Source organism: Frigoribacterium sp. PhB160 (assembly GCF_003751785.1).
Classification (GTDB): Bacteria; Actinomycetota; Actinomycetes; order Actinomycetales; family Microbacteriaceae; genus Frigoribacterium.
This window is the reverse complement of record NZ_RKIE01000002.1, coordinates 735,260-792,459: the sequence shown is the minus strand read 5'-3', so window position 1 is coordinate 792,459 and position 57,200 is coordinate 735,260. Positions and strand designations below refer to the sequence as shown.

49 protein-coding genes (2 of these 49 running past the window's edge) are annotated in these 57,200 nt (G+C 74.0%); 26 read left to right on the top strand and 23 right to left on the bottom strand.

Translation table 11 applies throughout. From position 1 onward, the window contains the following. On the top strand, positions 1-457 hold the 3' portion of the coding sequence (locus tag EDF38_RS12680; protein ID WP_123355758.1) for a DinB family protein. Its footprint begins 161 nt before the window's first position; the window shows 457 of its 618 coding nt (coding positions 162-618); its start codon lies off the left edge, out of view; the stop codon is at positions 455-457. 24 nt (positions 458-481) lie between these two features. On the opposite strand, the gene EDF38_RS12675 is transcribed toward EDF38_RS12680, so the two are convergent. The 3 genes from EDF38_RS12675 to EDF38_RS12665 all read right to left on the bottom strand — a co-directional run bounded on the left by EDF38_RS12675 (position 482) and on the right by EDF38_RS12665 (position 4,128). Continuing rightward, a complete protein-coding gene (locus EDF38_RS12675; protein ID WP_123356081.1) occupies positions 482-2,791 on the bottom strand; it encodes a UvrD-helicase domain-containing protein in 2,310 nt (769 codons plus the stop codon). 132 nt (positions 2,792-2,923) lie between these two features. Next, positions 2,924-3,757: an aldo/keto reductase gene (locus EDF38_RS12670; RefSeq protein ID WP_123356079.1), complete on the bottom strand. Its 834-nt coding sequence runs from the start codon at positions 3,755-3,757 to the stop codon at positions 2,924-2,926. Beyond that, positions 3,754-4,128: an FKBP-type peptidyl-prolyl cis-trans isomerase gene (locus EDF38_RS12665; protein ID WP_123355756.1), complete on the bottom strand. Its 375-nt coding sequence runs from the start codon at positions 4,126-4,128 to the stop codon at positions 3,754-3,756. The genes EDF38_RS12670 and EDF38_RS12665 overlap by 4 nt, the downstream gene beginning before the upstream one ends. Positions 4,129-4,375: 247 nt before the next feature. On the opposite strand from EDF38_RS12665, the gene EDF38_RS12660 reads away from it, so the two are divergent. After that, on the top strand, positions 4,376-5,725 hold the full coding sequence (locus tag EDF38_RS12660; RefSeq protein WP_233572425.1) for an MFS transporter: 1,350 nt from the start codon (positions 4,376-4,378) through the stop codon (positions 5,723-5,725). 36 nt (positions 5,726-5,761) lie between these two features. Here EDF38_RS12660 and EDF38_RS12655 read toward each other — a convergent pair whose 3' ends face one another. Continuing rightward, positions 5,762-7,132: a PrsW family intramembrane metalloprotease gene (locus EDF38_RS12655; protein WP_123355752.1), complete on the bottom strand. Its 1,371-nt coding sequence runs from the start codon at positions 7,130-7,132 to the stop codon at positions 5,762-5,764. Positions 7,133-7,211: 79 nt separating this feature from the next. On the opposite strand from EDF38_RS12655, the gene EDF38_RS12650 reads away from it, so the two are divergent. After that, positions 7,212-8,435 carry a YihY/virulence factor BrkB family protein gene (locus EDF38_RS12650; RefSeq protein ID WP_158613374.1) on the top strand — a complete coding sequence of 408 codons (1,224 nt, stop codon included), beginning with the start codon at positions 7,212-7,214 and terminating at the stop codon, positions 8,433-8,435. 4 nt (positions 8,436-8,439) lie between these two features. Here EDF38_RS12650 and EDF38_RS12645 read toward each other — a convergent pair whose 3' ends face one another. After that, positions 8,440-10,014 (bottom strand): aspartate ammonia-lyase, encoded by a 1,575-nt coding sequence (locus EDF38_RS12645; protein WP_255409864.1) that lies wholly within the window; start codon positions 10,012-10,014, stop codon positions 8,440-8,442. Between the two features lie 280 nt (positions 10,015-10,294). On the opposite strand from EDF38_RS12645, the gene EDF38_RS12640 reads away from it, so the two are divergent. Beyond that, on the top strand, positions 10,295-11,815 hold the full coding sequence (locus EDF38_RS12640) for an MFS transporter (protein WP_123355746.1): 1,521 nt from the start codon (positions 10,295-10,297) through the stop codon (positions 11,813-11,815). A 16-nt stretch (positions 11,816-11,831) separates the two neighbouring features. On the opposite strand, the gene EDF38_RS12635 is transcribed toward EDF38_RS12640, so the two are convergent. From EDF38_RS12635 to EDF38_RS12625, 3 genes are all read right to left on the bottom strand, one after another. Beyond that, entirely contained in the window at positions 11,832-12,041 is a 210-nt protein-coding gene (locus EDF38_RS12635) for a hypothetical protein (protein ID WP_123355744.1), read from the bottom strand. Next, positions 12,038-13,279 (bottom strand): inorganic phosphate transporter, encoded by a 1,242-nt coding sequence (locus tag EDF38_RS12630; protein ID WP_123355742.1) that lies wholly within the window; start codon positions 13,277-13,279, stop codon positions 12,038-12,040. Before EDF38_RS12630 ends, EDF38_RS12635 begins: the two co-directional genes overlap by 4 nt. A 77-nt stretch (positions 13,280-13,356) precedes the next feature. After that, positions 13,357-14,904, bottom strand: coding sequence for a carboxylesterase/lipase family protein (locus tag EDF38_RS12625; protein ID WP_123355740.1), 1,548 nt, complete (start codon positions 14,902-14,904; stop codon positions 13,357-13,359). 146 nt (positions 14,905-15,050) lie between these two features. Between EDF38_RS12625 and EDF38_RS12620 the strand changes: the two genes are divergently transcribed. Together EDF38_RS12620 and EDF38_RS12615 are read left to right on the top strand one after the other, a co-directional pair. Continuing rightward, on the top strand, positions 15,051-16,763 hold the full coding sequence (locus EDF38_RS12620; RefSeq protein WP_123355738.1) for a sodium:proton antiporter: 1,713 nt from the start codon (positions 15,051-15,053) through the stop codon (positions 16,761-16,763). 82 nt (positions 16,764-16,845) lie between these two features. Continuing rightward, entirely contained in the window at positions 16,846-18,258 is a 1,413-nt protein-coding gene (locus tag EDF38_RS12615; RefSeq protein ID WP_123355736.1) for an ABC transporter permease, read from the top strand. Between the two features lie 95 nt (positions 18,259-18,353). Here the strand turns inward: EDF38_RS12615 and EDF38_RS12610 are convergent, their stop codons facing one another. Both EDF38_RS12610 and EDF38_RS12605 read right to left on the bottom strand, forming a co-directional pair. Then, positions 18,354-18,674 (bottom strand): hypothetical protein, encoded by a 321-nt coding sequence (locus EDF38_RS12610; protein ID WP_123355734.1) that lies wholly within the window; start codon positions 18,672-18,674, stop codon positions 18,354-18,356. A 62-nt stretch (positions 18,675-18,736) separates the two neighbouring features. After that, on the bottom strand, positions 18,737-19,318 hold the full coding sequence (locus EDF38_RS12605) for an 8-oxo-dGTP diphosphatase (protein ID WP_123355732.1): 582 nt from the start codon (positions 19,316-19,318) through the stop codon (positions 18,737-18,739). Positions 19,319-19,411: 93 nt separating this feature from the next. On the opposite strand from EDF38_RS12605, the gene EDF38_RS12600 reads away from it, so the two are divergent. From EDF38_RS12600 to EDF38_RS12575, 6 genes are all read left to right on the top strand, one after another. Continuing rightward, positions 19,412-19,762: a hypothetical protein gene (locus EDF38_RS12600; RefSeq protein WP_123355730.1), complete on the top strand. Its 351-nt coding sequence runs from the start codon at positions 19,412-19,414 to the stop codon at positions 19,760-19,762. Positions 19,763-19,834: 72 nt separating this feature from the next. Continuing rightward, on the top strand, positions 19,835-20,359 hold the full coding sequence (locus EDF38_RS12595; RefSeq protein WP_123355728.1) for a hypothetical protein: 525 nt from the start codon (positions 19,835-19,837) through the stop codon (positions 20,357-20,359). A 16-nt stretch (positions 20,360-20,375) separates the two neighbouring features. Continuing rightward, complete coding sequence (locus tag EDF38_RS12590; protein ID WP_123355726.1) at positions 20,376-20,678, top strand: hypothetical protein; 303 nt, start codon at positions 20,376-20,378, stop codon at positions 20,676-20,678. Positions 20,679-20,745: 67 nt separating this feature from the next. Next, on the top strand, positions 20,746-22,854 hold the full coding sequence (locus EDF38_RS12585; protein ID WP_123355724.1) for a S9 family peptidase: 2,109 nt from the start codon (positions 20,746-20,748) through the stop codon (positions 22,852-22,854). Positions 22,855-22,905: 51 nt separating this feature from the next. Continuing rightward, positions 22,906-23,481, top strand: coding sequence for a DUF1697 domain-containing protein (locus tag EDF38_RS12580; protein WP_158613373.1), 576 nt, complete (start codon positions 22,906-22,908; stop codon positions 23,479-23,481). 42 nt (positions 23,482-23,523) lie between these two features. Beyond that, entirely contained in the window at positions 23,524-24,117 is a 594-nt protein-coding gene (locus tag EDF38_RS12575) for a hypothetical protein (protein ID WP_123355720.1), read from the top strand. A gap of 73 nt (positions 24,118-24,190) precedes the next feature. Here the strand turns inward: EDF38_RS12575 and EDF38_RS12570 are convergent, their stop codons facing one another. Continuing rightward, on the bottom strand, positions 24,191-24,868 hold the full coding sequence (locus EDF38_RS12570; RefSeq protein ID WP_123355718.1) for a CYTH domain-containing protein: 678 nt from the start codon (positions 24,866-24,868) through the stop codon (positions 24,191-24,193). Between the two features lie 122 nt (positions 24,869-24,990). Between EDF38_RS12570 and EDF38_RS12565 the strand changes: the two genes are divergently transcribed. Continuing rightward, on the top strand, positions 24,991-26,385 hold the full coding sequence (locus tag EDF38_RS12565; RefSeq protein ID WP_123355716.1) for a phosphotransferase: 1,395 nt from the start codon (positions 24,991-24,993) through the stop codon (positions 26,383-26,385). 81 nt (positions 26,386-26,466) lie between these two features. Here the strand turns inward: EDF38_RS12565 and EDF38_RS12560 are convergent, their stop codons facing one another. Further along, positions 26,467-28,224 carry a pyruvate dehydrogenase gene (locus EDF38_RS12560; RefSeq protein ID WP_123355714.1) on the bottom strand — a complete coding sequence of 586 codons (1,758 nt, stop codon included), beginning with the start codon at positions 28,222-28,224 and terminating at the stop codon, positions 26,467-26,469. Between the two features lie 140 nt (positions 28,225-28,364). Here EDF38_RS12560 and EDF38_RS12555 point away from each other — a divergent pair, with 140 nt between their 5' ends. Beyond that, entirely contained in the window at positions 28,365-28,637 is a 273-nt protein-coding gene (locus tag EDF38_RS12555; RefSeq protein ID WP_123355712.1) for a mycoredoxin, read from the top strand. A gap of 98 nt (positions 28,638-28,735) precedes the next feature. On the opposite strand, the gene EDF38_RS12550 is transcribed toward EDF38_RS12555, so the two are convergent. The 3 genes from EDF38_RS12550 to EDF38_RS12540 form a co-directional block, all read right to left on the bottom strand. After that, a complete protein-coding gene (locus tag EDF38_RS12550) occupies positions 28,736-29,131 on the bottom strand; it encodes a VOC family protein (RefSeq protein ID WP_158613372.1) in 396 nt (131 codons plus the stop codon). Positions 29,132-29,261: 130 nt separating this feature from the next. Next, positions 29,262-31,394 (bottom strand): DEAD/DEAH box helicase, encoded by a 2,133-nt coding sequence (locus EDF38_RS12545; RefSeq protein ID WP_123355708.1) that lies wholly within the window; start codon positions 31,392-31,394, stop codon positions 29,262-29,264. A 393-nt stretch (positions 31,395-31,787) separates the two neighbouring features. Beyond that, positions 31,788-33,050: an aminoglycoside phosphotransferase family protein gene (locus EDF38_RS12540; RefSeq protein ID WP_123355705.1), complete on the bottom strand. Its 1,263-nt coding sequence runs from the start codon at positions 33,048-33,050 to the stop codon at positions 31,788-31,790. A 119-nt stretch (positions 33,051-33,169) separates the two neighbouring features. On the opposite strand from EDF38_RS12540, the gene EDF38_RS12535 reads away from it, so the two are divergent. Continuing rightward, the gene (locus EDF38_RS12535; RefSeq protein ID WP_123355703.1) at positions 33,170-34,204 is read left to right on the top strand and encodes an FUSC family protein; all 1,035 of its coding nucleotides are present in this window, start codon (positions 33,170-33,172) and stop codon (positions 34,202-34,204) included. Beyond that, the gene (locus EDF38_RS12530; RefSeq protein WP_123355701.1) at positions 34,197-35,183 is read left to right on the top strand and encodes an alpha/beta fold hydrolase; all 987 of its coding nucleotides are present in this window, start codon (positions 34,197-34,199) and stop codon (positions 35,181-35,183) included. The genes EDF38_RS12535 and EDF38_RS12530 overlap by 8 nt, the downstream gene beginning before the upstream one ends. Here EDF38_RS12530 and EDF38_RS12525 read toward each other — a convergent pair. Both EDF38_RS12525 and EDF38_RS15950 read right to left on the bottom strand, forming a co-directional pair. Then, positions 35,180-35,917, bottom strand: a complete 738-nt coding sequence (locus EDF38_RS12525; RefSeq protein ID WP_123355700.1) for a triacylglycerol lipase — start codon at positions 35,915-35,917, stop codon at positions 35,180-35,182. The genes EDF38_RS12530 and EDF38_RS12525 overlap by 4 nt on opposite strands. 57 nt (positions 35,918-35,974) lie before the next feature. Beyond that, positions 35,975-36,328: a hypothetical protein gene (locus EDF38_RS15950; protein WP_123355698.1), complete on the bottom strand. Its 354-nt coding sequence runs from the start codon at positions 36,326-36,328 to the stop codon at positions 35,975-35,977. 301 nt (positions 36,329-36,629) lie between these two features. Here EDF38_RS15950 and EDF38_RS12515 point away from each other — a divergent pair, with 301 nt between their 5' ends. Continuing rightward, positions 36,630-37,169 carry a Dps family protein gene (locus EDF38_RS12515; RefSeq protein WP_123355696.1) on the top strand — a complete coding sequence of 180 codons (540 nt, stop codon included), beginning with the start codon at positions 36,630-36,632 and terminating at the stop codon, positions 37,167-37,169. Between the two features lie 102 nt (positions 37,170-37,271). After that, a complete protein-coding gene (locus EDF38_RS12510) occupies positions 37,272-38,492 on the top strand; it encodes an NAD(P)/FAD-dependent oxidoreductase (protein ID WP_123356077.1) in 1,221 nt (406 codons plus the stop codon). Between the two features lie 100 nt (positions 38,493-38,592). Here the strand turns inward: EDF38_RS12510 and EDF38_RS12505 are convergent, their stop codons facing one another. Then, positions 38,593-39,468, bottom strand: a complete 876-nt coding sequence (locus EDF38_RS12505) for an SMP-30/gluconolactonase/LRE family protein (protein WP_123355694.1) — start codon at positions 39,466-39,468, stop codon at positions 38,593-38,595. Between the two features lie 120 nt (positions 39,469-39,588). Between EDF38_RS12505 and EDF38_RS12500 the strand changes: the two genes are divergently transcribed. The 3 genes from EDF38_RS12500 to EDF38_RS12490 are packed head-to-tail and all read left to right on the top strand — an operon-like array spanning position 39,589 to position 44,299. Continuing rightward, positions 39,589-41,565 carry a glycoside hydrolase family 15 protein gene (locus tag EDF38_RS12500; RefSeq protein ID WP_123355692.1) on the top strand — a complete coding sequence of 659 codons (1,977 nt, stop codon included), beginning with the start codon at positions 39,589-39,591 and terminating at the stop codon, positions 41,563-41,565. Further along, on the top strand, positions 41,562-43,985 hold the full coding sequence (locus EDF38_RS12495) for a phosphoketolase (protein ID WP_123355690.1): 2,424 nt from the start codon (positions 41,562-41,564) through the stop codon (positions 43,983-43,985). The genes EDF38_RS12500 and EDF38_RS12495 overlap by 4 nt, the downstream gene beginning before the upstream one ends. 38 nt (positions 43,986-44,023) lie before the next feature. Beyond that, positions 44,024-44,299: a Rho termination factor gene (locus EDF38_RS12490; protein WP_123355688.1), complete on the top strand. Its 276-nt coding sequence runs from the start codon at positions 44,024-44,026 to the stop codon at positions 44,297-44,299. A 10-nt stretch (positions 44,300-44,309) separates the two neighbouring features. Here EDF38_RS12490 and EDF38_RS12485 read toward each other — a convergent pair whose 3' ends face one another. Then, positions 44,310-45,311 carry a Ku protein gene (locus tag EDF38_RS12485; protein WP_123356075.1) on the bottom strand — a complete coding sequence of 334 codons (1,002 nt, stop codon included), beginning with the start codon at positions 45,309-45,311 and terminating at the stop codon, positions 44,310-44,312. Between the two features lie 92 nt (positions 45,312-45,403). Here EDF38_RS12485 and EDF38_RS12480 point away from each other — a divergent pair, with 92 nt between their 5' ends. The 4 genes from EDF38_RS12480 (at position 45,404) to EDF38_RS12465 (ending at position 51,594) form a co-directional block, all read left to right on the top strand. Then, entirely contained in the window at positions 45,404-46,291 is an 888-nt protein-coding gene (locus EDF38_RS12480) for an SDR family oxidoreductase (protein WP_123356074.1), read from the top strand. A 194-nt stretch (positions 46,292-46,485) separates the two neighbouring features. Beyond that, the gene (locus tag EDF38_RS12475; RefSeq protein ID WP_123355686.1) at positions 46,486-48,972 is read left to right on the top strand and encodes an ATP-dependent DNA ligase; all 2,487 of its coding nucleotides are present in this window, start codon (positions 46,486-46,488) and stop codon (positions 48,970-48,972) included. Between the two features lie 144 nt (positions 48,973-49,116). Then, a complete protein-coding gene (locus tag EDF38_RS12470) occupies positions 49,117-50,529 on the top strand; it encodes an MFS transporter (RefSeq protein ID WP_123355684.1) in 1,413 nt (470 codons plus the stop codon). 48 nt (positions 50,530-50,577) lie between these two features. Continuing rightward, positions 50,578-51,594 (top strand): GNAT family N-acetyltransferase, encoded by a 1,017-nt coding sequence (locus EDF38_RS12465; protein ID WP_123355683.1) that lies wholly within the window; start codon positions 50,578-50,580, stop codon positions 51,592-51,594. 133 nt (positions 51,595-51,727) lie between these two features. On the opposite strand, the gene EDF38_RS12460 is transcribed toward EDF38_RS12465, so the two are convergent. The 3 genes from EDF38_RS12460 to EDF38_RS12450 all read right to left on the bottom strand — a co-directional run bounded on the left by EDF38_RS12460 (position 51,728) and on the right by EDF38_RS12450 (position 55,081). Beyond that, positions 51,728-52,924: an alcohol dehydrogenase catalytic domain-containing protein gene (locus EDF38_RS12460; protein ID WP_123355682.1), complete on the bottom strand. Its 1,197-nt coding sequence runs from the start codon at positions 52,922-52,924 to the stop codon at positions 51,728-51,730. A 148-nt stretch (positions 52,925-53,072) separates the two neighbouring features. Further along, a complete protein-coding gene (locus tag EDF38_RS12455) occupies positions 53,073-53,558 on the bottom strand; it encodes a gluconokinase (protein ID WP_123356072.1) in 486 nt (161 codons plus the stop codon). 134 nt (positions 53,559-53,692) lie between these two features. Beyond that, positions 53,693-55,081: a GntP family permease gene (locus EDF38_RS12450; protein WP_123355681.1), complete on the bottom strand. Its 1,389-nt coding sequence runs from the start codon at positions 55,079-55,081 to the stop codon at positions 53,693-53,695. Positions 55,082-55,347: 266 nt separating this feature from the next. Here EDF38_RS12450 and EDF38_RS12445 point away from each other — a divergent pair, with 266 nt between their 5' ends. Next, positions 55,348-56,076: a FadR/GntR family transcriptional regulator gene (locus EDF38_RS12445; RefSeq protein WP_158613371.1), complete on the top strand. Its 729-nt coding sequence runs from the start codon at positions 55,348-55,350 to the stop codon at positions 56,074-56,076. Positions 56,077-56,138: 62 nt separating this feature from the next. Here the strand turns inward: EDF38_RS12445 and EDF38_RS12440 are convergent, their stop codons facing one another. After that, a protein-coding gene (locus EDF38_RS12440) for a fibronectin type III domain-containing protein (RefSeq protein WP_123355679.1) crosses the window boundary here: on the bottom strand, positions 56,139-57,200 show its 3' portion. The gene runs 288 nt beyond the window's last position; 1,062 of the gene's 1,350 nt are visible here — the last part of the coding sequence; its start codon lies off the right edge, out of view — the gene reads right to left on this strand; its stop codon occupies positions 56,139-56,141.

The following is a 57,200-nucleotide window of genomic DNA, read 5'->3' as shown; positions in this document are numbered from 1 at the left end:
TAGCGTCGAGCTGGGCTACTTCGGCGAGGTGTTCGGCCGCCCCGCCGAGCTCGAGGCGCCGTGGCTGGCGGAGGGCGCGGAGCCCGACGACGACCTCTGGGCGACGGCGGACGAGAGCCGGGAGGCGATCGTCGACTTCGCGCGACGGGCCGGCGAGCACGTGGACGCGACGATCCGTGCGCTGCCGCTCGACGCCCCGGGCAGCGTGCCGTGGTGGCCGGCCGACCGTCGCGAGGTGACGCTGCACCAGGTGCTCGTGCACATGCTCTCGGAGGCCGCTCGGCACGCGGGGCACGCCGACATCGTCCGCGAGCTCGTCGACGGCCGGCTCGGGACGGGGCCCGGCGACCCGAACGTCGTGCCGCACGACGAGGCGGGGTGGCAGGCGCACCGCGACCGCGTCGAGGCCGCGGCCCGGGAGGCCGGCGACCGGGAGGTTGGCGGCAGCACGACGTGAGGCCGTCGGACAGCGCACCGCGGGTCAGCCGACGACGGTGAGGCGCTGCGTCGGGCGGGTCATCGCCACGTAGAGGCTGGCGGCGCCGCGGGCCGAGGAGGCCTTGACGCCCTCGGGGTCGACGAGCACCACCGCGTCGAACTCCAGGCCCTTGGCCGTGGCGGGGCTGAGCACGGAGATCGGCTTCGTCAGCGACGCCGTGCCGGGCGCCACGTCGCCGGGGAACAGGGCGAGGAGGCGCTCGACGAGCGGGTCGACGAGGCCGACGGGGGCGATGACGGCCATCGTGCCCTCGGCGTCGACGGCCCGGTCGGAGGCGACCGCCTCGACGGCGGCGGCGAGGAGGGCGTCGCGGGGCGCGCCTCCCCCAGCGGTCGACGACGGCACGGCCACCTCGCGGACGGGCCACTCGCTCGACCGGACCGACCGGCTGGGCGTGACGCGGAGCCCGCTGGCCCGCGCGGCGGTCTCGGCGTGCTCGACGATCTGGCTCGGGGTGCGGTAGTTGACGGTCAGCTCTTCGAGGCGGTGCGGCGCGGTGCCCGCGACCGACGAGCCGCGACGGCGTCCGAGGAGTCCTTGAAGGGCGCCCTGCCACGACGACGCCGAGGCCGGGCTCGACGCCTGGGCGATGTCGCCGACGACCGTGAACGACCGGAGGGGGCAGCGCCGGGCGAGCAGGCGCCACTGCATCGGCGACAGCTCTTGCGCCTCGTCGACGACGACGTGCCCGAAGGCCCAGGTGCGGTCGCCCGCGGCCCGCTCGGCGGTCGTCAGCGAGGCGGCGCGCTCGGCGAAGCCGCCGGCGATCTGCTCGGCCGAGACCATGCCCTCGACGCCCATGTTCTCGATCGCGCGCTCGGCGTTCTCGATGTCGCGCTTGCGCTGGGCCTTGCGGGCGAGCTTCTCGGGGTCGACGCCCGCCTGGAACTCGCCCAGCAGCTCGGCCGCCTCGTCGAGGAGCGGCACGTCCGAGATCGTGAAGCCCGAGCCGCGCGGGCGCTGCAGGAGGGCGCGCTGCTGCGGCGTCCACCGGGGCGTGATCGAGGCGAGCCAGCCCGGGCGCGCGTACAGGTCTTCGACGAGCTTCTCGGCGGAGAGCGGCAGCCACGCCGTGTTGAGCAGCACGCGGACGTCGTGCGACTGGCGGATGTCCTCGCGCAGCACCGCCTCGTCGGACTCGTCGACCGTCGTGCCGTGGTCGCGCATCTGCGCGATGAGCTGGCGGGTGAGCGCCGTGAGCGCGGACTTGTTGAAGCCGACGCGGGCGAGGTTGTGCGGCTTGCCCCTCTCCTGGGCGCGGCGCATGGCGTCGACCACGAGCTCGGGCTGCACGACGAGCCGCTCGCCGTTGACGTCGATCGTCGTCGGCTCGGTCGGGCGGATCTGCCGCGAGCGCACCGCCCGCTTGATGAGGTCGGCCATCTCGGCCGAGCCCTTCAGCGCGGCGACGTCGGGGGCGTCGTCGACCTGGGTCTCGAGGTCGGGGTAGAGGCCGCCGAGGCTCGAGAGCACGACGCCGCTCTCGCCGAGCGAGGGCAGCACCTGCTCGATGTAGCGGAGGAACGACCGCGACGGGCCGACGACGAGCACGCCCGAGCCGCGGAGGCGCTCGCGGTGCGAGTAGAGGAGGTACGCCGCGCGGTGCAGGGCGACGGCGGTCTTGCCGGTGCCGGGCCCGCCCTGCACGACGAGCACCCCGTCGAGCTCGGAGCGGATGATGCGGTCTTGCTCGGCCTGGATCGTCGCGACGATGTCGGTCATGCGCCCGGTGCGCTGGGCGGTGAGCGCCGCCATGAGGGCGCCCTCGCCCTGCAGCTGCACGTCGTCACGCTCGAGGAGGTCGGGGTCGAAGACCTCGTCCTCGAGGCGCGTGACGGTGCGCCCGGAGAGGGTCAGGTGGCGCCGGGCGCGGACGCCCATCGGCGTCGCGGCGGTCGCCTGGTAGAACGCGCTGGCGCCGGGGACGCGCCAGTCGAGGAGGATCGGGTGGTGCTGCTCGTCGCGGAGCCCGATGCGCCCGATGTAGCGGTGGTGGCCGCCGTCGGCCGAGGCGCCGGAGCCGGCGGCCCTCGACAGCTCGCCGGGCTCGTCGGGCCGCTCGAGCTCGAGGCGGCCGAAGGCGAGGCGCTCGTCGACGGCACCGAGCTGGGTGATGGTGTCTTCGTAGAGCCGGGCGAACGCGTCGCGCTCGCTGCGGCTCTGGTGGTTGCCCCCCACGGCCTCCCGCCGGGTGCTCTCGAGGCGGACGCGGGCGTCGGCCTTCACCTCGTCCAGGCGCGCGTAGAGCGTCGCCACGTAGGCGCGTTCGCGCTCGAGCTCAGATGACACCAGGCACTCCACCCCTCGGGAAAAGACGGCACGCCAGTCTACCTGCGGCCGGCGGGCCGCCCGCTCCACGCGTGACGACGCCCGCCCCCTCCGAGGAGGGGACGGGCGTGTCGTGCCGAGAGCGGGGGCCGAGGCCTAGAACTCCTCGTGCGTCTCGGGGTCGCCGTCCCAGAGCCGGCCGCGCTCGAGGCCGCTGATGCGCTGCACCTCGTCGTCGGAGAGCTCGAAGTCGAAGACGTCGAGGTTCTCCCGCTGGCGACCGGGGTCGGCCGACTTCGGGACGGGCACGGCCCCGAGCTGGACGTGCCAGCGGAGCACGACCTGGGTGGGCGTCTTGCCGTGGGCGCGCGCGATCTCGGTGACCACGGCCTCCTGCAGCAGCTCGCTCTGCTTGGCGAGCGGGCTCCAGCTCTCGGTGACGATGCCCATGCGCTCGTGCACCGCGCGCATCCCCGCCTGGGGGAAGTACGGGTGCAGCTCGATCTGGTTGACGACCGGCACGACGCCGGTCTCGTCGGCGACGCGCTGGAGGTGCTCCTCGGTGAAGTTCGAGACGCCGACGCTGCCGACGAGCCCGTCCTCCTGCAGCTTCACGAACGCCCGGAACGAGTCGACGTACTTGTCGACCCGCGGCAGCGGCCAGTGGATGAGGTACAGGTCGACGACGTCGAGGCCGAGGTTCTTGCGCGTCTCCTCGAAGCTCGCGAGGGTCTCTTCGTAGCCGTGGTGGCGACCGGGCAGCTTGGACGTGACGACGAGCTCGTCGCGCGGCACGTCGACGCGGCGGACCGCCTCGCCGACCGCGGCCTCGTTGCCGTAGTTGAGCGCCGTGTCGAGCAGGCGGTAGCCCGACTCGATCGCCGTGACGACCTGGGCCGTGCCCTCGTCGCCGTCCATGCCGTACGTGCCCAGCCCGAGGGCGGGGATGGTGCGGCCGTCGGCCAGCCCGATCGAGGGGGCCGTCATCAGCGGACGCCGAGCAGGTCGATCACGAAGATCAGGGTCTTGCCCGAGAGGCGGTGGCCGCCGCCGGCCGGGCCGTAGGCGAGGTGCGGCGGGACGACGAGCTCGCGGCGGCCGCCGACCTTCATGCCGGGGATGCCCTCCTGCCAGCCGCGGACGAGCGCCGCGAGGGGGAAGTCGATGGGCTCGCCGCGGCTCCACGAGGCGTCGAACTCCTCGCCGGAGTCGTGCTCGACGCCGACGTAGTGCACCTTGACGGTCGAGCCGGCGGCCGCCTCGTCGCCGTCGCCGACGGTGATGTCGGTGATCCGCAGCTCGTCGGGCGCGGGGCCGGTGGGGGCGTCGATCTCGGGCTTGGTCTGGGGGTCGTGAGTCATGGGGACCATCCAACCACCGGCTCCGGGCGGGGGCCGAGCCGCGCCTCCCCGGCTCGTCGGCGACCCCTCGGGCAGGAGGCGCGGAGCACCTCGCCGAGGGAGGGGCGACGGGCCGACCGCTCGCGTCCTCCCTGCGAGGCTCGAGTGGCCGACCCGTCGTCGACCCGCACCGAGATCAGTTCATCGATGCGGACGGATGGAGGCTATACCGGCGCCGAGGCGCGGCAAAATCGGCGAGGATGGAGGCTTGTCCACTCCCCCAGGCACCCCCGGCGAGCCCCCGGTCGAACCCGTGACGCCCGTCCGCCGGCCCCTGTTCGTCGACCTCACGCCCCTGCGGCGGAGCCCCGCGTTCGCCCGGCTCTTCGTCGGGAACACGGTCAGCGGCATCGGGACGCAGCTGACCCTCGTGGCCGTCGGGCTGGAGGTCTACGAGATCACCCGGTCGACCTTCGCGGTGGCCCTCGTCGGCGTCGTCTCGCTGCTGCCGATGATCGTCGCCGGCCTCTGGGGCGGCATGCTCGCCGACGCCTTCGACCGGCGCAAGGTGGCCCTCGTCGCCGCCGTCTTCGCCTGGCTCTCGACCGGCGCGATCGCCCTGCACGCCTGGCTCGGCCTGCGCGAGGTCGTGCTGCTCTACGCCCTCGCCACCGTCAACGCCGTCGCCGGCACGATGATCGCGACGTCGCGCGCGGCCATCGTGCCGCGCCTGCTGCCCGCCTCCCTGCTGCCCGCCGCGTCGGCGCTCGGCGGCATCGGCACGGGCCTCATGCTCACCGTCGGTCCCGCCCTCGCCGGCGTGCTCGTCGCGGGCGTCGGGTTTGCGGTCACCTACACGATCGACGTCGTGCTGTTCTCGGCCGCCTTCCTCGGCATCGTCACGCTGCCGCCGATCCGCCCCGAGGGCGAGACGCAGCGGCCCGGGCTCCAGTCGCTCGCGGTGGGGCTGCGGTTCCTCCGCCGGTCGCCGAACATCCGCACGACGTTCGTCGTCGACCTGATCGCCATGACCTTCGGGCAGCCGCGGGTGCTGTTCCCCGTCGTCGGGGCGGTGGTGATCGGCGGAGGCGCGGTGACGGTCGGCGTCCTCACCGCCTCCTACGCCGTGGGCGCGCTGCTCAGCAGCGTCTTCTCGGGACGGCTCGGCCACGTGCGGCTGCAGGGCCGCGCCGTGAACCGCTCGATCACGGTCTACGGCGTCGCGATCGCGGCGTTCGGCGTCGTGCTGCTGCTCACCACGCCCCGCGGGTCGGGCGGCCTCACGGAGGGGCTCGGCCAGGCCGACCTCGTGGCCCTCGCGGGCGCCGCCGTCACGCTCGCCGCGGCCGGGGCGGCGGACAACGTGAGCTCGATCTTCCGCTCGACCATCCTCCAGGCGGCGGCTCCGGACTCGATGCGGGGGCGCCTCCAGGGCATCTTCATCGTCGTCGTCACGGGCGGGCCGCGCGTCGGCGACCTGTTCGTCGGGCTCGTCGCGGCGGTGGGGGTCGTCTGGCCTCCCCTGCTCGGCGGGGCGATGATCGTCGTGCTCGTCGCCGTCGTGGCACGGCTGACGCCGTCGTTCCGCGCGTACGACGCGGCGGCGCCGACGCCGTAGCGGCGGCCGACCTCGGGGCGGTCGGCCGGAGGACGGCTACCAGCCGGGCGGCTGCAGCGGTCGGCCCCACTGGTCGTGGGTCGCGGCCCAGGGCGTCTGCCCGACCGGCGTCCTCGCCGGCAGGAGCGTGGGCGGCGGCGCCCATCCGTCGAACGCCGTCGGCGGGGCCTGGAGCGCCGCCCGGCTGCGCACGAGGGCCGCCAGCAGCTCGGCCTCGTCGCGCTGGGCCAGCTCGTCGCCGGTGCGGCTGCCCTTGACCATGCGCTGCCGGGTGAAGGCGAGCCGGGTGGCGTCGCTGACGAAGCGCTTCATGGCCGGCCCGACCCCGTTCGCGGTCGCCCACCGGCGGGCGCGGCGACGCCCCGACGCGGTCGACAGCATGCCGACCTCGTCGGCGCTGAACCAGCCGACCGCGGCGTACTCGGCCAGGCGGGCATGCGTGACCCGGCGCTCGGCCCGGCGCAGGAAGACGACGAGCACGACCATCGCGACGAAGATCGGCACCTGCACGAGCAGGTAGTAGGCGAAGAACGAGTCGCCGACGACGACGAGGGCGCCGTTCCAGAGGGCGTGCAGCAGCACGGCCGGCACGAGGCCGACGACGAACCAGCCGATCGCGCCGACCGGCCCCGTCCGGCGTGCGGCCCAGCCCAGCGCGATGCCGGTGCAGGCCGTGTACATGACGTGGGCGAAGGGCGACATGAGCGCCCGCACGACGAAGACGAAGAGGAGCCCCTGGCTGCCCGAGAAGAGGTCGTCGGTGACCTGCACGGCGAAGTACTGGATGTTCTCGACGAAGGCGAAGCCCGCGGCGACCGTGGCCGCGTAGACGACGCCGTCGACCGGGCCGTCGAAGTGCCGGCGGAAGATCCAGAGCACGAGCAACACGCCGAACCCCTTCGCGCCCTCCTCGACGAGCGGCGCCTGCACGACCGCGGCGAGCACGTCGGCGGTGTCGGTGGCCCCGATGCCGACGAGCGCCTGCACCTGGCCGACGAGCAGGTCGACGATGAGGGCCGTGCCGACGCTGACGACGGCCCCCCAGAGGAAGGCGAAGAGGAGGGCCACCCGGGGCTCGGGCTCCCACCGGTCGACGAGCCAGATGCCGGTCAGGACGATCGCGAGCGGGACGAAGGCGAGCAGGCTCGCGGCGAGGATGATCGCCGGCTGGAGGAAGAGCAGGAAATACGCGACGACGGCGACCGCGAAGACCCCGATGACCGTGAAGCCGACGGCGAGCGACACCGCGCTCGCGACACGGCGGCGGGCGGGGCCGGGGCCGGGCGCGACCGGCGCGGACGCGACGAAGACGGGCTGCGCCGGGTACCAGACGGGCTCGACGGCGGCCGCCGGGGCCACGGCGTGACGCGCCCGGTCGGAGGGCGCGGAGGGGTCGTTCCAGCTCATGCGACGACCCTACGGGCCGCGAGGCGCACGAGGCCGCCCGGGTCGCGCGACCGCTCCCGGGCGGAGGTACCCTACGGGGATGCCCACGACGCGGTCCCTCCCCGACGACCCGTCGCCGACCCGCTACGTCGTCATGCGCGTGTGGCACGACTTCCTCCGCCACCGCACGATCGACGCCGCGGCCTCGCTGACCTTCTTCTCGATGCTCGCGATCCTGCCGACGGCCCTCGCGCTCGTGTCGGGCGTCGCGCTCTTCCAGGAGGGCGAGGAGGCGGTGGACGAGATCCTGCAGGTGGCCCGCTACGTGCTCACCCCGAACGCGATCGACACCCTCCGCGGCCCGCTCGAGCAGATGCTGAGCCTGTCGAACCCGGGCGTCGCCTTCGGCATCGGCCTCTGGCTCATGCTCTGGTCGCTCTCGTCGTACACGACCGCCTTCGGCCGGGCGATGAACACGGCCTACGACGTCGAGGAGGGACGGCGCATCTGGAAGTTCCGCGGCCACATGATGATCGTCACCCTCGTGCTGATGGTCTCGTTCGCCGTCATCGCGACGATATTGCTCGTGACGCCGACCCTCGCCGTCGGCATCGGCGACGCCTTGGGCGTCGGCGAGCCCTTCATCACCCTGTACAACGTGCTCAAGTGGCCCGTGCTCGTCGGCCTCGCGATCGCGAGCGTGGCGATGCTCTACTACTTCACGCCGAACGTGCGACCCCCGCGCCTGCGGTGGGTGTCGTACGGCGCGATGCTCGCGCTCGGCGTCTGGGCGCTCTGCACCGTCGGCTTCGCGGTCTACGTGACGACCGTCTCGAACTACGACCGGTTCTACGGCTGGCTCGGCGGCGTCGTGGTCGTGCTGCTCTACTCGTACATCAGCAACTTCGTGCTCGTCATCGGCGGCGAGCTCGACAGCGAGATCCTCCGCATGCGGCAGCTGCGCCGGGGCCTCCAGGCGGAGGAGATCATCCCCCTGCCGATGCGCGACACGGCCCGCAACCACATCCTGGCCCGCAACTCGGCCTGGGACGTCCGCGCCGGCCGTGCCATCCGCGAGCGGGCGCTGCGCGAGAACGGCGGCGTGCAGGACGCCGACGAGCTCCGCCACCTCATGCTGCACCGCGACGCGCCGGCGACCGCCGAGCACGACCGCGACCACGCGGCGCCCCGCGAGCTCGACCTCGACGGCGACGGGAACCGCGACCCCACGGACGCCCCGGTGGACACCGCCGAGGCCCTCCGCGCCGGGCGGTCCGAGGTCGACGCCGAGCCGGACCACGCCGCGGCGCCGTCGACGTCCTGACCCGTCAGCCGGCGGTCTCGTCGCCCGGGTTGCGCACGCCCGACTCGGCGACGGCCCGCGACACCGCGGCGACGGGGTCGTCGACCTCGACGTCGATCACGGGGATCGAGCTCGTCACGGCCTCGAGCCCGGAGAGGCGCGCGGGCGAGAGCACCTTGCGCACCTGCTCCTCGCTCATGAGGTCGGCGGCCACCACGAGGGTCGCGATCGAGGCGTTGGTCGTGAGCGCCGTGTGGGCGATGGCCGCGGCGGCGGCGTAGCCGATGTAGGGGGTCAGGGCGGTGACGCTGCCGACGTTCGTGTCGACCTGCTGGCTCAGGCGCGCGCGGTTCGCCTCGATGCCGTCGACGCAGTTCACGCGGAGGGTGCGGCAGGCGTTCGTCATCCACTGCAGGCTCTGCATGACGCTGTGGGCGATGACCGGCTCGAAGGCGTTGAGCTGGAGCTGGCCCGCCTCGGCCGCCATCGTCACCGTGACGTCGGCGCCCGCGACCGAGAAGGCGACCTGGTTGACCACCTCGGGGATGACCGGGTTGACCTTGCCGGGCATGATCGACGAGCCGGCCTGGCGCGGCGGCAGCGTGATCTCGCCGATGCCGGCCTGCGGCCCCGACGAGAGCAGGCGCAGGTCGTTGCAGATCTTCGAGAGCTTGATGGCGCTGCGCTTGAGCGCGCCGCTGAGGGTCATGAACACGCCGGTGTCGCTCGTGGCCTCGATGAGGTCGGGGGCGGTCACGAGCTCCATGCCCGACAGCTCGCCGAGGTGGCGGCGGACGGCGTCGGCGTACTGCGGGTCGGCGGTGATGCCCGTGCCGATGGCCGTGGCGCCGAGGTTGATCTCGCCGAGCAGCGGCACGACGTCGCGGAGGCGCTGGACGTCCTCGCCGAGGGTGTGGGCGAAGCCCACGAACTCCTGGCCGAGGGTCATCGGGACGGCGTCCTGCAGCTGCGTGCGCCCCACCTTCAGCACGTCGTGGAACTCGGCGCCTTTCGTCGCGAAGGCGGTCGCGAGCAGGTCGAGCTCGTCGAGCAGGCTGCGGAGCGTCAGCACCATCGCGATCTTGACGCTGGTCGGGTACGTGTCGTTCGTGCTCTGGCTGCGGTTGACGTCGTCGATCGGGTGCAGGTGCTCGTACTCGCCCTTGCCGTGACCGAGGAGCTCGAGGGCCCGGTTGGCGATCACCTCGTTGCTGTTCATGTTCGTCGAGGTGCCGGCGCCGCCCTGGATGACCCCGACGCAGAACTGGTCGTGCAGGGCACCGCCACGGATCTCGATGCAGGCCCGCTCGATGGCCTCGGCCTTCGTGCGGTCGAGCACGCCGATCTCGACGTTGGCCCGGGCGGCGGCCTGCTTGACGAGCGCGAGCGCGGTGACGAGGTCGGGGTAGACGGAGATCGGCCGTTGGCTGATCGGGAAGTTCTCGAGCGCCCGGGCCGTGTGGATGCCCCAGTAGGCGTCGGCGGGCACCTCGCGGCTGCCGAGCGAGTCGGTCTCGACGCGCGTGGCGGCCCGGGCCGAGCGTCGGCCCCGAGGCGCGTCGTCGGGGGTGTCTGCGGTGCTCGGGTTCTCGGTCGTCACGGTCGTCGCGCCTCCGTCGTCATCGTCTGCCGGGTCGCCTCGTGAGCGTCGCCGGTGGGCCGCGTCGAGCCTACCGACGGCGGACGACGGTCGGGCGGCGCGCATGAGATCATCGACAGCCGTCGGCGATCTGGCCGTCGACGGGAATGCCGTCGTCGACGACGGACTTGCACGGTGTGCAGCGAGAGGCTCGCGCGGACCTCCGCGCCGGGACCGCGCCTGCACGAGACCACCGCCGCCGAGCCGCCGAGCCCCCGGGCCGCCCCACCGAGGAGACGACATGACGACCACACCCGACGCCCCGCGCGAGACCACTCCCGCCCCCTCCGCCGACGCGTTCGCGTCGGATCGTCGCGCCCGCGAGCGGCTCACCCGCACCCGCGACCCCCGCGTCGTCGTCGCGGTGCTCGCCTTCTCGGGCATGGTCGCGGCCCTGATGCAGATGCTCGTGATCCCGATCGTGCCGTCGTTCCCCGAGCTGCTCGACGCCGACCCTGCCGACACCGCCTGGATCATCACCGCGACCCTTCTCGCCGGCGCGATCGTCACCCCGATCGCGGGCCGGCTCGGCGACCTGCTCGGCAAGCGCCGGGTCGTGCTGGCGCTCGTCGTCGTGCTGGTCGTCGGCTCGGTGGTCTGCGCGTCGACCTCCGACCTGCTGCCGCTGATCGTCGGACGGGCCCTGCAGGGCACGGCGCTCGGCATCATCCCGCTGGCCATCAGCATCCTCCGCGACACGCTGCCGGCCGACCGCCTCGGCGGCGCCGTCGCCCTCGTCAGCGCCACGCTCGGCTTCGGCGGCGCGATCGGCCTCCCGCTCAGCGCGTGGATCTCGGTCACCTTCGACTGGCACGTGCTCTTCTGGACGGCTGCCCTGCTCGGCGTCGTGGTCTTCGCCCTCGTGGCCCTCCTCATCCCGGTCAGCACGCTCCGCACCGAGGGCCGCTTCGACCTGCCCGGCGCGATCGGGCTCGCCGTCGGGCTCACCGGCGTGCTGCTCGCCGTGTCGAAGGGCAACGACTGGGGCTGGCTCAGCGTCGGCACCCTCGCGTCGGGCTTCGCCGGGCTCGCCGTGCTCGGGGCCTGGGGCGCCTACCAGCTGCGCGTGACGAGCCCGCTCGTCGACCTCCGCGTCGCGGTGCGGCCGGCCGTGCTGCTGACGAACCTCGCCTCCGTCGCCCTCGGCTTCGCCCTCTTCGGCAGCAACGTCTCGCTGCCCCAGCTGCTCGAGCTCCCCGCCGAGACGGGCGTCGGCCTCGGCCAGACGGTCATGGTGGCCTCGCTCTGCCTCGCCCCCTCCGGCGTCGTCATGATGCTCATGGCGCCCGTCGCCTCGCGCGCCACGGCCCGCTTCGGCGCCCGGGTCTGCCTCATCGCGGGCGGGCTCGTCATCGTGCTGAGCTACGCCGTGGCCGCCGTCGCCTTCAGCCAGGTATGGCAGATCGTGCTCGTCTCGGTGCTCATCGGCGTCGGCATCGGCCTCGCCTACGCGGCGATGCCCACCCTCATCATGCACGCCGTGCCGGCCACCGAGACGGCCGCCGCCAACGGCCTCAACACGCTGATGCGGTCGCTCGGCACCACGAGCGCCTCCGCGGTCGTCGGCGTGCTGCTGACCGCGAACTCGATGCCGTTCGCCGGCACCTCGGTGCCGACCGAGGCGGGCTTCCGCCTGACCTTCGTGATCGGCGGGGCCGTCGCGCTCGTCAGCGTGCTCATCGCCCTCGCCATCCCGCGGCGCGAGCCGCAGTACGAGGGGTCGTCGCTGCCGACCGGGTCGGTGCCGGTGCCGGCGCGCTGACCCGCGCCTCCGGCGGTCAGGAGTGCAGCGCGGGGACGATGAGGTAGATGCCGAACAGCACGCCGAGCGCGCAGACGACGAAGCAGGCGTAGCCGGCGGCCGTGCGCACGGCGCTGCGGTCGTCGACCGTGAGCAGGCGCAGCCCCACCGAGTAGAGGCTGACGAGCGCGGCGGCCGAGAACAGCGACACGAGCGCCACCACCACGAACGCGGACCAGTCGATCATCGGTTCCCTCCCTCGGAGTCGTCGAGGCGGACGAAGGGCGCCTCGACGCCCCCCGCCGGCGTGTCGACGCGACCCTTGCGCTCGGCCCGGCGGGCCCGACGGCGCGACAGCACGCTCGTGGCGGCGACGTCGACCTCCATGGCCGACGACTGCTCGTGCGGACGGCGCCGGGAGAGCAGGAAGATGCCGCCGATCACGGCGACGCCCACGACGGCGTCGACGACGAGCCCCGCGGCGCCGGTCGAGGCGATCAAGGCGGCGACGGCGCCCACCGCGGCCGAGGCCGGGAGCGTGATGAACCAGGCCGCGACGATCTTGCCGGCCGTGCCCCACTGGATCTTCGCCCCACGGCGGCCGAGGCCGGCGCCGATGATCGACCCGCTCGCGACCTGCGTCGTCGAGAGGGCGAAGCCGAGGTGGCTGGACGCGAGGACGGTGGCCGTCGTCGACGCCTCGGCCGAGAAGCCCTGCGTCGGCTTGACCTCGGTGAGGCCGCCGCCCATCGTCTGGATGATGCGCCAGCCGCCGGTGTACGTGCCGAGCGCGATCGCGAGGGCGCAGACGACGACGACCCAGAGCGGCGGGCCCGAGCCGGCCCCGAGGGCGCCCGACGCGATGAGGGTGAGCGTGATGACGCCCATCGTCTTCTGCGCGTCGTTCGTGCCGTGCGCGAGCGCGACCAGCGACGAGGTGAAGATCTGTCCGTAGCGGAAGCCGCCCCGCTCGCTCTTGTCGTCCCGGCGGCGGGTGATCGTGTAGGCGAGGCGCGTGGCGGTGTAGCCGACGAGCCCGGCGATCAGCGGTGCCAGGAGCGCCGGCAGCACGACCTTCGACAGCACGACCGAGAAGTCGACCGAGCCGACCCCGGCGCCGACGACGGCCGCGCCGATCAGCCCGCCGAAGAGGGCGTGAGACGAGCTCGACGGCAGGCCGCGCAGCCAGGTGAACATGTTCCAGACGACGGCGCCGATGAGGCCGGCGAAGATCATCTCGGGGGTGATCAGCACCCCGCCGTCGCCCTCGCGGATGATGCCGCCCGACACGGTCTTCGCCACCTCGGTGCTGAGGAAGGCCCCCACGAGGTTGAGGACCGCCGCCACCGTGACCGCGACCTTGGGCTTCATCGCCCCCGTCGCGATCGGCGTCGCCATGGCGTTGGCCGTGTCGTGGAAGCCGTTGGTGAAGTCGAAGAAGAGGGCCACGGCGATGACCAGGACGACGATGAGCGTGAGATCCACCGGGCAACACTCGCAGGATGGTGAACGGCGGTCAACTCGGAGGTGTCCGGCAGGTGGACGGCGCCGCCCGGCGCCGGTCAGATGTGCGGCACGAACTCCTGCCACGCCCGGCGGCGCTCGCCCCGCGGGTCGTGCTCGACCCGGTCGACCGTGTCGATGATGAGCGTGCGCCGCCGGTGGGGGTCGTAGGTCGGCCAGTCGGCGACCTCGCCGGTGCGGACGAACTCCACCCAGCGGGCGCGCATGCGGGAGGCGGTGCGGAGGAACGCGCGCCGCCCGCCCAGGGCGCTCATCGCCCACCCGAACGGCGTGTCCATCCGGTCGTAGAGCGCCCAGAGCTCCAGCCCGTGGAAGGCGTCGACCCCCGCGACCCGGAGGATGCGCGGGGCCGCGTCGAAGCGGTAGAACCGCGTCGGCTGGTGCACCGCGTGCCGCTCGGCGACCTTGACGGTCGGGAACCAGAACGTGTAGTCGCCGCCGAAGTCGAGCGCCGCGGGCCGCTCGGGCAGCCCCGGGTACTGCGCCTTGATGGCCTTGCGCGACTTCTTGCGGGTCGCCGCGAAGATGGCCCGGATGCGCTTCTTGTTCGTCGCGAGGATGTCGCGGCGTCCGGTGAACACCGAGCCCTCACGGTCGTTCGTGCCGATGACGAGCGGCACCGGGTGCGCCCGGCCCGCCTTGAACGCGTCGAGCGGCCGCTCGGGCAGGAACTCGCCGTCGATCACCGGGCACAGGCTGATGGTGCCGGGCTCCTCGTCGGGCGTCCGCCGCTGCAGCTCGGCCGTGGCGCGGACGATCGCCGACGCGGGCGCCCGCTCGAGCATCGCGGCCGCGCCGTCGAGCGAGGTCGACTCGAGGTCGTCGTCGCCGACGTGGCGGCTCAGCAGCTCGAGGAACTCCCCCGCCCAGCGCCGGGTCACGTCGGGCGGGTAGACGGCGTTCGTCGGCGCGCTCTGCGCGATCGCGCGGTGGAAGAGCCCGCGGGCGGCGGGCACGGTCATCAACGTCGTCACGGCCCCGCCGCCCGAGCTCTCGCCCGACAGGGTCACCGCGTCGGGGTCGCCGCCGAACGCGTCGACGTTGTCGCGCACCCACCGGAGCGCGGCGACGAGGTCCCGAAGCCCGAGGTTCGACTCCAGGGGCCGCTCCGGCGTCGACCAGGCCGAGAGGTCGAGCCAGCCGAGGCCGCCCAGGCGGTAGTTGACGCTCACGTAGACGATGCCCGACTCGCGGACGAGGGTCTCGCCCTGCCGCGGGTGCTCCCGCGACGACCCGACGCTGTACGCGCCTCCGTGCACGTAGACGAGCACCGGCAGGCGCGAGCCGGCCGTCGCGCCCTCGGGCGCCACGACGTTGACGGTGAGGCAGTCCTCGTCGGTCGGGGTCGACGCGTCGACCCCGACGAACTGTCCCCTGTCCTGCGGGGCCGCCGGCCCGAACCACGAGGCGTCGCGGACGTGCCGCCAGGGCCGCGGCGGCTCGGGCGCGCGGAACCGGCGGGCACCGGTGGGAGGCGCGGCGTACGGGACGCCGCGCCACGCGGCCACACCCCGCTCTCGGACGCCCCGCACGTCGCCGTGGGAGGTGCGGCGCACGAGGCCCGCGGGGTCGCTCGTCGGGGTCATCCGACGACCCTACGAGACGACGGCCGGGGACGGCCTCGGCGGAGGCGCGCGACGAGCGTCGTTCATCGGGAGTTCTCCGAGCCGCCGCCTGAGAGACTGGTGCACAGACTGCACGGAAGCCCGCGACGGAACGAGGACGCTGACCGATGGAACTCGCCGAGGTCCTCATCATCCTGAGCGGGTCGCTGCTCGTCACCGGCTTCGCCCGCTGGAAGGGCCTGCCGGCGCCGCTGCTCACCGTCGCCGTGGCGCTCGCCGTCTCGTTCATCCCCGGGGTGCCCGACGTCGAGATCGACAGCGAGGTGATCCTCACGGTGGTCCTGCCGCCGCTGCTCTACTCGGCGTCGCTCGACGTGTCGCTGCTGAACTTCCGCGAGAGCCGGGTGCAGATCCAGCGGCTCGGCATCGGCGCCGTGGTCGTCACCGCCTTCGTGGTCGGGGCCGTCGCCTACGTGCTGATCCCGGACATGACGTGGCCCGCCGCCGTCCTCGTGGGAGCCGTCGTCGCGCCTCCGGACGCGGTGTCGGCCGCCGCCATCGGCCGCAAGCTGGGCCTGCCGCGCAAGGTGATGACGGTGCTCTCGGGCGAGAGCCTGATCAACGACGCGGCGTCGCTGACGCTCGTCAAGGTCTTCCTCGCGATCGTGGGCGGCGCGACGCTCACGGTGTGGCAAGACCTCGGCATCTTCGGCCTCGCGATCGGCGTCGGCGTCGCGGTCGGCCTCGTGCTCGGCGTCGTCGCGCACCGCGTGCGGATGAAGGTCGACGACCCCGTCGTCGAGAACGTGCTCGGCCTGCTGCTGCCGTTCGTCGCCTACATCACCGCCGAGGAGCTCAGCGGCTCGGGCGTGCTCGCGGTCGTCGCCGCCGGCCTCTACGTCGGCTTCAACTCGCCCCGCACGGGCTACGCCACCCGCCTGCAGGAGAGGCCGTTCTGGGCCGCGGCCGACGTGCTGCTCGAGGGCTTCGTGTTCGCGCTGATCGGCCTGCAGCTGCGAACCGTCGTGCAGGAGGTCGCCGAGAGCGACCGCGGACTCGCCCAGAGCGTCGGCGTGGCCTTCGTCGTGCTCGCCGTCGTCGTGCTCGTGCGGCCCGCGTTCGTCTTCGCCAGCTACTACGCCGCCCGCGTGCTGCGCTACCTGCTGCTCTCACGGCTGCTGCGCGGCATGCGACGCGTGCCGGCGCTCCGTCGCGTCCGGTACCACCCGCAGCCGCGGCTGGACTGGCGGCAGCTCAGCGTCATCTCGTGGACGGGCATGCGCGGCGTGGTGACCCTCGCCGCCGTCGTCTCGATCCCGGCCGTCACCGACAGCGGGGTGCCCGTGCCGGCGCGCGACACGATGTTCCTCATCGCCTTCGTCGTCACCGTGGGGACGCTGCTGCTGCAGGGCCTCACCCTGCCCGTCGTCATCCGCTGGCTCGGCGTGCAGGACGCGGGGCAGCGCGACCGCGACCTCGCCGCCCAGCTCGCCCTCGTCGCGACCAGCACCCGCGAGACGCTCGAGTACGTCGAGGCCCGACGTCCCGCCTGGACGGCGCAGTACGGCCCCGAGCTCACCGAGCGGGCGATCCAGGCAGCGACCACCCGGCTCGTCCGCGAGAACGAGGTGCTGCAGCGCCGTGCCGTCTCCGACGCGGAGGACCGCGACGACACGGGCGCCGAGCGCGACCGCCGCCGGGCCGTGCCCCGCGCGATCGGGCAGGTGCGCCGCGAGCTGCTCGACAAGCGTCGTGAGGTGGTGCTCCGCGAGCGCGACGCGGGCGCCCTCGACGAGGAGGTCATGCGCCAGGTGCTCATGGGGCTCGACGCCGAAGAGCTCGCGATGGACACGAACGCGCTCTCGAGCACGCGGTCGTGACGGGCGTCGCCCCGTCGGCGGCCGGAGCCCGGGCGGCCCCCCGGCCCCGGCGTATCGTGACCGACGGGACGAAGGAGGAGCGGTGACGGTCGACGCACGCAGGCACGACGAGCAGGGCGCAGGAGGCGCGGGGCGCGTCGTCGGCGACGTCAAGCCCCAGCCGGGTCGCTTCCGCCGCTGGTACTCGACCCTGCACCCGTCGCTGCAGCTGATCGGGCTGCAGCTCTGGCTGCCGCTGTTCTTCATCGTCGGCTTCTGCCTCTGCTACATCGCCGCCTTCCACGCCCCGCACCCGCACGACGTGCCGATCGCCGTCGTCGGGTCGTCGAGCCAGCTCGGCACCGCGCTCGAGGAGGCCCAGCCGGGCGTCTACGAGGTGCGGTCGTACGCCGACGTCGAGGCGGCCCGGTCGGCCGTGACCTCCGGCCACGCCGCCGTCGCCTGGGACCCGTCGAGCTCGACCATCTACAAGGCCAGCGCTCACCAGTACCAGGTGTCGGCGCTGATCCCGGCGATGCTGACGCCCGTGCTCGAGGCCGGCGGCGCGACGCCGACGGTCACCGACCTCGCCCCGCTGCCGGCCTACGACGAGTACGGGACGGTCTCGCTCTACCTCATGCTCGCCTGGTGCATCGGCGGCTACATGGTCGCGATGTTCATCGGGCTGATGGGCGCGCCGCTCCGGCACCGCACGCGCATGACGGTGATCGTCGTCGGCGGCGTCGTCATCTCGCTGGTCACGAACGTGCTCGCCGGTCCGGTCGTGGGCGCCGTCCAGGGCCACTTCGCCGAGCTCGTGCTGCTCGGCTGGGCCTGGATCGTCGCGATCGGCCTCACCGTCAACGGCATCAGCTACTTCGTCGGCCGCTTCGTCGCCCTGCCGGCGATGATCGTCTTCGTCTTCTTGTCGATGCCCGCCTCGGGCGGCGCGTACCCGGCCTGGTTCATGCCGCAGCCGTTCGCCTGGCTCAACGCGGTCGTCGTCGGCAGCGGCATCACCGAGATGCTCAAGCGGGTGCTCTACGACGTGGGCCCGGGCTACGGCCGCGGCCTCACGATGCTCGTCTCGTACGCGGTCGCCGGCCTCGTGCTCACGCTCGTCGGCAAGCGCTGGTGGGAGGCGCGACGCATCCGTCGCATCGTCACCGGCCGCACCACCATGTTCGCCGACGCGCAGACGGCCAACCGCGAGTTCCTCACCGCGGAGCGGGACGAGGTGCTCGCCCGCCACGGGCTCGTCGCGACCGACACCGGCACCATCGCCACGATCACGCCCGAGGAGCGGGAGCGGCTGGAGCGCGGCGAGCGCGCCGTCGACGACGACCAGCCGCTCGGCGACATGCTGCTCGGCGGAGCGGGCGGCCTCGAGGCCGAGGAGATGAGCACCCGCCCGGTGGACGTGGTGGCCGGGCCGCGACGCGGAGCCGGAGCCGAGGGCACCGGGCGGTCGGACGACCGGGGCGGGCGGGGCGGCGGACGCGGGCGCGCCTCCTAGGGTCACGGGCCGGTCCCGTCGGGGCTCGGACGACCGAGGGCCCGGACGCAGGTGCGTCCGGGCCCTCGGCGCGTCGGTCGGTCGACGGAGCCTGGTCAGCGGCTCGCGGCGACCGCCTCTCCCGTCCCTCGACGCCGGGCCAGGGCCTGTTCGGCGGCCCGGTCGGCGCGGGAGGAACGGACGGCGTGGGCGGCGAAGACCGCCAGGGTCGTGACGAGGCCCGCGGCCGAGAGCACGAGGCCGGCGCCGCCGAGGAGGGCGCCGACGACGAGGGCTGCCAGGGCGAGCGCGAGCAGGAGCGGGACGAGGTGCGCGAGGGCCCGGCGGTCGCCTGCGACGGGGGCCGGCCGGGTGCGGAGGGGCGCGGCGACCGCGACGCGGGACCCCTCGCGGGCGGCGCTGGCGATGCTGGTCATGACGCGTCCCTCGGTCGCACGGCGTCGTGGACCGGTGTCCGGACTGCTCGTCCCGACCGACTCTAGGGACGGCCCGGACGGGCTGCGCCCCCCTCTCCCGGGGCCACCCGCACGGGGGCAGAACGTCCCGGAGTCGGCAACTCGGAGGACACGGGACGCCGGTCCTCGGGGGTCATCGGCCGGTCGTCGGCGACCGTCGCGAGGTCGGCGGCGAACGAGTAGACGTGCTCCACCCGCCCGCCCGCGAGCACGTCGGGGAGCCAGCGCCGGGCGTCGTCCCACATCTCGTCGAGCGGGAGGGCGGCGACGTCGTGCCAGGCCGGTGCCAGCTCGTCGGTCTCGACGGGGTCGCCGGTCCAGCGCCGCGTGACGAAGACCGTCGAGTGCTGGCTCCAGGCCTCGCGGTGCGGGAAGAGGTAGAGCAGCTGGCCCCGGTGGTCGAGGTCGGCGCGGTCGACGACGACGCCCGACTCCTCCGTGATCTCGCGGAGGGCCGCCTCGACCGCCCCCTCGCCCGGCTCGAGCTTGCCGCCGAGGCCGACGTGGTACCCGACGCCGAGGCCGGTCTTCTTGCGGCCGAGCAGCACCTCGGTGCGCCCGTCGCGGTCGCGGAGCAGGTAGGTGACGCAGACGCGGTAGGGCATGCGGGCAGGGTACCGGGGCCGGCGGCCACGGCGTCGCGGGAAGGCTGTGCTGCCGGGGCTTCTCTGTGGGGGGCGGCGCGTAGGCTCGTCCGCATGCCCGAGACACCCGACGCCCTCCGCGGCGGCGTGCCCGAGTTCCGCGGGGCCGGGCGCAGCCTCGAGGTGCTGCGCGCCGAGGCCCACGACGAGCTGGCCGCCCTGATCGAGCTTCGCTGTCGCGGCGGCGAGGACCCGTGGGACGTCGTCCCGGGCCTGCCGACCGTCGACGAGCAGGTCGTCATCTCCCTGCGCGCCGACGCCCGCGGGGTCGGCGGCGTGCCGGTCGGCGGAGGCGGCGGCGCCGACGACGAGCTGCGCTTCCTCCGCGGCGTGGCGCTGTGGCACCCGGAGCTGTCGCGGGCCGTCTGGTCGCTCATGGGGCGCATCGACGCCGCGTCGCGCTGACCCGCACGGCGGGCCTCGCGGCTCGGGCCTCGGGTCTCGCGTCGTGTCGGTGGCCCGTCGTAGCCTGACCGCATGCTCTGGACCGACGTCGTCACCGTCACCCTCGGCGCCTTCGTGGGCGCCGGCGCCGCCTTCGGCGCCAACCTGCTCGTGCGCCTGCTCGAGTCGCGGCGGGCCGAGGCCTCCGCGCTGAACGAGCTCGTCACCGAGATCCACTTCCGGCGCGTGCTGCGGCGCATCGTGCCGACGCGCAGCCCCGACGCGGCGGAGGACGACCCCGACTGGGCCCACGCCCGCCGCTCGATCGGGGCCCTGCGCGGCGTCGTCCGCGGGGCCCGGCGGCACACACGACCGAAGAGCGCCGCGCTCCCGGTGCTCAACGAGATGACCCTCGCCTGCAACGAGTTCCTCGACGACAGCGAGGACCACCCCGACCTGTACCGCCTGCACCTCATGCAGCTGCACGCCCGGCTCAACGCGAGCGTGCGACGGCTCCGCTCCGACCGTCGGGCCATCGCCGACCTCGAGCCGGGACAGGCCCGGCTCGGGGCGACGGTCGAGGGGCTGCGCCCGCCCACGGCGCTGCCCGAGGCGTGAGCGTAGCGTCGTCGTCATGAGCCACGCCGACGACACCGCCCCGACCGAGCCGCACGCCTCCGCCGCCGAGGGCGACGTCGACGGAGTCACCGACGACCTCGCCTTCGAGACGGCTCGCCTCGCCGCGGGCGAGGACGTCGACGGCACCGCGACCCTGCCCGGGGTGCACTCCCCCTCCGCCGCCGAGAAGGCCGGCACCGGCGACGACCCCGACGACCTGGGCTCGGCGCCCGACCCCGCGGAGGCCGACGTGGCCTCGGACGAGTACCCCGAGCGGCCGCGCACGCCGGGGCTGACGTCCGACGACTCCGGGGCCTGACACCGCGCCTCCGGACGGCCGTGCCGCCCACCGGCTGAGCGTCGGAGGCGCTGGCTAGGCTGGGCGGATGGCCTCCGTCCCCGCTCCCCGCGCCCCGCGCAAGCCCGTCACCCGCCGCCACCACGGTCACGACTTCGTCGACGACTACGAGTGGCTGCGCGCCAAGGAGGACCCCGAGGTCATCGCGCACCTCGAGGCCGAGAACGCCCACACCGAGGCCGAGACGGCGCACCTGGCCGGGCTCCGCGAGACGATCTTCGAGGAGATCAAGGGGCGCGTGCAGGAGACCGACCTCGGCGTGCCCGTGCGGGAAGGCTCGTGGTGGTACTACTCGCGCACGGCGGAGGGGCAGCAGTACGGCATCCACTGCCGCGCCCCGATCAGCGGGCCCGACGACTGGACCCCGCCGCAGGTCGCCGCCGACCGCCCGGCCGACGGCGAGCAGGTGCTGCTCGACGGCAACGTCGAGGCCGAGGGCACCGACTTCTTCTCGATCGGCAGCTTCGACGTGTCGGCCGACGGGTCGCTGCTGGCCTGGGCCGTCGACACGACGGGCGACGAGCGCTACGTGCTGCGCGTCCGCGACCTCGAGACCGGCCGCGACCTCGACGACCGGGTGGAGGACACCGCGCCCGGGGCCGTCTTCGACGCGACCGGGCGGTACGTCTTCTACCCCACGGTCGACGAGTCGTGGCGACCCGACACCATCTGGCGGCACGAGGTCGGCAGCACGGGCGACGACGTCGTCGTGTTCACCGAGGCCGACGACCGCTACTGGATCGGCGTGGGCCTGACCCGCAGCCGCCAGTACCTCGTCGTCGACGTCGGCTCGAAGATCACGAGCGAGACCTGGCTGCTCGACGCGAGCGACCCGACCGGCGAGTTCCGCGTCGTGTGGCCGCGTCGGGAGGGCGTCGAGTACGACGTCGAGCACGCGATCGTCGCCGGCAGCGACCGCCTCCTCGTCGTGCACAACGAGGGGGCCGAGAACTTCGAGCTGGTCGACGTGCCGGCCGACGACCCCACCTCGACGACCGACCGCCGCGTGGTCGTGCCGCACCGCGCCTCCGTCCGGCTCGAGTCGGTCGACGCGTTCGCCGGCCACCTCGTCGTCGAGTACCGCCGTGACGCCCTGCCCCGGTTCGCCGTGCTGCCGCTCGGCGCCGACGGCTACGGCGAGGCCGTCGAGGTCGAGTTCGACGAGCCCCTCTTCGCCGCCGGCGCGGGCGGCAACCCCGAGTTCGGCCAGCCCACCGTACGCTTCGGCTACGGGTCGTTCGTGTCGCCGTCCTCGGTCTTCGACTACGACGTGCGGAACGGCGAGCGCCGCCTGCTGAAGCAGCAGGCCGTGCTCGGCGGCTACGACCCCGCCGACTACGAGCAGGCCCGCGAGTGGGCCACGGCCGCCGACGGCACCCGCGTGCCGATCTCGCTCGTCTGGCGCCGCGACGCCGTTCCGGTCGACGGCCCGGCGCCGGTGCACCTCTACGGCTACGGCTCGTACGAGCACAGCATCGACCCCGGCTTCAGCGTCGCGCGGCTGTCGCTGCTCGACCGCGGCGTCGTGTTCGCCGTGGCGCACGTGCGCGGCGGCGGCGAGATGGGCCGCGCCTGGTACGAGCAGGGCAAGACCCTGACCAAGACGAACACCTTCACCGACTTCGTCGACGTCGCCCGCCACCTCGTCGCCGAGGGGCGGACCACCCCCGAGCAGCTCGTCGCCGAGGGCGGCAGCGCGGGCGGACTGCTGATGGGCGCGGTCGCGAACATCGCCCCCGAGCTCTTCGCCGGCATCGTCGCGGCCGTGCCGTTCGTCGACGCGCTGACGAGCATCCTCGACCCCGACCTGCCGCTCACGGTGATCGAGTGGGACGAGTGGGGCGACCCGCTGCACGACGCCGAGGTCTACGAGTACATGCGCGGCTACTCCCCCTACGAGAACGTGCGCGAGGGCGTCCGGTACCCGCGCATCCTCGCCGTGACCTCGCTCAACGACACCCGGGTGCTCTACGTCGAGCCCGCCAAGTGGACGGCGCGGCTCCGCGACGTCGGCGCGCCCGTGCTGCTCAAGACCGAGATGTCGGCCGGGCACGGCGGCGTCAGCGGTCGCTACGAGTCGTGGCGCGAGCGCGCGTTCGAGATCGCCTGGCTGCTCGACGTACTCGGCCGGGCCTGAGCGACGCGGGCGGACGAGGTCGTGGCCGGAGCTGGCGTGGGCGGGGCTGGCGTGCGCGGCGCTGAGGTCGGGCGCGGCGTCGACCACGTCGCCCTCTGGCGCGGCGTCAACGTGGGCACGGCCAAGCGCCTGCCGATGGCCGAGCTGCGGGCGACCGCGGCGACCCTCGGCTGGCGCGACCCCGCGACGCTGCTCAACAGCGGCAACCTCGTCGCGACGACCGACGGCCCGGTCGGGCCCGACGACGTCGCGGCCCTCCGGGCGGCGGTGCTCCGCGTCAGCGGGGTCGACGCCGCCGTCGTCGTCCTCGCCGGCGCCGAGTTCGTCCGCCTCGCCGCGGCCGACCCCCTGCGCCGGGAGGGGCGACCGCCGAAGCTGCGGTCGACGGCCTTCGCGCAGGTGAGCGGTGCGCTGGCCGGCGTCGCGCCTCCCGACGTCGACCTCGGCGACGAACAGCTCGTCGTGACGCCCGACGCGATCTACCAGTGGCTGCCCGACGGCGTGCTCGCCTCCCGGGTGCCCGCGGCCTGGTGGCGGACGCTGCCCGTGCCCGTGACGGCCCGCAACGGGGCGACGGTGCAGAAGATCGTCGACGTGCTCGAACGACGGGCCGTGTCGAGGGCCTGACGCGGGAGTCGCGGGCGACGCGTCTGCCCCTACGATGACCCCGTGGACGCTCCCGTGCTCGCCGACCGACGCCTCGTCGTCGCGCCCGGCCCCTCCCCCGTGGGGTCGCGGGCCGGAGGCGCGCCGCCCGCCTGCCTCGAGGGTCGCGACGACCTCCTGTCAGGCCACCGCTACCTGCTGACCCTCTCGCCCGTCGACGTGCCGTGGCTCGGCGACCGCGAGTGCTCGATCTTCGTCCGCTGCGGCTTCAGCGTGTACGGCGACGAGAGCGACTGGCCCGAGATCGGGCTCCGCGCCGTGCTGCACGAGCCGTCTCCCCGCGGCGACGCCGTCGACGCCGCGCTCCCGTCGCTGGGCGAGGCCGCCCTCGTCGTCGCGGCCGAGGTCGACGCCCCCCGCGGCGCGACCGCCCTGGTGCGGGCCGGAGGCGCGCCCGACCTGGTCCTGCAGCAACCGCTCGACGCCCTCCCCGTCGTGCGGCACGGGCTCACGTACCTCTTCGAGGTCGACGACGACGGCTGGCCCGAGGGCTTCGCCGAGGAGCGGCCCCTGTCGCACGGCGCGGTCTACTTCTTCGGCGAGGTCGGGGACGACGGCGTCGTCCGTCAGGTCGTGCCGGGCGTCGTGCAGTTCTAGGCCGGGTGCCGGACGTCCGGCACACGGCACCGGGCACCGGGTCCGACGCCCGACGGCCCGACGGCGCGACGGGTCAGGCGCCCGGCAGCGGTTCCTCGCCGAGCCCGCGGGCGAGCTTCGAGCGCGAGCTCGACGGCACGGCGCCGGCACTGCGCAGCACGGCCTCCACCGCCTCGAGCAACGCGTCGCCGTCGACGCCGTCGAGCCCCGGGGCCAGCTCGACCTCCCACTCGCGCCACGACCGGCGCGTGCCGGTCTCGGGCTCGCTCGCCGAGACGGCGTCGTCGGCCAGCTCGGCCAGCTCGGTGCCGTCGGCCGCGCGGAGGCGGTGCGCGGTGCGCGTCGTCTCGAGGACGAGCACGGGAGCGACGTCGCGCCCGTCGAGCCGGTCGGCGACCCGCTCGAGCAGCTCGGCCGGGACGCCGTCGCCGGCCTCGCCGAGCGGGGCGTGCACCTCGCGGCGCCCGGCCCCCGCGCCGGTCGGCGGCAGCTTGAGGTGCCAGCCGGCGTCGTGCCCGCCGGTGCGGCGGCGGAGGGTGACCCGACCGCCGAGGAGCGGACGACCCGGGGCGTCGTGGTACGTGGCGGCGAGGTGCGCGGGCGGGTCGACGTCGACGCGGGCGACGCGCAGGTCTCGACCCGCGCCTCCGGCGCTCGGGTCGCGGGGCGTCGTGCCGACGAGGTCGGGGACGACCGCGGTCTCGTCGACGTCGTACTTGCGCTCGATCTCGGTCTGCTCGGCGGGGCTCATGAGTCCTTGATAGTCGGCCGCGGGACGGGCCGGTCGGCGGTTCGCCCACCGCGGAGCCCGCCGCGGGCCGGAGAGCCGCACCCCGGGGGCCGCCGCCGACGCCCGCGGCGTACGCTGCGAGGATGAGCGACGTCGCCCCGAGCCTTGCTGGTTGGATGGCGCGTCAGCGCTGGTACGCCACCAAGGGCCGCACCCCCCAGATCCGCGTGATCGGCTCCTTCGAGGCCGACCTGGACGGCGTGCTCGCCGTCACCCTCCTCGTCATCGACGAGGCGCCGGACCTGCCCGTGCTCTACCAGGTGCCGGTCGTCGCGCGCCGGTCGCCCCTGCCGGGCGGCGACCACGCGTTCATCGGCTCGGCCGACGACCTCTACCTCTACGACGCCCCGCACGACCCCGCCTACGCGAGGTACCTCTTCGGGCTCATGGCGGGCTCGGTCCACGTCGACGGCTCGGACGTCGTCGTCGACGGCACCGAGCTCGTCCCCGCCGGCACGGTGCGCCGCTCGCGCGTGCTGTCGGGCGAGCAGTCGAACACCTCGATCATCTTCGACGTCGAGGGCGGTCCGGTCGAGCACGCCATCGCGAAGGTGTTCCGCGTGCTGCACCACGGCGACAACCCCGACGTCACGACGCAGGCCGCCCTCACGCAGGGCGGGTCGACGCGCGTGCCCACCACCTTCGGGTCGCTGCACGGCAACTGGCCCGACCCGGGTCGCGACCACGGCACGGCCAGCGGGCACCTCGCCTTCTCGCAGCAGTTCCTCGCCGGGGCGGAGGACGCGTGGCGCGTCGCCCTGGACGCCGCCGGCGAGCACCGCGACTTCACGACCGAGGCGCGCGACCTCGGCGTCGCCGTCGCCGAGGTGCACGCCACCCTCGCCGAGCAGCTCGGCACCGTCGAGTCGGACGACGACACGGTCGCCGCGGCGCTCGTCAGCATGCGCCGCCGCATCACGACGGCGGCCCGCGAGGTGCCCGAGATCGCCGAGCACGAGGCGGCCGTGCTGGCCGTCTACGACCGGGCGGCGGCCCTCCGCTGGCCGCGCCTGCAGCGCATCCACGGCGACCTGCACCTCGGCCAGGCCCTCCAGGCGCCCGGTCGCGGCTGGACCCTGCTCGACTTCGAGGGCGAGCCCCTGCGGCCGATGCCCGAGCGGTCGCGCGCCGACGTGCCGCTCCGCGACATCGCGGGCATGCTCCGCTCGTTCGACTACGTCGCGGGGTCGCTCGCCCAGCAGGTGCCGAGCGTCGACGCGGCGGCGTGGGCGCACGACGCGCGGGTCGCGTTCGTCGACGGGTACGTCGCGTCGTCCGGCGTCGACGTCCGGGCCGAGCGCGCGCTGCTCGACGCGTTCGAGATCGACAAGGCCGTGTACGAGGCGATCTACGAGAGCCGCAACCGACCTGACTGGATCGACATCCCGATCGCCGCCGTCCGTCGGCTCGTCGCGCGATCGGGCGCGGCTCCCGCCGTCGCGCCGGGCTCGACCACGGCCTCGCCCGAGGACGACTGACCGACGCAGGAGGCGCGGTGCCGGTCCCCGGGACCGGCCCCGCGCCTCCTGCGCTCGGCTCCCCCGCCGCGGGGCCCGGCCCTACGGGCGGGGCACGTTGCGCAGGTTCGAGCGGGCCATCGAGACGACCTCGCCCGCGCCGCCGTTCATGACGACCTTCGACATGGCGAGCGAGAAGCCCTTGACCTGGGCCCCCGTGATGGCGGGCGGCAACGACAGCGCCTGGGGGTCGGTCGCGATGTCGATGAGCGCCGGCCCGTCGTGCTCGAAGACGGCCTCGAAGCCGTCACGGAGCTCGCCCGGCTGGTCGACGTGCACGGCGTGGATGCCGATCGAGCGGGCGACCGCGGCGTAGTCGACGTAGGGCACGTCGACGCCGAAGTCGGGGTAGCCGTCGACGAGCATCTCGAGCTTGACGAGGCCCAGCGTCGAGTTGTTGAAGACGACGATCTTGACCGGGATCTCGTACATCTTCGCGGTGACGAGCTCGCCCATCAGCATCGAGAGGCCGCCGTCGCCCGACATCGAGACGACCTGGCGCCCCGGGAACGCGAGCTGCGCCCCGAGGGCGTGCGGCAGCGCGTTCGCCATCGAGCCGTGCAGGTACGAGCCGAAGACGCGACGCCCGGCGGTGGGCGTGACGTAGCGGGCCGCCCACACGTTCGCCATGCCCGTGTCGGCGGTGAAGATCGCGTCGTCCGCCGCGACCTCGTCGAGGATCGAGGCCGCGTACTCCGGGTGGATCGGCGTCAGCTTCTCGGCCTTCTTCGTGTAGGCCCCGACGACGCCGGTCATGAGCTTCTCGTGCTTCTTGAGCATCTTGTCGAGGAAGCGGCGGCTCTTCTTGGCCTCCACCAGCGGGGCGAGGAGGCGGAGCGTCGGCAGCACCGCGCCGTGCACCGGCACGTGCACCGTCGCACGGCGCCCGATGACCGCGGCCTCGACGTCGACCTGCGCGATCGTCACCTCGTCGCCGTCGGGCAGGAACTGCGGGTACGGGAAGTCGGTGCCGAGGAGCACCAGCAGATCGGCGTCGTGGATGCCCGCGTGGGCCGCGCCGTAGCCCAGGAGGCCCGTCATGCCGACGTCGTAGGGGTTGTCGTGCTGGATGACGTCCTTGCCCCGGAGGCTGTGCCCGATCGGGGCGCCGATGCGGCCGGCGAGCTCGATGATCTCGTCGTGCGCCCCGCGACCGCCCTCGCCGACGAAGAACGCGACGGTGCCGGCGGCGTTGATCGCGTCGGCGAGCGCCTGGACGTCCTCCTGCGCGGGGACGAGCTCGGGCGCGCGGGTCGTGAGGAACGGGGGCGTGGCGCCCTCGGCGTCGAGCTCGGCGACGTCGCCCGGCAGCGTGACGACGCTGACGCCGTGGCCGGCCATCGTGTGGCGGATGGCGGACGCGACGACCGACGGCGACTGCACGGCGGTCGAGACCATCTCGGAGTACCCCGAGCACTCGACGAAGAGCCGGTCGGGGTGGGTCTCCTGGAAGTAGTCGGAGCCGATCATGGCGCTCGGGATGTGGCTCGCGATGGCGAGCACCTTGGCGCGGCTGCGGTGGGCGTCGTAGAGCCCGTTGATGAGGTGCAGGTTGCCGGGTCCGCACGAGCCGGCGCAGACGGCGAGCTCGCCGCTCATCTGGGCGTCGCCCGACGCCATGAACGCCGCGGCCTCCTCGTTGCGGACGTGGATCCAGTCGATCCCGCCCTTCTCGGACCCTCCGGTGCGACGCACCGCGTCGACGATCGGGTTGAGGCTGTCGCCGACGATGCCGTAGATGCGCCGCACCCCCGCGGCGACGAGCTGGGCGATGATCTGGTCGGCGACGGTGTCTGCCACGGGGTCCTCCTGGTGCTGCGGGTGGTGGTGCGCGATCTGGGGGCGGGCGACGGCCGGCGTGGTGCCCCCGCGCCTCCTGCGCTCGTGGCTCCCAGCCAACTCCCCCGGCCCTCACGGCTGCCCGGGCCTAGCCTGGGGCGATGACCGACACCGCCACCTCCTACGTCCCCGAAGCCGGCACCATCACGATGTTCAGCACGTCGTGGTGCGGCTACTGCGCCCGCCTCAAGCAGCAGCTCGGCAAGCAGGGCATCGGCTTCACCGAGGTCAACATCGAGGAGGTCGCCGGCACCGCCGAGATCGTCGAGAGCGTCAACGGCGGCAACCAGACGGTGCCGACCGTGATCTTCCCCGACGGGTCGACCGCGACGAACCCGTCGCTCGCCGACGTGCAGGCGAAGCTCGGCCTGTAGGCCGCGGCCGCAGGCGCCCCGCTCGCGGGGATCGAGGGAGGGCCGGTGCCCGACGGATCCGTCGGGCACCGGCCCTCTCTCGACGCGGGGCCGAGACCTCAGCTCTGGGGGGCCGCGGCGAAGAACTCGATCTGGTTGCCGTCGGGGTCCTTGACCATGAGGGTTGTGCCGAAGTCGGGCTCCTCGAGGTCGGAGTCGATGCCGGCCGCGGAGGCGTGCTCCTGCCACGCGACGACGGCGTCGCGGTCGCTCACGGCGAAGCCGATGTGGTCGAGGCCGGGCACCGTCGGGTCGAAGGCGACGGCCTTGCCCTCCGTGTAGGCGGTGACGCCGAGGATCTGTCCGTTGCCGACCGAGAACAAGCGCCGGTCGAGGCCGTCGAGCTCGATGCGGCCGACGGGGCCCGCGCCGAACAGCTTCTCGTAGAACGCGAGGCTCGCGTCCAGGTCGGAGACGGTGATGGCGACGTGGGCGTAGCCGTTGATCTCGGGCACGGGGTGCTCCTTCGTTCGGTGGTCCGCCCACACAACTCGGGGCGACTGGGAGGCGCCTCCTCCCCGCCGGCGAACTGCGCGCGACGGACAGACACCGCCCGCCGCGCAGCCCGCCCGCCCGCCCGCGCGGCTACGCCTCGAGCGCCTCCGTCAGCAGCGACACGAGCGCGCTCAGCTGGATGTCGGCCGAGTCGACCACGTCGCTGTCGTCGCCGTCGAGGGCCCGCGCCGCGAGGCCCGCCTTGCTGTCGATGAGCTCGGCGATCTTGGTGTCGATCGTCTGGGCGGCGATGACGCGCCACGCGGTGACGGGCTCCTCCTGGCCGATGCGGTGCACGCGGTCGATGGCCTGGGTCTGCTCGGCGTCGGTCCACGAGAGCTCGGCGAGAACCACGTTCGACGCGACCTGCAGGTTGAGCCCCACGCCCGCCGCGGTGAGCGAGCAGACGACGACCTCGACCTCGGGGTCGTTCACGAACGCGTCGATCTGGCGCTGGCGCACCGCCGGCGTCTGGTCGCCGCGGATCGACGAGTACTTGATGCCGCGCTTGGCGAAGGTCTGCTCGGCGGTGTCCATGACGTCGATGTGCTTGGCGAAGAAGACGACCTTGCCGACGTTGCGGGCGAGCTGCGCGGTGTAGTCGGCGGCGAGGCCGGCCTTGGCCTGGCCGATGCGCCGCACCATGCTGAAGACGTTCTCGCCGTTCTTCGCGGTGGTGGTGTCCTCCAGCTCCCACTTCGCGACCTGGCGGACGAGGTCGTGGTCGATCCCCTCGACCCGGACGCCGGAGGCGCGGGCCGCGAGGGCGGACCGGTACCGGCTGACGAGACGGCGCGCCAGCTCGCGCTCGGCCTCGCGGATCGACCGGCCGGCCTCGTCGTCGAGCTCGACGGGCAGGTCGGCGATGCGGCGGGCCGGGATGTCGGCGGCCACGTCGACCTTGCGACGCCGGACGATGCCGAGGTCGATGACGATCTCGCGGGCGGACGGGAAGAAGCCCGGGTCGGCCGGCGTGAGGCCCGCCTCCTCCAGCTGCTCCATGAGCTCGGCGGCGGGCTTCTTGTCGCCGATCCAGCCGAGGAACTCCCAGATCGCCCGGAAGTCCTCGATGTCGTTGATCAGGGGCGTGCCGGTGAGGGCCATGAGCAGCGGGTGCGCCGTGCGGGCGCGGATCCGCTCCGAGAGCTGGAGCACGTGGCGCGAGCGCTGCGACTCCTTGTTCTTGATGAAGTGCGCCTCGTCGACGATCATGCCCTTGAAGCCGAGGTCGCCGAGCCAGCCGACGTGGCGGTCGAGCACCTCGTAGTTGACGATGACGACGTCGGCGAAGGCGTCGAGGGTGTCGCCGTCGCCGTGGATCACGGTGGCGCTGCGCGTCGGGGTCCAGAGCTGCACCTCGCGGGCCCAGTTGGTCTTGACGACGTTCGGCACGACAACGAGCAGCGGGTAGGCGCCCGCGGCCTGGGCGGCGAGCAGCGACTGGGCCGTCTTGCCGAGGCCGGGCTCGTCGGCGAGCAGGTACGTGCGGTGGCCCTGGCGGGCCGACTCGACGAGCTGCGCCTGGTGGTGCATGAGGGTCGCGCCGGCGGGGGCGTCGACCGTGGTCGGCTCGGGCAGCGGCATGCAGGCGGGGCCGCCGCCGGCGCCGTACTCGAACGACTTGAAGAGGGGCCCGAAGAGCTCCCAGTTGGCCAGGCGCACCGGGTGCACCTCGCGGGCGACCTCGGCGAGCGAGAAGTCGGGCGGCAGGAAGGGGTTCGCGAGCTGCCGCGACACGACCGACTGCGGGACGACCTGACGCTCGGAGGCGGGCGCCACGGGCGCGGCCTCGCGGACGATGACCTGCTCCTCCGGGGCGATCTCGAGCCCGGCCGAGAGCTGCATGTCGCGCTTCAGCGCCCTGGCCGTCTCGGAGACGACGGCGTCCTCGCCGAGGAGGGCGATGAGGGAGGTGTCGCGCGCGGCCGTCTTCGCGAGGATCTGCGCGACGCCGTCGAGGCGCTTCATCTGCTCGGCGCGCTCGGAGTCGCTGACGGACTGGTCGACCTTGACCCGGGCACGCTCCTCGCGCATGAGCAGGGCGATGACCTGGAACTTGGTGCGGCTGGAGGGCTTCACCTGACCCCGCTGGGCCGCCGCCTCGACCTCGCGCACGGCGCGGGCGAGGACGGGGATCAGCCCGTCGTTGTCGACCTCACGGCGACGGTGGGGGCGCTGGGCGGTGCGGGTGCCGCCCTGGTGACGCTGGCCTGGTCGAGCCAAGGCTCCTCCTCCTCGTCGACGGTCACGTCGACGGTGCTGTGTCGCCGATGGCGACGGTGGTGCTGCGGCGGCCGCGGAGTGCGGCCGGCGTGGCCGGGCCCTGGCGACGCCGGTCGGGAGACCGACGACGGGGCGGGCACGGCACGGGCGGACGGCGATGTGGTGCGACGACGACCGGCCCGGGGGCGGCGTCGTGTGCCCGGTGGCACCGCCGGGTCAGCGAGCACGGGGCCGCGGCGACGTCAGATCGTCGACGCGTCCCGGATGAGCCAGCAGACCGGGTCGGGACTCCGTGTCTCACGACGACACGGACGGTGCTGTGGGGCAGTTTACGCCGAGCGGGCCCCGTGACGCCAGCAGCGCCTCCCGGTGTTTCGTCGACCCGTGCCTCGCCTAGGCGAGCGGGTCCGCGGTCGCGGCGGAGGCGGGCGGCGCTGCAGCCGGTGTCGCGGCGGGCTCGGGCGGGGACGCCGCGAGCGTCCCGGCGGCCGCCTGGACCAGCTGCACCGCCTTCCGGCGACCGGTGTCCGTGCCGAGCGTCGCCTGCCCGCCCGCGTGCGCGAGCAGCTGCGACGCCACGGCCGGGGCCAGTCGGTCGGCGAGGTCCGGCGCCGTCTCGGCCCAGCGGCGGGTGACGTCGTCGGCGAGCCGCTCGCAGGCCCGCGCCTCGGCCTCGTCGCCGTTGCCGCGGTGCCACTGGCCGGTGACGACGAGGTGGGCGACGAGCGCGGCGGCGTCGCGGGCCGGGTGGCCGAGGCCCGCCGTGTCGATGTCGAGCAGCCCGGTGACGCGCCACGGCTCCGCGGGGTGCACGAAGAGCTGCTCGAGGTGCAGGTCGCCGTGGATCACGACCTGGGGATCGGCCGACCAGGAGGCGCGGCGCCGCTCGATCTCGTCGTACAGCCCCGCGATCGCCGTCGCCTGGTCGGGCAGCGACGACGTGAGCGTCGACCGGTGCCACGCGCCGTGGTCGAGGGCGTCCGACTGGGCCCGGCCCGCGGCGGCGACCCGGGCCGTGCGCCGGCCGAGGTCGACGACCTCGTCGACGAAGCGCGGGTCGTCGGCCAGCTCGACCACCCGCTGGCCCGCGGCCACGCCGGGCACCCGCTCGAGGACGAGCAGCCCGTCGGCGCGCGAGGCGAGCACGGCGGGCACGGGCAGCCCCTGGGCCCGGAACGCCTCGTGCAGGGCGACGATCGGGCCGACCCGGTCGGGCCGGACGACCTTGAGGAAGAGCGTCGCCTCGGCGCTGTCGAGCCGGATGACCGCGCGCTTGCCCGGCCGGTACGCGGCGACGCTGAGGGTGGGCGACGAGACCGCGACGCCGAGCTCGGCGAGGGAGCGCGCGACGCGGTCGGGGTAGGTGACCCCGGCGAGCGCCGGCAGCATCGGGTCGGCCGGGTACGCCCAGACGGCGAGCGGCCGGCCCGTGGCGGGGTCGGTGGTGAGCACCGACGAGGCGTCGGCGGTCGAGACGTCGGTGTCGATGAAGGTCAGCACCGTCGCGGTGACGCCCGCCGCGTCGACGGTGTCGACCTCGTAGCCGTAGAGGAACCCGCGCCCCGACGGCTCGACCGAGTGCGGCCGGAACGCGACGACCGTCACCCCCGAGCCCGCGAACGCGACGGGGAGCACCTCGGCAGAGTCAGGCCACACACGGTCATTGAACAGCGTCCGGGCGTCGAGGGGGGCCCGACCCGGCCGGTCGGTGACCAGATCGTGACCGGGGCTCGCGTCCGGGCCGCGCCGCCGGGGCCCGCCGGTACGCTGACCCGGTGGACATCGTCTCGCGCATCCGGCAGACGAAGCGCACGCCCCTGCTGCAGGTCGTCAAGACGAGCGTCGCCGTGGTCGTCGCGTGGTTCGTCTCCCTGGCCCTGCTCGAGCAGGCCCTGCCGATCTTCGCCGCGATCGCCGCCCTCCTCGTCGTGCTGCCGAGCGTCAACCAGTCGCTCGTGCGCGGCCTCGAGCGCAGCGTCGGCGTCATCGGGGGCGTGGTGCTCGCCTACGGCGCGGGCCAGCTGCTCGGCGACTCGACCTTCGTCGTGCTGGCGCTCGTCGTCGTCAGCCTGCTGCTCGCCTGGGCGCTGCGGCTCACGCCGAGCTCGGCGAACCAGGTGCCGATCTCGGCGATGCTCGTGCTCGCCATCGGCGCGCAGACGCCCGGCTACGCCGTCGACCGGATCATCGAGACGATCATCGGCGCCGTGGTCGCCCTGGCGGTGAACGCCCTCGTCGTGCCGCCGGTGCTGCTCGCCCCGGCGCACCTCGCCGTCGGGCGCCTGGCCCGCGACCTGGCCGCGGTGCTCGACGACCTCGCCGCCGTGCTCGTCTCCCCCGACGCCGACGAAGCCCGCCTCACGGCGATGCTGGAGCGGGCCCGCCGCCTCCGGGACCTCCAGGCCACCGCGGTCGCCGCGGTGACCGCGGGCGAGGAGAGCCTCATGCTGAACCCCCGCGCGAGCCGGCAGCGGTCGTTGCTCGAGGCCGACGCCGCGACGCTCACGCGCCTGACCGCCCTGGTGCACCGGGTCGTGGCCATGACCCGGTCGGTCCGCGACAACCACGACGAGTCCCTCGCCGACGACCCCGTCGTCGCGGGCATCTCGGTCGAGTTGACCCGCGCCGCCCACGACGTCCGCCTGCTCGCGCGCGAGGCCGACGAGGCCCGGGTGCCCGGGCGCGTCGACGACCTGCCGGCGCTCACGGCCCCCCTGACGGTCCTCCGTCCCGACCCGGTGCACTGGGTGCTCGTCGGCTCGCTGCTGGAGGACCTCCGCCGGGTCCGCGAGGAGATCATCGGTGCCTGACCCGGCGGACGCCCGCCGCCGCTACGCGCCGTACGGCCTCGAGACCCGGCCGGAGGCGCGGGGCCTGACCCGGCAGGAGGTCGCCACCCGGCACGGCGCGGCCGTCGTCCACCACGCCGGCCTCCCGGCCCTGCCCGGCGAGCACGGCGACGACGACGCCCCCGTCACCGTCCTCCTCCACGGCGCCGCCGGCTCGTGGACGACCTGGACCCCGTACCTGCGCGCCGCCGACGAGACCGGCCGCCCCGTCGCCCGGCCCGTGCTCGTCGACCTGCCCGGCTGGGGCGACTCCCCCGAGCCCGCGGTCGCCCTCGACGTCGAGGCGGCCGTCGACGTCGTCCTCGAGGTCGCCGACGCCCTCGGCGTCGACCGCTTCGACCTGGTGGGCCACTCGATGGGCGCGCTCGTGGCCCTCCACCTCGCCGTTCGCGTGCCGACGCGCGTCACGCGCCTGGGCCTCGTGTCGCCGACGTCGTTCGCGGCGCTGGAGGCGACGGACCGCCCGCTCACCGGCCTCGTCCGCCTGCCCGCGCTCGTGCTGCTGCGCGCGGTGTTCGCGGTGCTGCCCCGCGCCTCCTCGGGGCTGCTGCGGGGGGCGACCCGGCTGGGGCTGCTGCGTCCGCTGTCGTCGCCGGTGTTCCGGCACGTGCGGCGGGTGCCGCGGTCGGTGCTCGAGGCGTTCGTCGCCGAGATCCGGCCGCGCGGCTTCGTGGCGGCGACGCGGTCGGCCCACGGCTACGACACGACCGCCTGGTCGCGCGTGGCGTGCCCCGTGGCGGCGGTGGCCGGTGCCGACGACGCCTTCGCCGAGCGCCGCGACCTCGCGCGGCTGCGGCTCGTGCTGCCCGGCGCCCGCACGACGCTGCTGCCGCGGTGCGGCCACTTCGCCCACGTCGAGTGGCCGTTCGCGACCGTCGACGCGCTCGCCCCGACCGAGCCCGCACGCGCCGCCGCGGCCGACGGGGAGGCGCGGGCCTAGTCGCCGGCCTCGCCCGCCCGCCTGCCCCCGCCGTCGACCTCGGCGACGACCATGTCGACGCACGTCGGGTCGCCGAGCGGCCGGAAGTGCCCGTCGACGGGGAAGGTCACGTTGGTCGCGCCGGGCAGCATGCTGCCCTCCGTGACGTGGGCGTCGAAGCCCGAGGCCATCGACGTGATGCGCGCGTTGGCGTCGAGCTGCTCGGCGAGGCGGAGGAGGTCGGCGTCGCGGGGCGAGAAGGCGCGGAGGGCCCGGGTGCGGAGCACGAGCGCCCAGCGCGACCCGGAGAACGGCGAGTTGACGGCGACCATGCGGTCGATCCGGCGCTCGACGTCGGTCGTCACCATCATCGTCTTGCCGATGAGGCCGCCCTTGCTGTGGGCGAGCACGACGACGTCGCGGAGGTCGTGGGCGTCGAGGACGCGCTGCGCGGCCTCGGCCGTGGCCTCGATGGGCCGGGTGTTGTGCCCGAGTCCCGGCACGACGACCACCGGGTGGCCGAGGTCGTTGAGGCGGTCGGCCATCGGTCGGAGGAAGCGCCAGGTCTCGTAGACGCCGGGCAGCAGCAGCACGGGCGCCGCGTCGCCCTGCCGGTAGCGGGCCGGCACGCGCCGGGCCGAGCGGGGCACGAGGTGCACGCGCCAGACGTAGGGGTAGTCGAACATCAGCGTGCGGAGGAAGCGCAGGAGGCCGACCCGGCGGTGCCCCTCGCCGCGGGACGGTGTCGAGCTCATGCCTCCCACGCTAGACGCGGGACGGGCGGCGGGCTCAGCGGGCCCCGGGCCGGGCGCTCAGCGGGCGGCGACGGTCGGCAGCACGCCGAACGGGGCGCCGTCGGGCCAGGCGACGCACTCGACGGCCTCGCGGGCGTGCTCGAGCACGAGGTCCCACTTGGTGCAGATCGACGCCCACGGCGGCGGGAAGGCCTGCGCGTCGCGGAGCAGGGACAGGGCGGCCGCGCCGTAGCCGGCCCGAGCGGCGGCGTTGGCCGCGTCGGGCAGAGCTCCCATGACACCGCGGACCACGAGGACGCGGTGGTCCCAGGTCATGAGCTCGATGTCGTCGAACGCCCCCCAGGCGCTCTCGATCTCGCGTCGCAGCTCGACGATCTCGCGGGATTCCCATCCCTCGGTCGCACTCGTCATGTGGCCCCCCTCAGAGCCGGCGGACCGCCCTTCGGCGAGCCCCTCGTTCACCGGCCGAGCGGCCGGAGACTCAGAAGATACCACCGGGAAGGTTCTGCGACGAAGGGTCCGTCTGCCCCGATTTCTCGGGGCACCCGAGGGGGCGGCACGACGGGTGAGGCGCCTCCCCCGGGGGCCTTGTCCCCCGTTGCCTGAGCCGGGCGGCGACCCGCGGTCTACCGTCCACGACGTGCCGCCGACACCGGCGCGCGCCCGCGTCGACACCCCGACGCCCACCGACACACGACGAACAGGAGCCACCATGTTCCAGGGATCAGACGCCCTGCACGACAACCTGCAGAAGGTCCTCGTCGACCTCATCGAGCTTCACATCCAGGGCAAGCAGGCGCACTGGAACCTGCTCGGCAGCAACTTCCGCGACCTGCACCTGCAGCTCGACGAGATCGTCGACGCCGCCCGCGAGTTCTCCGACGAGGTCGCCGAGCGCATGCGCGCCGTCTACCTCGTGCCGGACGGCCGCTCGTCGGTCGTCTCTGCCGGGACCGCCCTGCCCGAGTTCCCCGCGGGCCCGGTCGAGACGACCGCCGTGGTCGACCTCATCGTCGACCGCATGTACGCCGCGACGAACACGATCCGCACCGTGCACGACGACGTCGACGACGAGGACCCGACGACGGCCGACGTGCTGCACGGCATCCTCGAGCGCCTCGAGCAGCTCGCCTGGATGACCGGCGCCGAGAACCGCCACCCGCAGAAGGACGCCGCCAAGCCGGAGACCCGCGAGCGCGACGAGTCGGCCGCGGCCGAGGGCCTCGACCGCGTCGGCGCGATCGCCAACTAGCACCGACCGCCTGCCCCGAGCAGGCACCACCGACGGGGCACCGCCCCGGAGATCCCCTACGCGACCTCCGGTGCGGTGCCCTTCCTCACGCTGGGAGACACCATGACCGACACGAGCAGCACCGGCCCGACCACCGACGGCACCGCCCCCGAGGCCTTCGACCACGTCGTCGTCGGCGGCGGCATGGTCGCCGCGACCGCCGCCGCCGCGATCCGCGAGGCCGCCCCCGACGCGACCGTGCTCGTCCTCAGCGACGACGTCGACGCGCCCTACACGCGCCCCGCGCTCTCGAAGAAGCTCTGGACCGACCCCGAGTACACCGAGGACGACAACGACATGGGTCTCGCCGGGACCGGGGCCGAGCTGCGCCTGCGGACGCGCGCCACCGCGATCGACCGAGACGCCCGCACCGTGACGACGTCGGACGGGGCGACCGTGTCGTACGGGCGCCTCCTGCTGGCCACCGGCGGGTCGCCGACCACCCTCGACCTGCCCGACGACGACCGCGTGGTGTACTTCCGCACCTCGGCCGACTACCGCCGGCTGCGCGCGCTCTCGGGCGGGCAGCGCCACGTCGTCGTCGTGGGCGGGAGCTACATCGGCACCGAGATCGCCGCGGCGCTCGTGCAGAACGACACCCGGGTCACCCTGGTCTTCCCCGACGAGGTGCTCGGCGGCGCCGTCTTCCCGCCCGAGCTGGCCTCGTCGTTCGAGCGCCGGTACGAGGAGGCGGGGGTCGCCCTGGCCCGCGGTCGTCGCCTCGAGCGCGGCACGGCCGACGACGCCGGGCTGCACCTCGTGCTCGACGACGGGTCGACGCTCGACGCCGACGCGGTCGTCGTCGGGCTCGGCATCACGCCCTCGGTCGAGCTCGCCGAGCAGGCCGGCCTGACGGTCGACGACGGCATCGTCGTGGACGCCTCGCTGCGCACCAGCGACCCCCTCGTCTTCGCCGCCGGGGACGTCGCGATGTACCCCGACCGCATCCTCGGACGTCGTCGCGTCGAGCACGTCGACAACGCCAAGGAGCAGGGCCCGCTCGTCGGGCGCGTCATGGCGGGCTCGGACGAGGAGTACGCGCACACGCCGTACTACTACTCGAAGGTCTTCGACCTCTCGTACGAGGCGGTCGGCACGATCGACTCGACGACGGACACGGTCGTCGACGACAAGGGCGACGGCGCCGCCGTCGCGTACTACCTCAGCGACGACGCCGTGGTCGGCGTGCTGCTCTGGAACGTCGACGAGGCACGCGACGCCGCCCGCGCCGTGCTCGCCGAGGGCTCGGCGGTCGACCGCGACTCGCTGGTCGGGCGGATCTGAGGCGACCGGCTGCCCGACGGACGGGCCCCGGGGACGCGCACCGCGCCTCCCCGGGGCCCGTCGTCGTCGCGGCCCGTCGCCGTCGAGGCCGTGCCGGTGGCTAGGCCCCGGGACCGAAGAGGAACGGCGCGCGGCCCGCACGATCGAGGTCGAGCGCGAAGACGCCGCCGCTGAGCGGGTGCGCGGCGAGCTGGTCGGCGTCGAGGCCCTCGCGGGCCGACAGCACGAACAGGGTGCGGAGGTCGGCACCGCCGAAGCCGATGCCCGTGACGTTCGGCACGGGGAACTCGACGCGCTCGAGCACCTCGCCCCGGGCGTCGAGGTGCACGACGACGCTCTCGCCGTGCACGGCGCCCCAGAACTCGCCCCGCTCGTCGCGCGCCAGGCCGTCGTGCGACCCGGCCGACGAGAACGGCACGAGCTCGCCGAGGGCGCCGTCGGCGTCCCAGCTCGCCCGGTAGATCGTCTCCGCGTCGGTGTCGGTGAGGTAGATCTCGCTGCCGTCGTCGTTCCACTCGAAGCCGTTGGTGGTGCTGAAGTCGTCGCGCAGCAGGGTCACGGCGCCGTCGGGGCCGACGCGCCAGAGCCCGGCGACGGGCTTCCCGTCGGGGTCGAGGGCGCCGACGACGAAGGCGCCGAACGGGTCGCACTTGCCCTCGTTGAGGCGCATGCCCTCGTGGGCGAGCTCGACGGTCGCGAGCTCGCGCTCGACCACGCCGTCGTCGTCGGTGAGCACGACGCGGTCCTCGAGGGCGGCCACGAGGCCACCGCCCCGGCGTCGCTGGAAGCTGGGGAGGGGCGGGTCGACCACCGTGGTCCGGTCGCGGAGCCCGTCGGCGGAGGTGCGGTGCAGGAGGCCCGGCGTGATGTCGGTCCAGACGAGCTCCTGCGCGTCGACGTCCCAGACGGGGCTCTCGGCCAGTTCCGCCCGGGCGTCGAGGAAGAGGCGGGGCGCGGCGGTGACGGAGTCGGTCATCGGCCCCGTCTACCAGCCGGGGCTGGTCGCCGGGTCCTCCCCAGGGGTACGCCCCGACGCGCGAGCGCACAGACCCCTGTCAAACGCGGACACGAGGAGGCGCGGGAGAGCACCGTGGGCATGGTGACCGACACTCTCTCCAGCGTCCACGACGCCACCGACGCCTTCCTCGACGACGACTCCGGGTGGGAGGCGCCCGAGCCCCGAGAGGGCGGCTACGTGGCGCTGCGCTCGTACGGGGCGATCGGCGACGGCCGCACGGTGGCGCTGATCGCGCGCGACGGGCAGATCGACTGGCTGCCGTTCCCGTCCCTGCCGAGCGACCCCGTCTTCTCGGGCGTCGTCGACGCGGCCGACGGCGGCCGCGTCGAGCTCCGCCCCGTCGACGACGACTACACCGTGCAGCGCGCGTACGTGCCCGGCACGAACGTGCTGCGCACCCGCTTCCGCACGTCCACCGGCACCGTCGAGGTGACCGACGCCCTGGTCACGGGCGTCGCCGGCCGCCTGCCGTGGGGCGAGCTCGCCCGCCGCGTCGACGGGCTCGACGGCTCGGTCGACATGCGCTGGGCCGTCGTCCCGGGCAACGCGTTCGGCACGCACCCGATCCGTCGCGTCGACACGGTGCACGGGCCCGTGCTCCGGGCCGCCGACATCAACCTCGCGCTCGTCGGCTTCGAGCACGGCCGCACCGACCCGACCGAGCCCGGCGACGGCGAAGTCGAGGGCCCGCTCGAGTTCCGCGGCGCCTTCACGACCTCGCCCGGCTCGCGGTCGCTGATCTGCCTCTGCGGCGTCGAGGACGAGCCGCTGCACCTGCCCGACCCGCGCGTCGTCGACGAGGGCATCGACCGCACGATCGAGAACTGGGAGGGCTGGTCGACCGAGTTCAGCTGGGACGGCCCCTGGGCCGACGCCGTGCACCGCAGCGCGCTCGCCCTCAAGCTGCTCATCTACAGCCCCACCGGCGCCATCGCCGCCGCCGCGACGACCGCGCTGCCGGAGAACTTCACCGGGAAGAAGAACTGGGACTACCGCTTCGCGTGGGTGCGCGACCTCGCCTACACGGTCGACGCGCTCATCCGGTTCGGCCTGCGGGAGGAGCCCCACGCCGCCGTCTCCTGGATGCTCAAGGCCCTGAAGGAGAACGGCCGCGAGATGCACATCTTCCTGCGCCTCGACGGCACGAAGCCCGACGGGACGCACGAGACCGGGTCCGAGGGCTGGCGCGGCATCGGCCCCGTCTACAAGGGCAACCCGGCGGGCGACCAGCTGCAGCTCGGCGTCTTCGCCGACATCCTCGCGATCGCGAGCCAGTACGCGCACGGCGGCAACATCCTCGACGAGTCGACGGCCGACCTGCTGACCGGCTTCGCCGACGACGCGTGCCGTCGCTGGCAGGAGAAAGACAGCGGCATGTGGGAGCTCGCCGACGAGCAGCACTACGTCAGCAGCAAGATGGGCTGCTGGCAGGCCATCGACGCCGCCCTCGAGCTCACCGAGATCGGTCAGCTGCACCCCTCCGAGGACGACCTCGAGCACTGGCGGAAGAACCGCGACGCGATCGTCGAGTGGGTCGACGAGCACGGCTGGTCGGAAGAGCGCGGCGCCTACCTCATGTACCCGGACAGCGACCTGCTCGACGCCTCGGTGCTGCTGCACGCCCCGAGCGGCTTCGACCGCGGCGAGCGGATGTCCCGCACCATCGACGCGATCCGCGACGAGCTCGGCGCCCCCGGGTCGCTCGTCTTCCGGTACAGCGGCGTCGACGCCGAGGAGGGCACCTTCGTGGCCTGCGCCTTCTGGCTCGCCGGTGCCCTGGCCTGCGTCGGACGCATCGACGAGGCCGTGGCCGCCATGGACGAGCTCGTCGAGCAGTCGAACGACGTCGGCCTCTACACCGAGATGATCAGCGCCGACGACGGGCAGTTCCTCGGCAACATGCCCCAGGGGCTCAGCCATCTGGCGCTCGTCAACGCCGCCATCACCATCGAGGAGATGCGCCATGAGGCCCAGGGCGACGACGACGGGGGCGATGACGACGCCGTCGACGGGGGCGACGACGCCCCGCAGGACGACGACCAGGAGGACCGATGACCGACACCACGCCCGCCCGCTCCGCCGACACGGCCGCCGGGCCGCGCGTCCCCGCCACGACCGACGAGCTCGCGCTGGTCGACGCCTGGTGGCGGGCGGCGAACTACCTCACGGTGGGCCAGATCTACCTGCGCGACAACGCCCAGCTGGCGCGTCCCGTCGAGCGCGACGACATCAAGCCGCGGCTGCTCGGCCACTGGGGCACCTCCCCTGCGCTGAGCTTCGTCTACGCGCACCTCAACCGGGTCATCCGCCGCGACGACCGCGACCTCCTCTACGTGTGCGGCCCCGGCCACGGCGGTCCCGCGATGGTCGCGAACACCTGGCTCGAGGGCACGTACAGCGAGCTCTTCCCCGACGTGTCCCTCGACGCCGCGGGCATGCTGCGGCTCTTCCGGCAGTTCTCGACGCCCGGCGGCATCCCCTCGCACGCCGCTCCCGAGACCCCCGGCTCGATCAACGAGGGCGGCGAGCTCGGCTACTCGCTGAGCCACGCCTACGGCGCGGTGCTCGACGACCCCGACCTCGTGGCGGTCTGCGTGATCGGCGACGGCGAGGCCGAGACCGGACCGCTGGCCACGAGCTGGCATGCGAACAAGCTGCTCGACCCCGTGCACGACGGCGCCGTGCTGCCGATCCTCAACCTCAACGGCTACAAGATCGCCAACCCGACGATCCTCGCCCGCATCCCCGAGGGCGAGCTTCTCGACCTCCTCCGCGGCTACGGCTACCAGCCGATCGTCGTCGCCGGCGGCTTCGACGGAGAAGACCCGGCCCTCGTCCACACGCGCATGGCCGCGGCCCTCGACGAGGCGTTCGCCCGCATCGACGAGCTCCAGCGCCAGGCGCGGCGCGGCGAGTCCGTCGAGCGACCGCGGTGGCCGATGATCGTGCTCCGCACCCCCAAGGGCTGGACCGGCCCGAAGGTGGTCGACGGCAAGCAGGTCGAGGGCACGTGGCGTGCCCACCAGGTGCCGCTGAGCGGGGTCCGCGACGACGACGAGCACCGCGTCCAGCTCGACGCGTGGCTCCGCTCCTACCGGGCCGACGAGCTCTTCGACGACCGCGGTGCGCCGGCGGCCTTCCTCGACGCGCTCCGACCGCGGGGCGAGAAGCGCATGAGCGCGATCCCCGCCTCGAACGGCGGGCTCGTCCGTCGTCCCCTCTCGCTGACCGACTGGCGACGGCACGCCGTCGAGACCTCCGACGACCGCCGCACGACGGCCGAGGCGACGCGCGTCCTCGGCCGCTGGCTGGTCGACGTGGTGCGCGACAACCCGTCGACCTTCCGACTGTTCGGCCCCGACGAGACCGTCTCGAACCGGCTCGACCCGGTCTTCGACGTCACCGACCGGGTCTGGGCGGGCGAGATCTGGCCGACCGACGAGCACATCGCGTCCTCGGGCCGCGTCATGGAGGTGCTCAGCGAGCACCTGCTGCAAGGCCTCATGGAGGGCTACCTGCTGACCGGCCGCCACGGCCTGCTCAACACCTACGAGGCGTTCGTGCACATCGTCGACTCGATGTTCAACCAGCACGCCAAGTGGCTCGAGAGCGCCGACGAGATCGCCTGGCGCGAGCCCGTCTCGTCGTTCACCTACCTGCTCTCGTCGCACGTCTGGCGCCAGGACCACAACGGGTTCTCCCATCAAGACCCCGGCTTCCTCGACGTGGTCGTCAACAAGCAGGCCCACCTCGTGCGCATCTACCTCGCCCCCGACGCGAACACGCTGCTCGCCGTCGCCGACCACGCCCTCCGCACCACCGACACGGTCAACGTCATCGTGGCCGGCAAGCAGGAGGCACCCGCCTGGCTCTCGCTGCCGGAGGCCGAGGCCCACGTCGCCGCGGGCGCCGGCATCTGGGAGTGGGCCGGGACGGAGGGCGCGCCCGTCCCGGGCGTCGACCCCGACGTCGTGCTCGCCTGCGCCGGCGACGTGCCGACGCTCGAGACGATCGCCGCCGCCGACATCCTCCGGCAGCGCCTCCCCGACCTCGTGACGCGCGTCGTCAACGTCGTCGACCTCATGCGCCTGCAGGACGCGGACGAGCACTCGCACGGGCTCACGAGCGACGACTTCGACGCCCTGTTCACGACCTCGAGGCCCGTCGTCTTCGACTTCCACGGCTACCCGTCGCTCGTGCACCAGCTGACCTACCGGCGCACGAACCACGACGGCCTGCACGTGCGCGGCTTCCAGGAGAAGGGCACGACCACCACGCCCTTCGACATGGCCATGCTCAACGACATCGACCGGTACCGGCTCGTGCTCGACGTGCTGCGGCGGGTGCCGGGCCTGGCCGACGAGCACCCCGACCTCGTCGCGGAGTTCGAGGCGAAGCGCGACGAGGCGCGGGCGTACGCCTACGAGCACGGCGAGGACCTGCCCGAGATCGTCGCGTGGGAGTTCGGGCGGTAGCCGATCGGGGCCTCGGCGACCGGAGTACGGTCGCGAGCATGCCGAAGGACGACACTCCCCCGCAGCTGAAGAACCCCGAGATGTACGAGGCGCTCCGCGACGAGGGCAACTCGAAGGAGAAATCGGCGCGCATCTCCAACGCCGCGGCCCAGAAAGGCGACAGCGAGGAGAAGGTCGCGGCGAGGGGCGGCCGGTCGGGTTCGTACGACGACTGGACCGTCGACGACCTGCGCGGCCGGGCGAAAGAGCTCGGTCTGCACGGCTACAGCGACGCGACGAAGGACGAGCTGATCGAGATGCTGCGCGACCACTAGGCCGCGCGGGTCAGCTGGCCTTCTTCCCCTTCGTCGCCGCGGGCTTCTTCTTCGCGGCCGGCTTCTTCTTCGCGGCCGGCTTCTTCGCGGCCGGCTTCTCCGTCGGGGCCGGCTTCTTCTCGGCGGGCTTCTTCGCGGCGGGCTTTTTCGCGGCGGGCGACTCGTCGCTCGTCGTGCGCTTCTTCGGGGGTGCCTTCTTGGCGGACCGGCTGCGCTCGACCGACTGGCGCAGCGCCTCCATGAGGTCGATCACCTCGCCGCCGTCGCCCTCGCCGTCCTCTGACTCGTCGTCGTCGTCGCCGGAGCGGCCGAAGGTGGCGTCGGTGTCGAGCGACTCGCCCTCTTCGAGCTTGGCGTCGATGAGCTTCCGCAGCTCCTCCTGGTAGTCGTCGCTGAACTGCGACGGGTCGAAGTCGTCGCCGAGCGACTCGACGAGCGAGCCCGACATGTCGAGCTCCTTGCTGCTGATGCGGACGCTCTCGTCGAGCACGGGGAACCGCGCCTCGCGCACCTCGTCGTCCCAGAGCAGGGTCTGCAGCACGAGCACGTCTCCGCGCACCCGGAGGGCCGCGAGCCGTGTCTTCTGCCGCAGCGAGAAGTGCACGATGGCCGTGCGCTCGGTCTCCTCGAGGGTGCGCCGCAGCAGCACGTAGGCCTTCGGCGACGCCGAGTCGGGCTCGAGGAAGTAGCTGCGGTCGAACATCAGCGGGTCGAGCTGGTCGCTCGGCACGAACTCGAGCACGTCGATCTCGCGCGACCGCTCCTCGGGCAGGGACCCCAGGTCGTCCTCCGTCAGCACGACCGTCTGGTCTCCGTCGTCGAAGGCCTTGTCGATGTGCTCGTAGTCGACGACCTTGCCGCAGATCTCGCACCGGCGCTGGTACCGGATCCGACCGCCGTCGGCGTCGTGCACCTGGTGGAGGGACACGTCGTGGTCCTGGGTGGCGGAGTACAGCTTCACGGGCACGTTGACGAGCCCGAAGGTGATCGCGCCCTTCCAGATCGATCGCATGACGGTCATGTTCCTCCGCATGCGCTCCGAATGACCGGCGGGCGGGTACAACGACCGGTCGCGTCCCCCGGTCGGCGAGCACCGTGGACCGCATGAGCCAATACGACAAGAAGAACCCGGTCGACCTGTACCCCGCCCCGCCGTTCCCGAAGCAGGAGCAGTCGCTGCCCGGCGAGGCCTGGAAGATGGACCCGAAGCCCGACCACGGTGAGACGAGCTACGTCGGCAAGGAGCGCCTCGTGGGCTTCCGCGGCATCGTCACCGGCGGCGACTCCGGCATCGGCCGCGCCGCCGCCATCGCGCTCAGCCGCGAGGGCGCCGACCTCGTGCTCAGCTACCTCCCCAGCGAGCAGACCGACGCCGAGGAGGTGCGCGACCTGCTCGAGGGCGAGGGCCGCCGCGTCGTCCTCGTCCCCGGCGACATCTCCGACGAGCAGTACTGCAAGGACCTCGTCGCGAAGGCCGTCGAGGAGCTCGGCGGGCTCGACACCCTCGTCATGGTCGCTGGCCGCATGAAGAGCAACGACGACATCCTCACGCTCACCACGGAGGACATCGACTCGACCATCAAGACGAACGTCTACTCGCTGTTCTGGCTGTCGCAGGCGGTCATCCCGCACCTCGAGCCCGGTTCGTCGATCGTGACGACCGGCTCGGTGCAGGGCACGCAGCCGAGCCCCGACAAGATCGACTACGCGCTGACGAAGGGCGCCATCGGCGTCTTCACGGCGGGCCTGGCCCAGCAGCTCGCCCCCAAGGGCATCCGCGTCAACCAGGTCTCCCCCGGCCCGGTGTGGACCCCGCTGCAGCCCGGCTCCGACGACGCCGAGACCGTGTCGGAGTTCGGCGGCCAGGCCCCGTTCGGCCGTCCCGGCCAGCCGGCCGAGCTCGCGGCCGCGTACGTGCACCTCGTCAGCCCCGAGTCGAGCTACACGTCGGGCGCGACCATCACGATCGCGGGAGCCATGCCGGCCGTCTGACCGGCACCGAGCCTCCCCGGCTCACGCCTCCGGCCCGCCCTCGGCTCTGCTCTGTGCACTGCCGAGGGCGGGTCTTCGTGCGCGAGGGCGGACAGCGCGGGCAGCGCGGCGCGGGCAGCGCGGGCAGGGCCGGACGGACCGCGGCGGCGAGCACGCGGTAGAACGGCAGGGACCACGACACGAGGAGGCGCGGCATGGCCACTAAGGGACGCGGCGAGCGCGTGCAGGTCGGCGGGCACACCCTGCAGCTCACGAACCTCGACAAGGTGCTCTACCCCGCCACCGGCACGACGAAGGCGGACGTGCTCGGCTACTACGCCGCCGTCGCCGAGTGGATGCTGCCGCACGTCGAGGGCCGGCCCGCCACCCGCAAGCGCTGGGTGGACGGGGTCGGCGGCGAGGTCTTCTTCGAGAAGAACCTGCCCGACTCCGCGCCGGAGTGGGTCGCGCGGCACGAGATCGAGCACAAGGACCACGTGAACGTCTACCCGATGGTCAACGACCTCGCGACGCTCACCTGGCTGGCCCAGGTCGCGGCGCTCGAGGTGCACGTGCCGCAGTGGCGGTTCGGGCCTCGGGGCGCGCAGCGGAACCCCGACCGCCTCGTGCTCGACCTCGACCCGGGCGAGGGCGTGGGCCTGGCCGAGTGCGTCGAGGTCGCGCAGCTGCTGCGGCCCCTGCTCGACGGCATGGGCCTCGAGCTCGTGCCCGTGACGAGCGGCAGCAAGGGCGTGCACCTGTACGCGCGACTCGACGGGAACCAGACGAGCGCGCAGGTGAGCGACGTCGCGCACGAGCTGGCCCGCGCGGTCGAGGCCGACCACCCCGACCTCGTGCTCAGCACGATGGGCAAGGCCGACCGGCGCGGCAAGGTGCTGCTCGACTGGTCGCAGAACAACGGCGCCAAGACGACGGTCGCGCCGTACTCGCTGCGAGGGCGCGAACGCCCGACCGTCGCGATGCCGCGCACCTGGCGTGAGCTGGCGTCCCCGAGCCTGCGGCAGCTCGAGCACACCGAGGTGCTGGCGCGGCTGCGGCGTCGCGGCGACCCGCTCGCCGACGTGTCGAGCGGCACCCCGGTGCCTCCCGGCGAGCTCGGCGACGACATGCGCAACACCGAGTCGCCCGAGCACGACTCGTCCGGCGACGGCGAGGCCCGGCAGCGCCGGGACCGCCTCGAGGTCTACCGATCGAAGCGCGACCCCGCGAAGACGCGCGAGCCCGTGCCCGCCGACGCGCCGCCGACGAGCGACGGGCAGAGCTTCGTCATCCAGGAGCACCACGCCAGCCGCCTGCACTGGGACTTCCGCCTCGAGCACGACGGCGTGCTCGTCAGCTGGGCCCTCCCCAAGGGCGAGCCCGACGACCCCGCCCACAACCACCTCGCCGTCCAGACCGAGGACCACCCGCTCGAGTACGGCACCTTCGAGGGCACGATCGCCGAGGGCGAGTACGGCGCCGGCGAGGTCACCATCTGGGACTCCGGCACCTACGACCTCGAGAAGTGGCGAGACGGCAAGGAGGTCATCGCGGTGCTGCACGGCGAGCAGCGAGGCGAGAGACGGATCGCCCTCATCCACACCGGCCACGGCGGCGGCTCGGAGAAGAACTGGCTGATCCACCGCATGAAGGACGACGGAGGCGCGGGGTCGGGAGACGCCACGTCGGGGGACGCCAGGTCGGGAGGCGCCAGGTCGGGAGGCGCCGACGCCGGCGCCCCTCGCCTCGACCCCGTGGCCCCGATGCTCGCCTCGTCCGGCGACGAGCACGACGTCGACGACGACTGGGCCTACGAGATGAAGTGGGACGGCATCCGCGCCGTGGCCGTCGTGCGCGACGGATCGGTGACGTTCACGAGCCGCAACGGCCACGACCTCACGCCCGCCTACCCCGAGCTGCAGGTGCTGGCCGAGCAGGTCACGAGCGACGGAGGCGCGGTGCTCGACGGCGAGATCGTGGCCGTCGACGAGTCCGGTCGCCCCGACTTCGGGCTGCTGCAGACGCGGATGGGCCTCACCCGACCGCGCGACGTCGAGCACGCCGCCGCCGGGGCGCCGGTGCGGTACCTGCTGTTCGACGTCATGCACGCGGAGGGGCGCTCGCTGGTCCACGACACCTACGACGAGCGGCGGGAGGTGCTCGAGCGCGTGGTGGCGGCGGAGGGGCCGATCGACGTGCCGCACGTCTTCGACGGCGACCTCGAGGCGGCGATGCGGACGTCGGTGCGCCTCCGGCTGGAGGGTGTCGTGGCGAAGCGTCGCGACGCGACCTACGTCGCGGGGCGGCGGTCGCGGTCGTGGATCAAGATGAAGCACCACCGGTCGCAGGAGGTCGTGATCGCGGGCTGGCGGCCCGGTGGCGGTCGCCGGGCCGGGGGCGTCGGCTCGCTGCTCATGGGCGTGCCGGGCGACGACGGGCTCGTCTACGTCGGGCGGGTCGGCACGGGGTTCCGCGATCGCGACCTCGAGGCGTTGCTGGCCGAGTTCGAGGCGGCCGAGCGGGCGACGAGCCCGCTGCGCGACGTGCCGGCCGCCGACGCCCGCGACGCCCGGTGGGTCACGCCGTCCCGGGTCGGCGAGGTCTCGTTCGCCGAGTGGACCTCGACCGGCCGGCTCCGTCAGCCCTCGTGGCGCGGCTGGCGGCCCGACAAGTCGCCCGACGAGGTCGTCCGCGAGGACTGACCGCCGCGAGCGGGCCGCCGACCCGCCGATCGCCCGACCCCGCCGATCGCCCGACCCGCCGACCACCGGATCCACGGACTGCCAGGCCGGCCGACCGGCGGACGCCCTGCGGGTGGAGACTCGTCGCATGACGAGACTCGCCTCATGACGGACGACCGCGGCCGCCGCGTCGTGCTCACGGTGGCCGTGCTCGCGTCGTTCGTGGCGTTCCTCGACGGCTCGATCGTGACCGTGGCCCTGCCGGCGATCGCGGGCGAGCTCGGCGGAGACCTGACCCTGCAGCAGTGGGTCGTCGACGCGTACCTGCTCACGCTCGGGTCGCTCATGCTCGTCGCCGGCTCGCTGAGCGACACGTTCGGCCGGGTACGGGTGCTCCGGGCCGGGCTGGTCGCCTTCGCCGCGACGAGCGTGCTCGCCGCCCTCGCCCCCGACCCGGGCCTGCTCATCGCCGCCCGGGCGCTCCAGGGCGTCGCCGCCGCGCTGCTCGTGCCGTCGAGCCTCGCGCTCATCACGTCGACCTTCAGCGGCCCGGCCCAGGGCCGCGCGATCGGCAGCTGGACCGCCTGGACCGGCGTCGCCTTCCTCGTCGGGCCGCTCACCGGCGGCGCCCTCGTCGACACGGTCGGCTGGCGCTGGGTGTTCGCGGTGGTGGTGCTGCCGGTGGCGGTGACGCTGGTGCTGATGACGCGCCTCCCCGGCGACGCCCACCGCGGCACGCCCGACTCGCCCGCGCGCGTCGACGTGGTGGGCGCCGTGCTCGCGGCGGTCGGCCTCGCGGGCCCGGTCTTCGCGCTGATCGAGGGCCAGCGGGTCGGCTTCGGCACCGGGTCCGTGCTCGCGCCGCTCGTCGTCGGCGTGGCGGCCCTCGTCGCCTTCGTCGCGTGGGAGCGCCGCGCGCCGCAGCCGATGATGCCGCTCGACCTCTTCCGCACCCGCGCGTTCACCGTCGGCAACCTCGCGACCGTCGGCATCTACGCGGCGCTCAGCCTCGGCACGCTCACCATCCCCCTCGTCGTGCAGGAGCTCGCGGGCCTGCCCGCCACCCTCGCCGGCCTCGTCACCCTGCCGACGACCATCGTGTCGCTGCTCTTCTCCACCCTCTTCGGCACGCTCGCCGCGAAGCACGGCCCCCGGCCGTTCATGACGACCGGCCCGCTGATCACCGCGAGCGGGTTCCTCTGGATGCTGCTCGTCCGCGACCCGATCGACGTGTGGTGGCAGATCGTGCCGGGCGTGGTGCTCTTCGGCTTCGGCCTCGCCGTGACCGTCGCGCCGCTGACGTCGACCGTGCTGTCGCAGATCCCGCCCGCCCGCTCGGGCATCGCCTCCGCGGTCAACAACGCCGTGTCGCGCGTGGCGGGCCTCGTCGCCGTGGCGTTCCTCGGGGTCATCGCGGGAGGCGCGCTCACCGTCGACGGCTTCCACCGCGTCGTGGTCGTGGTCGCCGTGCTGCTCACGGCGAGCGCCCTGGTGTCGTTCGTGGGGCTGCGGGGCGTGGCCCGCGCCTCCTCGTCGCCCCTCGTCGACGCGGACGCGGCGCCCTCGGACGCCGCCTGACCCGGCCGGAGGCGCGGGTCGCCCGCCCCGGACCGCTACCGTCGTCGCATGCTCACCACCGACCGCCTGCTGCTGCGCCGCTGGCGCGACGCCGACCGTGCCTCCTTCGCCGCGATGAACGCGGACCCCGTCGTCATGGAGCACTTCCCCTCGACCCGCACACGCGCCGAGTCCGACGCGCTGGTCGACCGCATCGAGGCGGGCTTCGAGGCCCACGGGTTCGGGCTGTGGGCCGTCGAGCGGCGCGAGGACGGCGAGCTGCTCGGCTTCGTCGGCCTGTCGCGGCCGTCCGTCGACGTGGTGGTGTCGGGTCGGGCGCTCTCGGACGAGGTCGAGATCGGCTGGCGGCTGCGGCGGGACGCGTGGGGGCAGGGGTACGCCGCGGAGGCGGCGCGCGAGGTGCTGCGGGTCGCGCGCTCCGGGACGGACACGGGCGGGCTCGGACTCGAGTCCGTCGTGAGCTTCACCGCGGAGGGCAACCTGCGGTCGCGGGCCCTGATGGAACGACTCGGCATGACCCGAGACCCCGCCGACGACTTCGAGCACCCGGCCCTGCCCGTCGGGCACCCCCAGCGGGCGCACGTGCTGTACCGGCTGACGCTCGGGCGCCCGGCGCCGTCGGTCGCCATCGAGCAGCCTGCGGGCGACGACGTGCTGTCGCTCCTGCGACAGGCCGACGAGTACGCGCTGAGCCTCTACCCCGCCGAGAACTACCACGTGCTCGACGTCGAGAGCCTCCGTCGGCCCGACGTCTCGTTCTTCGTCGCGCGCCACGAGGGCACCGCCGTGGGCACGGCCGCGATCGTCGACCGCGGCGACGGCAGCGGCGAGCTCAAGCGCGTCTTCGTGGCCGACGCGGCCCGCGGGCTCGGCGTCGGCCGGGCGCTGCTCGCCGCCGTCGAGCAGCACGCCCGCGGCCTCGGCATCGGCCTCGTGCAGCTCGAGACGGGGCTGCCGCAGGTGGCGGCGGTGATCCTCTACGAGAAGACCGGGTACGTGCCGATCCCCGCGTTCGGGCCGTACGTCGGCGACGAGACGAGCTGGTGCATGGAGAAGCGGCTGTAGCCGCCGCGGCGGCCAGAGGCGGGAGTGCCCGAGGGCCGGCCGGAGGCGCGGGTCGCGTCACGTTCTGCGCGTCGCGTCACGAGAGAACGCGACGCGACGAGCGAACCGTGACGCGACCCGACGACCGCGCCGCTCACGCCGGGCGGACCCCCACCCGCGGCGGCGCCCCGGGCGCCCCGGCGAGCCGCAGCCCCTCGTCGAGCCGGTCGAGCGCCACGACGTGCCCGACCAGCTCCTCGAACGGGTACCGGTGCCGCTGCTCCGCGACGAAGGCGACCGCGGACGCCAGCCGCGAGGGCGCGTAGTCGTGCACGCCCGTCACGGTGAGCAGTCCCGTCGTGACGCGCTCGGGCAGCACGGCCGCGGCCGGCCCGGGCGCGGCGGGCCCGGCGAGCACGACCACCCCGCCGACCCCGACCGCGTCGAGCAGCAGCCCCGCGGCCGCGGCCGACCCCGTCGTCTCGAGGCCGACGGTGCGGTGCCGGCCCGAGCGGTCGACCTGCGCGAGCGCGCGGGCGAGGGCGAGCGGGCCCCGCGCCTCCTGCGGGTGGGCGACGGCGGCGGCGCCGAAGCGGCACGCGAGGAGGCGACGCGGCTCGGACTCGTCGACGACCACGACCCGCGCGCCCGCCTGCGTGGCCATCGCCGTGGCGGCGAGCCCGCGCACGCCGGCCCCCGTCACGACGACGACCTGCCCCGACAGGCCCGGGCCGCCCGCGAGGCCGAGCACCGAGGAGGCGCGGTGCACCGCCTCCGCCGCCGTCGCCACCCCGCACGACACGGGGGCGAGCACCGCGTCGGGCACGGCGTCGTCGTCGACCACGACGACCGCGGTGCCCCGCCGCACGTGGACGTGGCTGGCGAACCCGCCCGCGAGCTCCCACGACCGGCGGACGGCGGCGTGCCCGTAGCGCTCGAGCGTCGCGCAGGCCTGCGGCAGCCCCCGCTGGCACTCGACGCAGCGGCCGCACGCGACGACGGTCGACCAGACGACCCGCGCGCCCGGCAGCAGCCGTCGCCCGTCGAGGGACCGGGCGTGCGCGTCGGCCTCGACGACCCGGCCGACCTGCTCGTGGCCGAGGACGCAGGGCGCGGCGCCCGGTCGCCGTCCGGCGACGGTGAGCACGTCGCCGTCGCAGATCGTCGCGAGCGACACGCGCACGAGGGCGTCGCCGCGCTGCAGGCGGACGCCCGGCACGGCCACCTCCTGCAGCGGGCGGCCGACGCCCTGCCAGGTCGCCGCGACGGCGGCGCGCGGCAGGACGAGGTCGTGCCCCGTCGCCGTGCCGTCGCCGCGCGTCGACGTGCGCGTCGTCGTCCTGCTCGTCATGCGTCGCCCCCGTCCGCGCCGCCCGGCGGCGGTGCCCGCGACGAGCCCCGACGCTACGGAGGCCCGGTGAGCGGCCGGCGACCGGCAGGTGAACGGACGGAGGCGCGGTGCCCGCTCGTCGGACCCCGCGCCTCCCCCGCTCCCGGCCCTACGCGACCGGCGTCAGCCCCAGCAGGCGGATGACGTCGTCCGCCTCCTCCTCGGGCGTGCGGGTGGCGTCGACGACGACGTGGCGCTCGTCGGCCGCCGGCGGCTCGAGGGTCGCGAGCTGCGAGTCGAGCAGCGACGTCGGCATGAAGTGGCCGGGCCGCGCGGCCATCCGCTCGCCGAGCAGGTCGCTCGCGCCCTGCAGGTACACGAAGACGACGTCGTGCTCGCGCAGCACGTCGCGGTAGCGGCGCTTGAGGGCCGAGCAGGTCACGACGCCGGGGACGCCCTGCATCGCGTGCTCGATGATCCACGACGAGACGGTGTCGAGCCACGGGGCCCGGTCGTCGTCGTCGAGCGGGATGCCCGCCGCCATCTTGGCGACGTTCTCGTCGGGGTGGAGGTCGTCGCCCTCGATGCTGTCCCAGCCGAGCTTCTCGGCGAGCAGGCCCGCGACGGTCGACTTGCCCGACCCCGACACGCCCATGACGACGAGGACGGGCGCGGACGTCGCCGGGAAGGAGACGCGAGCGCCGGAGGCGTCGGTCGCCCCGCCCTCGCCGGTGGCGTCGACGGGTCCGCCGGTCAGCACCGCTGCCGACACGGGAGCCGAGGAGACCACTAGATCACCAGGCTGACGAGCATGACGCCGGCGAGGCCCGTGACGGAGAGGATGCACTCCATCACGCCCCAGGTCTTGAGGTTCTGGCCGACGGTGGTGCCGAGGTACTCCTTGATCAGCCAGAAGCCCGCGTCGTTGACGTGCGAGAGGAACACCGAGCCCGAGCCGATCGCCAGCACGAGCAGGGACGCCTCGGGCGTCGACATGTCGGCGGCGAGCGGGGCCATGATGCCGGCGGCCGTGACGGTCGCGACCGTGGCCGAGCCGGTGGCGACGCGCACGAGCGCGGCGACGAACCAGGCGACGAGCAGCACGCTGACGCCCGACTCCGACACGGCGTCGCCGATCACGGTGCCGATGCCCGTGTCGATCAGCACCTGCTTGAACCCGCCGCCGGCGCCGACGATGAGCAGGATGCCCGCGACGTCGGGCAGCGAGGCGCCGAGCGTCTTCGAGACGGCCGCCTTGTCCATGCCGCCCGCCCGGGCGTAGAAGACCATGGCGTAGAGCACGGCGACGGTGAGGGCGACCATCGGCGTCCCGAGGAACTCGAGCAGGTCGACCCACGCGCCGGTCGCGCTCGGCAGGGCCGCCTCGCGGACCGAGCGGGCGAGCATGAGCACGACGGGCAGGAGGATGCCGACGAGCGCGTTGGCGAACGACGGACGGAGGCGCGCGGGAGCGTCCTTCTCCTCCTCCTTCGAGACGAAGAGCTCGGGCACGGGCACCGGGGCCCAGCGCGCGGCGAGCTTGGAGAAGAGCGGACCCGCGACGATGACGGTCGGGATCGCGACGAGCACGCCGAGGCCGAGGGTCAGGCCGAGGTCAGCCCCGACGGTCGAGACGGCGAGCAGCGGGCCGGGGTGCGGCGGCACCAGGGCGTGCATCGCGGAGAGGCCGGCGAGGGCCGGGATCGCGATGCGCATGAGCGGCAGGCCGGAGCGGCGGGCCACGAGCACGATGACGGGGATCAGCAGCACGAGGCCGACCTCGAAGAACATCGGCAGGCCGATCAGGGCGCCGATGAGGGCCATCACCCACGGCAGGGCCCGCGGCGACGCCCGCGTGATGAGCGTGTCGACGATGCGGTCGGCGCCGCCGGAGTCGCTCAGCAGCTTGCCGAACATGGCGCCGAGGCCGATGAGGATGCCGACGCTCGTCATCGTCGAGCCGAAGCCGGCGCCGAAGCTCGTGACGGCGTCGCCGGGCGCGAGCCCCGCGCCGATGCCGACGCCGACGGCGCCGAGCAGCAGGGCCAGGAACGGGTGGACCTTCAGCCAGGTGATCAGCCCGACGATCACGGCGATGCCCACGAGGGCCGCGATGATCAGCTGGGCCTCGCTGCCGGAGGGGGTGGGTGCGGCGGTCGCCGCGGCGATCAGGTGCATGCTGTCGCGTCCTTCCGAGGACGCGTCGCTGCGACCTCTTCGTCAGGTGGAGTGCTCCGCGCGTGCCGACCGCTCCGGGTGGTGCGGCGGGGGCGGATGCAGCCGCGTGCGGGCGGGTCTGTCATCCTGGGGACGCGTGGATCTGATGAGTGTGAATAATCAGATTTATGGAGTGTGCCATACGGCTGCTCCCCCGGCAACACGCCCGACCCGTCGGAGGCCGGGCACCACGTCCCCTGACCGCCCAGGCCCCGAAGGAGTCGACGATGATCCCCGGCCTCCCCTCGTCCCGCGACCGCGGGCTGCACGCCCGCGTGATCGACGCCGTCGGCCAGGAGATCGTCGACGCGACGCTCCCGCCGGGCTCCATCCTGAACCTCGAGCAGCTCGGCGTCCGCTTCTCGGTGTCGCGCTCGGTCCTCCGCGAGGCGGTGCGCGTGCTCCAGTCGCTCGGCATGGTGGAGCCCCGTCAGCGCACGGGCACGACGGTGCTGCCGCGCTCCTCCTGGGACCTCATGAACCCCCAGGTGATCGAGTGGCGCGGGCGGGGCCCCGAGTACTTCACCCAGATGCGCGAGCTCCTCGAGCTGCGGCTCGGCATCGAGCCGGTGGCCGCCCGCCTCGGCGCGGCCGCCATGGACGAGCTGCAGGCCTCGCTCGTGCAGGCCGCGGCCCGCACCATGGTCGAGGCCGGCACCTCGGGCGACGGCCGGCGCTACCTCGAGGCCGACATCGCCTTCCACACCGCCCTGCTGCACGGCTCGGGCAACCAGGTGCTCGGTCACTTCGCGACCCAGGTCGAGGCGCTGCTGCGCACCCGCGTCGAGGAGAAGCGCTTCACCATCACCGGCTGGACGCCTGCCGCGGCCGAGCGCCACCTCGCCGTCGCCGACGCGCTCGCCGCGCGCGACGCGGAGACGGCAGGCGCCATCATGACCGAGCTGATCCAGGGCACGGTCGACGAGTTCGTGGCGGAGGCCGGCGGCCGGGCCTGAGCCCGACCGCCGGGCTGCCGCCCGCCGATCGCCCGGCCGCCGACAGCCTGCCGACAGCCCGCTCAGCCGACGACGCGCACGTCGCGGGCCGACCCGGGGACGAGGAGGCGCGCCTCCGTCCCGTCGGGGTCGATCGCCCAGAGCCCCGGCGTCGCGCCGTCCGGCTCGGCGACGAGCACGGTGCCCGACGAGTCGGCCGCGAGGCTGCCGGTGTCGACGGCGTCGGCGAGCGACACGCCCGTCACGGCCCGCGTCGTGCGGTCGCCGTCCGTCGTCGTGGCGGTGAGGGCGTCGACGGCGAGGTCCTCGGTGCAGGTCGCGGCGGTCGCGTCGGCGTCGGCCAGGGCCGGCGGGCACGTCTGGGCCGCCTCGAGCACGTGGAAGAGCCCGTCGGAGCCGAGGCCGCCCGCCACCGCGGTCGCCCGCGACGAGACGGCGACGCTGCGGGCCGTCGGCATGCCGTCGTCGCGGCCCCAGAACTGCAGGCCCGAGGCGCCGCCGGCGTTGCGGTCGTAGAACAGCGTGCCGGACGGGCCCGCCACGACGTCGCGGAGGCCGACGCCCTGCAGGAAGGTCCGCTCAGTGAAGTCGTCGAGGCCGTCGGGCGCGTAGGTGCGGGCCGTGTAGTCGTTCGTGTCGGCGACCCCGTAGAGCACGAGCAGGCTGTCGTCCGGCCCGACCGACAGCTGGGCGCCCGGCGCCGGCAGCGTGCGGGCGACGGTGCGCTCCGCGCCGCGGGCGCCGTAGGCGGCGACCCGGCCGTCTGCGGTGAGCAGGTACACGGTGCCGAGCGAGTCGACCGCGAGCTCGCGGGCTCCCTCGACGTCGGCGGCCAGGGTCTCGGGAGCAGCCCCCGAGGAGGCGCGGCGCACGAGGGTGCCCCGCTCGCTGTCGAGCACGGTCACGTTGCCGCTCGCGTCGACGACGTAGCCGCCCGGCGCGGCGGGCGCGGTCGCCACCCTCGTCAGCTCGCCGCCGCCCGACGGGATCGAGACGATCTCGTCGTCGACGACCGCGACGACGCGGGAGGTGCTCTCGGGGGTGGTGAAGTCGACGCTGGCGCTGCGGCCCTCGACGTCGCCCGCCCAGGCCGTCAGCTCGTAGCGGTACGACGTCTCGGCCAC

Coding starts and splice junctions, on each gene's coding strand:
- EDF38_RS12665 (WP_123355756.1), bottom strand. CDS start 4,128: ATGACTCACGACCCCCAGACCAAGCCCGAGATCGACGCCCCCACCGGC.
- EDF38_RS12655 (WP_123355752.1), bottom strand. CDS start 7,132: ATGAGCTGGAACGACCCCTCCGCGCCCTCCGACCGGGCGCGTCACGCC.
- EDF38_RS12650 (WP_158613374.1), top strand. CDS start 7,212: ATGCCCACGACGCGGTCCCTCCCCGACGACCCGTCGCCGACCCGCTAC.
- EDF38_RS12640 (WP_123355746.1), top strand. CDS start 10,295: ATGACGACCACACCCGACGCCCCGCGCGAGACCACTCCCGCCCCCTCC.
- EDF38_RS12635 (WP_123355744.1), bottom strand. CDS start 12,041: ATGATCGACTGGTCCGCGTTCGTGGTGGTGGCGCTCGTGTCGCTGTTC.
- EDF38_RS12625 (WP_123355740.1), bottom strand. CDS start 14,904: ATGACCCCGACGAGCGACCCCGCGGGCCTCGTGCGCCGCACCTCCCAC.
- EDF38_RS12620 (WP_123355738.1), top strand. CDS start 15,051: ATGGAACTCGCCGAGGTCCTCATCATCCTGAGCGGGTCGCTGCTCGTC.
- EDF38_RS12610 (WP_123355734.1), bottom strand. CDS start 18,674: ATGACCAGCATCGCCAGCGCCGCCCGCGAGGGGTCCCGCGTCGCGGTC.
- EDF38_RS12605 (WP_123355732.1), bottom strand. CDS start 19,318: ATGCCCTACCGCGTCTGCGTCACCTACCTGCTCCGCGACCGCGACGGG.
- EDF38_RS12600 (WP_123355730.1), top strand. CDS start 19,412: ATGCCCGAGACACCCGACGCCCTCCGCGGCGGCGTGCCCGAGTTCCGC.
- EDF38_RS12595 (WP_123355728.1), top strand. CDS start 19,835: ATGCTCTGGACCGACGTCGTCACCGTCACCCTCGGCGCCTTCGTGGGC.
- EDF38_RS12590 (WP_123355726.1), top strand. CDS start 20,376: ATGAGCCACGCCGACGACACCGCCCCGACCGAGCCGCACGCCTCCGCC.
- EDF38_RS12585 (WP_123355724.1), top strand. CDS start 20,746: ATGGCCTCCGTCCCCGCTCCCCGCGCCCCGCGCAAGCCCGTCACCCGC.
- EDF38_RS12570 (WP_123355718.1), bottom strand. CDS start 24,868: ATGAGCCCCGCCGAGCAGACCGAGATCGAGCGCAAGTACGACGTCGAC.
- EDF38_RS12565 (WP_123355716.1), top strand. CDS start 24,991: ATGAGCGACGTCGCCCCGAGCCTTGCTGGTTGGATGGCGCGTCAGCGC.
- EDF38_RS12555 (WP_123355712.1), top strand. CDS start 28,365: ATGACCGACACCGCCACCTCCTACGTCCCCGAAGCCGGCACCATCACG.
- EDF38_RS12525 (WP_123355700.1), bottom strand. CDS start 35,917: ATGAGCTCGACACCGTCCCGCGGCGAGGGGCACCGCCGGGTCGGCCTC.
- EDF38_RS15950 (WP_123355698.1), bottom strand. CDS start 36,328: ATGACGAGTGCGACCGAGGGATGGGAATCCCGCGAGATCGTCGAGCTG.
- EDF38_RS12515 (WP_123355696.1), top strand. CDS start 36,630: ATGTTCCAGGGATCAGACGCCCTGCACGACAACCTGCAGAAGGTCCTC.
- EDF38_RS12510 (WP_123356077.1), top strand. CDS start 37,272: ATGACCGACACGAGCAGCACCGGCCCGACCACCGACGGCACCGCCCCC.
- EDF38_RS12505 (WP_123355694.1), bottom strand. CDS start 39,468: ATGACCGACTCCGTCACCGCCGCGCCCCGCCTCTTCCTCGACGCCCGG.
- EDF38_RS12500 (WP_123355692.1), top strand. CDS start 39,589: ATGGTGACCGACACTCTCTCCAGCGTCCACGACGCCACCGACGCCTTC.
- EDF38_RS12495 (WP_123355690.1), top strand. CDS start 41,562: ATGACCGACACCACGCCCGCCCGCTCCGCCGACACGGCCGCCGGGCCG.
- EDF38_RS12490 (WP_123355688.1), top strand. CDS start 44,024: ATGCCGAAGGACGACACTCCCCCGCAGCTGAAGAACCCCGAGATGTAC.
- EDF38_RS12485 (WP_123356075.1), bottom strand. CDS start 45,311: ATGCGATCGATCTGGAAGGGCGCGATCACCTTCGGGCTCGTCAACGTG.
- EDF38_RS12480 (WP_123356074.1), top strand. CDS start 45,404: ATGAGCCAATACGACAAGAAGAACCCGGTCGACCTGTACCCCGCCCCG.
- EDF38_RS12475 (WP_123355686.1), top strand. CDS start 46,486: ATGGCCACTAAGGGACGCGGCGAGCGCGTGCAGGTCGGCGGGCACACC.
- EDF38_RS12470 (WP_123355684.1), top strand. CDS start 49,117: ATGACGGACGACCGCGGCCGCCGCGTCGTGCTCACGGTGGCCGTGCTC.
- EDF38_RS12465 (WP_123355683.1), top strand. CDS start 50,578: ATGCTCACCACCGACCGCCTGCTGCTGCGCCGCTGGCGCGACGCCGAC.
- EDF38_RS12460 (WP_123355682.1), bottom strand. CDS start 52,924: ATGACGAGCAGGACGACGACGCGCACGTCGACGCGCGGCGACGGCACG.
- EDF38_RS12455 (WP_123356072.1), bottom strand. CDS start 53,558: ATGGGCGTGTCGGGGTCGGGCAAGTCGACCGTCGCGGGCCTGCTCGCC.
- EDF38_RS12450 (WP_123355681.1), bottom strand. CDS start 55,081: ATGCACCTGATCGCCGCGGCGACCGCCGCACCCACCCCCTCCGGCAGC.
- EDF38_RS12445 (WP_158613371.1), top strand. CDS start 55,348: ATGATCCCCGGCCTCCCCTCGTCCCGCGACCGCGGGCTGCACGCCCGC.